This is a genomic window from Lentzea sp. NPDC004789 (assembly GCF_053601075.1).
Genome location: NZ_JBSGBE010000023.1, coordinates 1 through 57,671, shown reverse-complemented (window position 1 = coordinate 57,671; position 57,671 = coordinate 1). Strand labels below are relative to the sequence as shown.

Below are 57,671 nucleotides of genomic sequence, written 5' to 3'. Positions count from 1 at the left end.
TGTCGATGGTGGCGCAGGGCATCGGCCTGGCGATCCTGCCGCAGCTCACGGTGCTGAACCCTCCGCCTGGCGTGGAGGTGGTCGACCTCGGCCCCGACCGGCCGACCCGCAGGCTGGTTCACGTGACCACCGCCGCGGCACGGCACTCGCTGGCGGTGCGCGAACTGGTCCGCGAGCTGCTCGCCGTGACGAAAGCGGTCCACTGAGTCCGGTCGATCGCGATCGCCGTCCATTGTGGATGTGCGCGAGCGTGAAATGATGTCCCCATGGGGGTTGAGTTCGAGGTGCTCGGTGAGATCCGGGCACGCGTCGACGGCGTGGTGATCGACCTCGGGACGGCACGGCAACGCGCGGTCCTGGCGGCGCTGGTGATGGAACCCGGCCGGCCCGTGCCCCTCGACCGGCTGGTCGACCGCGTGTGGGGCGACCACGCGCCCGGCACGGTGCTCACGAGCGTGCGCAGCTACGTGTCGAAGCTCCGCGGCCTGCTGCCCGGTGTGGACATCGTCGGACGGGCGGGCGCGTACACCGTCGACCACGACCCGGCGGACCTCGACGCCCACCGGTTCACCACGCTGCTCGCGAGGGCCAGGCAGGCCGCGGACGACGCGACCGCCGCCGAGGCCTACCAGGCGGCGCTGGCGTTGTGGCGCGGAGAGCCGTTCGCCGGGCTGGACACCCCGTGGTTCACCGCGCGCAGGCACGCCCTCATCGAGGCGCGGCACGCCGCCCTGCTCGACCACCTCGACCTCCGGCTGCGCCGCGGCGCGCACGCGGAGGCCCTGCCGGAACTGGTCGAGCTCGCCGCGAAGCACCCGGACGACGAACGGGTCGCGGGCCAGCTGATGCTCGCGCTCTACCACAACGGCCGGCAGGCCGAGGCGCTGGAGCAGTTCGACCGCACCCGCCGCTTCCTCGCCGCGGAGCTGGGCGCCGATCCCGGACCGGAGCTCGCCCGCCTGCACGAACGCGTGCTGCGCGCGGACCTCCCGGCCGCGGTCTCGGTCGTGCCGCGGCAGCTGCCCGCCCGGCCGCAGGTGTTCGCCGGGCGGTCGCGGGAGCTCGGCGCGCTGGGCGGTGTGCTCGACGCCCGGTCGGCGGTGGTGATCTCCGCGATCGGCGGCGCCGGCGGTGTCGGCAAGACGTGGCTCGCCCTGCACTGGGCGCACCAGCGGCTCGGCGCGTTCCCCGACGGCCAGCTCTACGCGAACCTGCGCGGCTTCGACCCGCGCACCGAGCCGGTCGGGCCCGAGGTGGTGCTGCGGGCGTTCCTCGAAGCGCTCGGGGTCGAACCGGACGCGATCCCGGCGGACCTCGACGCGCAGGCCGCGTTGTTCCGCAGCGAGCTGGCCCGCCGCCGGATGCTGATCGTGCTGGACAACGCGCGGGACGCCGCGCAGGTCGTGCTGCTGCTGCCCGGTGCGGGCCCGAGCCGGGTCGTGGTGACGAGCCGCAACCGCCTGGCCGCGCTGGTGTCCGGGCACGGCGCCTACCCGTTGACGCTCGACGTGCTCGACCGCGACGACGCGCGCGCGGTGCTGATCGGGCATCTCGGCGAGGACCGGGTGCACGCCGAGCCGGATGCCGTCGACGCCGTGCTGGGCTACTGCGCGGGCCTGCCGCTGGCGCTGGGCGTGGTGGCCGCGCGGGCGCTCGTGCAGTCCGAGCTGTCGCTCACCGCGCTGGCCGCGCAGCTGCGGCAGGCGCGGCTGGACGCGGTCGACACCGGTGACACCGACGTGAACCTGCGCGCGGTCCTGTCGTGGTCGCTGCGGGCGCTGTCGGCGGATGCGCGCGACCTGTTCGCGTTGCTCGGGCTCGTGCCGGGCGCGGACATCGCGGTGCCGGCCGTGACGTCGTTGCTCGGCGCGCCCGCCCAGGACCTGCTCGACGAGCTGGAACAGGCCCACCTCGTCACGCAGCACGTGCCGGGCCGCTACCGGATGCACGACCTGGTCAAGCTGTACGCCGCCGAGCAGCCGTCGCCCGGTGCCGCCGCCCTGGACCGGCTCGTGGACCACTACCTGCACACGGCCTACCGGGCCGACCGCGTCCTGTACCCCGCGCGGACGGACGCGCAGCCGCCCGACGCGGTCGAGGGCACCGTGATCGGAGCGGTCGAGGACATGACGGCCGCCTCGACGTGGTTCGACGCCGAGGAGACGAACCTGCTGGCGCTGCGGGAGATCGTGGGCGAACGGGCCTGGAACCTGGCCTGGTGCATGACGACCTACCAGGTGCGCCGGAACAAGTACGCCGACCGGCTGGAGCTGTGGCTCGCCGCGCTGCCGCACGCCGGGAAGTGGACCGTGTGGGAGCTCACGGTCGCACACCGCTCGGTCGCGGACGCCTACGCGCACCTCGGCAGGCACGACGAGGCGATGCACCACCTGCGGCTGGCGCTGGCCGCGGCCGAGAAGTCCGGCAACCCCGTGACGCACGGCAACGTCCACTACGGAATCAGCGCGGCCTACCAGGAACGCGGGGACTACGAGTCCGCGGTCGAGCACTCGACCCAGGCGCTGCGCCTGTACCTGACGGGGACGAACCGGACGATGATCGCGCAGGGGCATGCGGCGGTGGCATGGCACAGCGCGCTGGCGGAGCGCTACGACGACGCCCGCGAACACGGTGAACGCGCGCGGGAGCTCTTCATCGAGCTCGACGCCGTGAACAGCCTGGCGTGCGCGCTGGACACCCTCGCGCTCGTGGCGAACAAGACCGGCGACCACGGCAAGGCGGTCGAACTGTGCCGCGAGGCGCTGGCGTTGTTCCGGCAGGACGGCGATCACGCGCACGTGGCCGACGTGACGCTGCACCTCGGTGAGGCGCTCATCGCCACCGGCGACGAGCGGGCGGGACGTGCCGCACTGGTGCAGGCGCGCGAACTGTACGTGGACCAAGGACGCACGGCGGAAGCGGAACGCGTCGCCAAGCTGCTCTGACCAGGCGCGGTTTTCGAACCGGTCAGTCGCCGAAGACCGAGTTGACCGACTTCGTGAGCTCGCCGACCGTCTCGACCAGCGGTGCGACGGGCTTCACCAGGGCGGTGAGCCGTTCGAGCATCCGCGCGATGCGACCGCGGTCGGGCTCGGGCGAGTCGAGTTCGTCCCGCAGCTCCCCGGCGGCCTCGCCGGCGGTGCCGGGGAGTTCGGCGCGGTGGCGTTCGAGCAACGTCATCAGCTCGGTCATCAGCGCCCCGGTCTCCGGTGCGGCGGTGAAGCTCAGGCCGCGGCTGACGGCACGGGCATGCGGCCCGACGGCCTGGTTGCCGACGTTGCTCACGCCGCCGGACTGGTGGATGCCGTAGTTCGGCGAGCTTTCCGGCACGGTCTTCCCCTCTCTCACGCCGGTTTTCCGGCGGCGGGCTCGGGTGCGGGCGCGGGGAACTGCACCGTCGCGGTGGCCTCGCTGCCGACGGCCTGGTTGCCGACGTTGCTCACGCCGCCGGTCTGGATGACGCCCTGGTTGAGGATCGTCATCTGGCGGTTGCGGAACTCGGTGGTGTCCACGCCGCGGTCGTCGAGGAAGTCCAGCAACGCGGCCAGCACGTGCCGTTCGATGACCTTGAGGTGCTTGGCGGCGTCCGTTTTCTGGAAGTAGTTGTGGTACTTGGTGTCCGTGGCCTGCTCGCGGACGCTGAACCGGGCACCGTAGCTGTGGCCGAGGTCCTGCCGGGCGATCGCCCGCTCGACCGTGCGGTGCCGTTCCGCGCGCCAGTGGAAGGTGAGGTCGCGCACGACCCGGACCGGAGCGCGCGGCACCGCGCTCGCCACGCCGCTCGCCGCCCTGGCCAGCAGCCGGCCGACCGCGCCGGCGGTGAGCACCGGGCTGATCCGGTCCACGTCGTGGTACTGCCGCCACAACGGTCCCAGCACGGTGCGGTCGCACTGCAGGTAGAGCAGCCGTCCGTCGGTGGAGAAGTGCAGGAACGTGCTGGCGACCACCTCGCCGCCCCACGACGGGACCTGTGCGCAGAGGTAGTGCCTGGCCGAGCTGTGCGGACGCGCGGCGAGCCGGGCCAGGTCCTCGCCGGACAACTGCTGCAGGGGTTCCAGCTCGCGCTCGGGCAGCAGCGCCGGGTGCATGGTGAGCGCGTTGCCGCTGACGAAGGCCCGTTCGGCGAGGAACAGCCCGGGCAGCTCGTCGGGCTGCACCCCGATACCGGCCAGCCGCTCGTGGACGTGCGCGACCAGCTCTCCGGTGTCGAGCGGCACCACGCTCTCGGTGTCACGCCGCAGGGAGGGCATGGCGAACGACCACGTCGACACGAGCGAGCCGTGGCCGATGAACGGCGTGAAACCGTCGTAGATCGTCACGTTGCCGCGTTCGGCCGCGTCGATCGCCACCAGCCGGTCGGACAACCACTCCTGCGAGGGCGGCAGCGGCGGTGCCGCCTCGGTGCTGAACGCGGCTCGGGTGAGCTCGCCCAGCAACGTCAGCCGGATCCGCCACTCGCTCCACACCTGCAGCGCGTACATCCCGAGGACGGTCAGCAGCGCGAGCCACGGCAGACCGAACAGCCACTCGGGAACGGGCGGCTCCGGAGCGGAACGGCCGCGCGCCGGCGTGGCGGCGGTGCCGAGCGCGGACACCGTGGTGACGAACACCAACAGCAAGATCGCCAGCGAGATCAGGGCGAACACGACGTCGCGCAGCCTGCGCGACTCTCCCGCGCGCTGGGCGAGGCTCGCGCCGACCGGCAGGACCACCACCAGGAACATGACCGTCCACAACGGAGAGAGGACCAGCGCCAGCACCGTCGCCGCGAGCAGGCACCAGTCCCGCAACTGCCGTTGCCGCACACCGGCCAGCGCGTGCAGCAGCACCGGCCGCAGCGAGAACCCGACCGACGGCGCCACGGCGTGCAGGTCCTCGGTCAGCAACGCCTTGATGATCCGCTCGGCGAAGCGCTCGTCGGTCCTGGCCGCGACGCACAGGTAGCGAGTCGTGTCGTCGGGGGAGAACGCGGTCGGCTGGCTCATCGATCTCCTTTCACCACAACGACTTCGGCACGTCGGCCTGGCGTTCGCCACGCGCGGGAGCTCGGCCTTGCGTCGCCACGACGGCGCCGAGGACCAGGCCGAACAGCACGCCGAACGAGGCCGACGCGGTGAGCTGGCCGAGGAAGAACTCCACCGGCCGGCTGGCATCGACGAACGGCAACTGCCCCCGCGTGTCCAGCAACGCCACCGCGACCGCTCCGGAAGTCAGCCCGGCGGCCACCGCGCTGAGCACCGTCATCCCCACGGTGACGACGAACAGGCCCGCCGTCGCGGTGGCCCAGCGCGACACCCTGGTCAGCCCCGCGACGGCGAAAGTCACGAACAGCACGGTCCGCAGGTTCGCGAACCAGAACAGGAACACCCCGGCGCGGTCGATGTCGACGTGCCAGCTCGGGTAGGAGAACATGAGGGCGCCGAGGCGAAAGGCCGACTCGCGGTCCGACAGCGCGAGGATGAGATCCCGGTTCAGCCACGGGTTGCCGACCAGCAGGACGAAGCCGAGCAGCACGGCCACGCCCGGTGTGAACAGGCGCGGTGCATGAGCTTCCCCCTGTCCCGGCACACCAGCAACCTAGATCTCCCAAGGGTTCCGCGGCGACGCCCGATCGGCGTAGGGGCCGCGTGTGGCGCAGTCGCGTGGCATCAGAACGCCGTCCATTGGACGATTGCGACACCTCGGACACGTCCCTAGTCTTCGGTGGTCAGATTTTTCGGGGGAACGGGGAGCTGACTCGCGCCACTGCGCCGCCCAGTGGTGTTCGCTTCTGCTGCACTGCTCCGTCTGCCGACCCTCGAACTCACCGGTTGCACCACAAGCTTGTCCTGGAAGGGGATAATTGTGGTAGGCAAACGCTTAGCGGCGTTGTTCGCAGCTGTCATCACCGTCGGCGCACTGACCAGTGGCATCGCCTCGGCCGCGAGCAATCCTGACGGCAACTCGGCATCGGTGGCCCGTTCGGCGAACGGAAGCGCCATGAGCTCGGCCGAGGCGGAAAGAGCCGTCCTGGACTACTGGACACCCGAGAGAATGAGAGCGTCGATCCCGGCCGACCTCCCCGCGGACACGGTCACGTCGACGCGCAAAGCCGTGCCGACCGGCCCCGCGGGCGAGATCAAGCCGGTAGCGCCGACCGTCCAGCGTCAGGACGACATCGGCATCCAGGCGACGAACGCGTCGCGTGCCATGGGCAAGGTCTTCTTCCACAAGCCCGGCGACACCCGGCTGTGGCACTGCTCGGGCGCCTCGATCGGCAGCCCCAAGCGACGCCTCGTCCTCACCGCCGGCCACTGCGTGCACGGCGGCAAGGGCGGCGGCTGGGCGACCGACTTCGTGTTCGTGCCCTACTACTTCAACGGCAGCCGCCCACACGGCAGCTTCGCCGCGACCTACCTCAGCTCCAAGAACGGCTGGATCAACGACAGCGACTTCGGCTACGACATGGGCATCGCGGTCACCGGCAACAACGAGTCCGGCCGCAAGCTCAACGACGAGGTCGGCGGCAACGGCACGCGCTGGAACTACCCGCGCGACGTGAACATCACGATGATGGGCTACCCGCTGGACCGCAACAACGGCGAGGTGCCCTGGCTGTGCTGGGGCAAGACCGAGCGCGTCAGCCTCTTCGACGGCCGCATCCAGATCAAGTGCGGCTTCCAGGGCGGCGCGAGCGGCGGCCCGTGGCTGCAGGACTACAACGACCGCTCCGACGGCTGGGGTGTCGGCTACGCCAACGGCGTGACCAGCACCGTCAACTCCGACAACTGGAACCGCAGCCCGTACTTCGACGACAACTTCAAGTCCCTGTACGACTTCGCGGAGTCGCACTCCTCCTGACAGATGTTGCTCGCTGATGGGGCAGGCCGCCGTACCGGCGGTCTGCCCACTAGCTCTCGGTGCCGTCTTGTTTCATCGCTTGCACTGCCTCCAGCTGCTGCTGGTTGAGGCTGAGGTCGCGTTGGTATCGGGTGTTGCTGGGGTCGTTGGCGGCGAGTCGTTCAATGATGGCTCGGCTTGCTTGGAAGTGGTGTTGAGCGGCGCTGGTGTCGCCCTCGGCCCTGGCCAGCATGCCCAGTGTGTTGTGGCTGATGCTGAGGTCGTGTTGGTATTGGGCATTGTCGAGGTCGTTGGCGGCGAGTCGTTCAATGATGGCTCGGCTTGCTTGGAAGTGGTGTTGAGCGGCGCTGGTGTCGCCCTCGGCCCTGGCCAGCATGCCCAGTTTGTTGTGGCTGACGCTGACGTCGCGTTGGTATTGGACGTTGCTGGGATCGTTGGCCGCGAGTTCTTCGGCGATGGCCATGCTTGTTCGGTAGTGGTGTTGAGCGGTGTTGGTGTCGCCCTTGACCGCTGCCAGCATCCCCAGTGTGTTGTGGCTGACGTTGAGGTCGCGTTGGTATTTGGCGTTGCTGGGATCGTTGGCGGCGAGTCGTTCGATGATCGCCATGCTTGTTCGATGGTGGTGTTGAGCGGTGTTGGTGTCGCCATTGGCCATGGCCAGTATGCCCAGTTTGTTGTGGCTGACGCTGAGGTCGCGTTGGTATTCCGCGTTGTTGGAGTTGTTCGTGGCGAGTTGGTCACGGATTGCGAGGCTCGTTCGGTAGTGATGTTCGGCGGTGTTGGTGTCGCCCTTGGCTACAGCTAGGTCGGCCAGCTTCGCATGGCAGACGCCGAGGTCGCGTTGGTATTGGGCGTTGCTGGGATTGTTGGCCGCGAGTCGTTCGGCGATGGCCATGCTTGCTTGGTGATGGTGTTCGGCGGTAGTGGTGTCGCCCTTGGCTACGGCTAGGTCGCCGAGCTTCTCGTGGGAGATGCTGAGGCCACGTAGGGCTTGTTCGTCGGCAGGCCGCTCGTCGGCATGTCGTTCGGCGATTGACAACAGGTTGTGACGCCTGCTGGTGGTGGCCGAGGTGAGGCCGATCATCTGTAGTGCGACGCATTCCCGGTCAGCCAGCGCTAGATAATTCCGGTGCTCCACCGGGATCAGTGGAACAGTCTCGGCCAACAGGGCGGACACGGCGACTTCTCCGCCGACCAGGTTGCACGCCTCGAACGCGACGCGCACAGCCGTGTCGTAGTTGTGGTAGCCCACGAGGTGATAGATGAGGTCGACGATGTCGTCGAACCTGCCGCGACCTGTTGTGATGCGGTGCAGGCGCATGGCGGCGCCACGCTCGTGCCGCAGGAGCACTTGGTCGTCGTTCTGGTGGCGGTTGAGCGAGGTCGCCACCCATGGATGCATGACAAACTCGCCGTCCACTGTGGAAAGCAGCGTGAGGTCCTGCAGTCGCTGGACATCGCGGCTGGTCGCGGAGGGATCGCTGCCCTGCAGGCCGTGGGCGAGGTCCTCCGCCGTGAAGGAGGCGCGGCTCAGCGACGCCTGCAGCGCGAGTTCGAACTGGCCCGGGGTCAGTTGCCCAAGAAGGATGTCGAGCAGGATGTCCCGGCTGCCGAGCAGCATCACGTCGTTCAGGCCGTCGGTCAGGTCGCGCCGTGAACCCAGGTCGATGCCCTCACGGCTGGCCAGGTGGCGAAGCTTGGTGGTGACGTGCCGGAGACTGGCGGCGGTGTCGTGGCGGAGCAGGACGTCGAGGAACTCGATGAGCCTCGGGTGTCCGCCGATGGTGCGGATCACCAACTGCTGATCCTTTTTGGACAGAGCGCGGATCTCCGGCAGCCGCAGGAACAAGCGGCGCAACTCCGCTGTGGACAGTGCGGGCAGTTCGAGCCGTAGCAGCCCGGGGACGGGGTAGCGGCAGGTGACCAGGATTCGTCCGGCGGCGGCCGCGTCGCACAGCGCGGTGAAGATCTCGGCGAAGCCCGGATCGGTGAACGCGCCATCGGGGGTGAGGTTCTGTTCGAAGTCGTCGAACAACAGCACCAGACGTACCTGCGTCAGCACTCGGAGCACCAGTGAGAGCTTGTCAGCGTCCGCGCGAGTCGGGTCCCGAAGCGCTGCCGCAATCTGCTCGGGAAGCGCCTCGGCGACGGAGGCGATCAGCGCGGCAGGGTTCCACGGCCCGATGTGTTCGGCGATCGGCCAGCCGCGCTCGCGGGCCCGGGCCAGGATGCGTCCGGCGACCGCGGTCTTGCCGATCCCACCGATTCCGGTCAGCACCACGCCGGCCCAGTCGCCGAACCGCTCCCGATCACGGGCGGTGCCGCGCAGCACCGCCATGGCGGTCCGGACCTGAGCACGCCGGCCGATCAACCGCCCGAGTGGAAGCTCCCGCACGCCGACCCCGGTGGGCACCACGGGCGGTCGCCGCAACGGTGCCTCCGCCAGAGAAGGATCGCGCAGCGGTAGGTCCGGCCCGCCGGCGAGCAGGGTCGGCACCGCGAACTCCGGTCGTGGCGCGGTGCCGCGTGCCTCCTGCAGGATTCGGTCGCTCGCGGTGCGCCGGGCTCTGGCCAGCGCGGTGGCGACCGTCGCCCGCGGGTCCTCGGCCAGCACCTGGTAGAAGTCGCGGGCCAGTTCGGTGGCGAACCGGTCGGTGACCGAGGCCTGCATGGCGATCACCCGGTCCGCCCCGTGCCGCACCAATGCCGCCGCCACGCCGGCCGTGCCCGTGGCGGCGCCACGGCAGCTGGAGAGCACCACCAACGGCAACGGCCGTTCGCCCGCCCGGAGCGCCTCGACCAGCTCTGCGGCGTCGGCGGGCACGGGGTTGCCGTCCTCGTCCTCCAGTTCGACCGATGAGGCCGAACCGTGCGCCGACAGGTGCAGCACGTGGTACTGGTCCGCGGCCAGTGCTCGCCCGATCTCCGGCAGTGAGGCGACCTCCAGGAACCGCACCTGCGCGCCGGCCGGTCCGAGGTCCAGGTCGCTGACCGCGTCCAGCAGCGCCTGCATCTCCGCCTCCACGTCGAGAGGTGGTGATGCCGTCGCGGTCTCGTCCGGTGCGGCGACGGCGGCGAGGATCTTCAACGGGCCCGGCAGCGGTGGGGCCGGTGTCCGGTCGACGCCCGCCATTCTGCGCGTGAGCCGCACGCCGGCCGCCATCGCCACCGGCCGGCCGGAGGGGAGCCGCATCAGCTCCACGGGCAACGTGGACAACGACTCGGTCAGGTGCACCACGACGTCGACCACGCTGCCCACCAGGCCGCGCTCGATCAACTCCTCCAGCCGCCGGCCGGTCGGCTCGTCCAGCAGCGCCTGCCACAACGACCGTCCCAGCGCGATCAGCCGCTCGGCACCGGTCGCGCTGTCCAGTTCCGACTGCCAGAACCCCAGCCGTGCGGGCAAAGCCGCGACCTGTTTGCCCAGCACGGATCCCGCCAGCACCGTCCGGGTCCGCACCCGCCCGTCGTCCTCGAGCCCGACGTGCAGCTCGACCTCGTGCCGCAACCCCGGCACACCCGCCACCACCGACGCGCGCTGTCCCAGCACCGGCACCTGGCCCAGCGGCGGCTCGATCTCGGCGGGCTGGTTCAGCAGCAACCGCAGCAACCCGTCCGCACCGGCGAGCGTGAAGTCCCGCACCTGGTACACCGTGGAGCTGTGCGGGGCCAGGAAGTCCGGCACTCCCTCGACCGACTGGCCGGGCAGCACCACCGGCACGAACCGGTCCAACGCCCGTTGGTCCGCGTAGAACGCGTCGCGGATCAGGCGGGCCTCCCACTGCACCCCGCGCCCCTCGTCCGGCCCGGCCTGCCCCTGCGCGCGCCTGCGGTAGGCCGCGGAGGCGACCACCAGCACGTGGTCGGCGTCGCGGACCTGGTCGGCCATCCACAACGCCCAGTCCGTGCGCCGGGCCGCCGCCGCGGTGTCGAGCTTCGCGTCGATCCCGCATTGCCGCAGGAAGATCCACAGGTCGCGCACCAGCTCCTCGTGCTCCTGCGATTCGTGCGCGTACGAGATGAACACCTGCGGCATATCAGGTGATCGCGGCCACCGGCCGGAACGTTCCACCCATCACCCTTCCGGTGGAATAACAGGCCTCGGTACAACGGCCTGATTGTCGGATTTGGTTCCGAATATGCTGTGATGTGGATCACATCGGGATATCTGACTCTAGAAGGAGTTCGAAGGCGCGGTGATGGTGGAAGAGGATTCATTTCTTGGCGCTGTGGGGGTGTCGATGGCAATCGAGTTCAATGCCGATGACCGTTCCTCTTACGAACATTTTCTGCGCTTTCAGGACCAGGAGTCCACCGGGAAGGCACCGATGCGGTTCTATTCGCTCAACGGCGACGTGCAGTGCGCCGGCCGGCTGGGAACCGTCGCGTCCATGAGGTTCTTCGACGTCCGGGTGTCCAGTTGTGAGACGGGGACGACGCCGGTGGGCCAGGGGTACGGCAAGGTCGACCTCGTGCTCGACGGCGAGATGGTCATCAGCCAGGACGGCCGGCGGGTCGTGGTGGGTGCGGGCGAGCTCGCGTTCCGGGACGGCACTCGGTCCTCGCGCGTCGTGGTGGCCGACGACGTGCGCATGGTGGGTCTCATCCTCCCGCTGGCGATGATCTCCGTGCCCCGTCGCGCGCTGACCGGGCTGACCGCGACCCGGATGGACGGCGCCGCGGGCAGCGGTGCGCTGCTCTCGTCGTTCCTGACCACCCTGGGGGCGAACCTCGAAAGCCTGCGCCCGCAGGAGGAGGCCGGGCTGTCGGCAGCCGCGGGAGATCTGCTCACCGCCGCGCTCGCGCACGCCGCGGAGGCTGGTGCGGCGGTGGCCGGGGACGCCGCGCGTTCGGCGCTGCTGAGGAGGATCAGGTACTTCGTGGAGACCGAGATCTCGGATCCGCGCCTCAGTCCGGCGAGCATCGCGGCCGCGCACCACATCTCGGTGCGTCAGCTGCACCGGTTGTTCGAGGACGAGGACACCACGGTCGGCGAGCTGGTGAGAACACTGCGGCTGGCCGGGTGCCGGCGTGATCTGGCCGATCCGGGGTTGGGTCATCTGTCCATCGGTGCGGTCGCCGCCCGGTGGGGAATTCTCGACTCCGCGAAGTTCAGCCGGATCTTCCGCGCCGCGCACGGCCTTTCACCGCGGCAGTACCGGGCGAGGAACGGCGGCTGCGGCGCGCATCGGCGAAATTGTGTGGGTTGATTTCCGGAACGGCCACTCCGTCGGCGCTGACGGGTGGCTCCCGTCCGTGCTCAGGCCAGGCCGCGCCACCTGAGCACGGCCTCGGTCTGCCGCCGGACGCGCAGCTTGGTGAAGATCCTGGTCAGGTTGTTGCGGACGGTCTTCTGCGACAGGACCAGCCGGCGGGAGATCTCCGCGACGTCCTCGCCCGCCGCCAGCAACGACATGATCGCCTCCTCGCGGCCGGTGAGGGGTTCCGTGGCCGACGGCGCGGGGCTGCGCTCCCCGCACCGCAGCAGAGCTCGCAGCACCTCGGGATGCAGGGCGTACTGGCCCTGGGCGGCCAGTCTGAGCAGGTCGGCCAGGACCGGCCGGCTCGCACCTTCGAGGCTGTAGCTCACCGGCCCTCCGCTGAACGCGCGGACGATGTCCGCCCGGTCGACCTCCGGTGCGATCACCACCACCGGCGGCACCCGTCGGCCGATCGACCGCGCGGTGGCCAGTGCGGCCGCGATCGAGCCCATGCCGGGGCCGTGCAGCAGCACCACCTCGTCCCGCGGCTCGATCTCGGAGACGTGGGAGATCGGATGGGCGGGCACGTCCGGCGGGACGCGGCGGGAGGTCAGGACGGCGATCCTGGGCATCGCCGGTGCGACCTGGGAATCGGGCTGGATTTCGATGGAGGTCATGGCTGTGCTTTCTGGCGGCGGCGGATGCTTCGAGTACATCACCTGATGCGTGACGTCCGCGTGATTCGTTGTGCGCCAACGGCAAACGACTCTCCATAGTGGATCAAAGTGTCCTTTGTGGAGGAAATCGAATCGAGTCGAAATCGAGCTGGTCTGATCGGGTGACGATTCCTGGTTCCGCTGCGGGCGTTCGGACGCGCGTGGTGATACTGGCCGGCTCACGCAGGGGGCGTGAGAACGGCGAACAGGGGTGAAGTCGTGCGTTTTCAACGAATTCTGGCCGGAATGGCCGTTGTCGGGTTCGCGCTCGGAGCAATGCAGGCACCGGCGAACGCCGAGGTCGCGGTGCCCGCACCGGCTCCGGTGGAGACGTCGGGGGACCAGTCCGCGGTCGTGGGACCCGAAGCGGTCTGCATCTTCTACACCAACGGCGACTACGTGCACGTGTCGTCGACCCCGCCGGCGTCGGCCTCCGGCCACGGCTGGTGGACGAACGGCAACTGCGACGCCACGCTGGCGGTCGTCACCGTGCAGCTGCAGCAGTACTACAGCGACGGCAAGTGGCGGAACATCGGTTCCGCCGGCAAGGCGACCGTGCGCTCCGGCGGCGGTGCGGGCAACCGGGCCACCGGGCGGGTGACGTGCTCCAACCGCGAGGTCACCGGGTGGCGTAGCGTGATCGACGTGGACCTCGTCGGCCTGGCCGACGACCCAGGCAAGCTCACGACGGCAACCCGGAACATCACCTGCAGGCGGTAGGTTCTTGGTACTCGATCGGACCATGACCGCGGCGTTGCGCGGCTCGCTGGCTCATCATCCGCGAGCCGGCTCCGCGGACGCGTTCAGCCTGTTCGTCTCCCGGTCCTCCGCGATGGGATGGCTTTCCTCGCACGGGCCGGGAGGCTGCTGGGGCATGAACGACGCGGGTTCCGACTCGACCGGCGCGTGGTTCCAGGTGTCGCTCACCGGTGAATCCGTGCCGGTGCAGGCCTTCCTCGCCTGCGCGGCCGACGTGGTGGCCCGGCTGGGGGAGTTCCGCCTGGAGTCGGTGGAGCTCACGGTGCCGGTGCCGCCGGGCACCGGCTCGATGATGAGCCTCCTGCAGGACGCCGGCTGGTTCGCCGACCGCGACCCGCGCCTGATCACCAGGGCGCGGGTCGCGGTCGACCCGTTCGTGCCCGCGGCCCTCGGGTGGATGCGGCAGTTCAGGCAGGACGTGGCCGCGTTCTCCTCGCTCGACGATGTCGAGCTCGCGGAGTTCTCGCCCGCCGCGCTGGGCTGGCTGGCGGCGTTCCTCGCCGAAGCGAGCGCCCGCCACGGCGTCACCACTCCGCTGACCATCACCGCCAGTCGCGCCTGATCGGTGTGCGCGAACGCCCTGAAATGCCGGGCCGCATTCAGTGTGAATGACGCTCGCCGGAGCTAAACACTTTCCATCTCTTTTAGCGTTCTGCAATTCGTCGAAGGCCGAGTCGAAACGGTTTCGACGTCTTGACCGCAAAGAGATCGTCCCTCACAGTTTGTTCGTTCAAAGGATGCGCGACAGGCCACTTAGTGCAGGTGGCCGGTGTAACGCTGCCCTGCCGCGCCCACACCTCGACGAAGAGGAGCACGTCCATGACCGGATCAGGCCATCACCCGCCCGTCACCGCGCCACGAGCCCGCAGAATGGCCGGAATCGGCGCCGCAGTCGCGGTGCTGCTCGGTGGACTGGTGGCGGCGTCCAGCGCGACGTCCGCGGCGGCGACGGTCGGACCCAACGCCTGCCAGCTGCCGTCGACCTACCGCTGGTCCTCGACCGGCCCGCTGGCCACCCCGAAGTCGGGATGGGTGTCGCTCAAGGACTTCACCCACGTCATGTACAACGGCAAGCACCTGGTCTACGCGACGACGCACGACACGCGGACGAGCTGGGGCTCGATGAACTTCGGGACCTTCACCAACTGGTCCGACATGGCCTCCGCGCCGCAGAACGGGATGAGCAGCGGCACCGTCGCACCCACCCTGTTCTACTTCGCACCGAAGAACATCTGGGTGCTCACCTACCAGTGGGGCGGGACGGCCTTCAGCTACCGGACCTCCAACGACCCCACCAACGCCAACGGCTGGTCGGCGCCCAAGGCGCTGTTCACCGGAAGCATCCCCAACTCCGGCACCGGTCCCATCGACCAGACGATCATCGGCGACAGCCAGAACATGTACCTGTTCTTCGCCGGTGACAACGGCAAGATCTACCGCGCGAGCATGCCGATCGGGAACTTCCCCGGCAGCTTCGGCTCGAACTACACGACGATCATGAGCGACACGCAGGCCAACCTGTTCGAGGCCGTCGAGGTCTACAAGGTCCAGGGTCAGAACCAGTACCTCATGATCGTCGAGGCGATGGGGGCCAGGGGCCGCTACTTCCGGTCGTTCACCGCCACGAGCCTGAACGGGTCGTGGACGCCGCAGGCCGCCACTGAGAACAACCCGTTCGCGGGCAAGGCGAACAGCGGCGCGACCTGGACCAACGACATCAGTCACGGCGACCTGATCCGCACCAACCCGGATCAGACCAAGACCATCGACCCCTGCAACCTCCAGCTCCTCTACCAAGGACGCAACCCCAACTCCGGCGGCGACTACGGCCTCCTGCCGTACCGGCCGGGAGTGCTGACGCTGCAACGCTGATCGCCTGATCGGCCTCGGCGCGGTGCCCCACCGCGCCGAGGCCGGCACGGGGCGATTGCCAAACCGTGTCGGCCTGGTTACAGTCCGAACTGGGAGCGCTCCCAGACCGAGCCCGCAGGAGAGCACATGCGCTGGAAGACGAGCGGTGCCTTGATCCTGGCCCTGTTGACGACCGCGGCCACGGCCACAGCGGGGATCATCGCGAACCCCGTCCACGCGGCCGACGCGCCCGCGTGCGCGGTGGACCTCCAGGTCGACCAGTGGAGCAACGGTTTCGTCGGCCGGGTGACGGTGACCAACAACGCCGCGCCCGTCGACGGCTGGACGCTGGTGTGGACCTTCCCTGGCGACCAGCGCGTCACCTCCAGCTGGAGCGCGGGCGTCACGCAGTCCGGCAAGGTCGTGACCGCGCGCAACCAGGACTTCAACCGCACCATCGGCACCGGCGCGTCCGTCCAGTTCGGATTCCAGGCGACCTTCCAGGGCGGCAACGACAAGCCCACCGACTTCACGCTCAACGGCGTGCGGTGCAACGACACCAACCCGCCGACGACGACTACGACCACCACCACGACCACCACGACCACCACGACGACCTCGAACCCGCCGACCGGCTGTCCGAGCGGAGCGTTCTGCGACGGCTTCGAGAACCAGGCCGGTTCGACGCCGGCCGGTGACTGGTCGCTGATGTTCCCGAACTGCCAGGGCACCGGCACCGCGAGCATCGACCGGTCGGTCGTGCACAGCGGCACCAGGTCGGTGCGCGTCGACGGCCGCGGCGGCTACTGCAACCACGTGTTCCTCTCAACCACCAAGGGAATCGGCACGTCCGGTCAGTACGTCCGGTTCTACGTGCGGCACACCACCGCGCTGCCGGAGGCGCACGTGACGTTCGTGGCCATGAAGGACACCGCGGACGGCGGCAAGGACCTGCGGATGGGCGGGCAGAACCGCGCCCTGCAGTGGAACCGCGAGTCCGACGACGCCACGCTGCCCGAGCAGAGCCCGGCCGGAGTCGCCCAGAGCGTCCCGCTCGCGGTGAACCAGTGGGCGTGCGTGGAGTTCGGGATCACCGGCTCCGAGCTGCGGACCTGGCTCAACGGCAACGAAGTGGCCGGTCTGCGGGCGGACGGCGTGCCCACGCCGGACGTGGACGCGCAATGGCTTCGCCGGGGCGGATGGCGGCCCGCCCCGGCGAACTTCCGGCTCGGCTGGGAGAGCTACGGTGGCGGCGACGACACGCTCTGGTTCGACGACGTCGTGCTGTCGTCGTCGCGGATCGGCTGCTCCTGAGTCGCCGTGCGGCCGGGCCGGCCACTGTGGACGGTCGGCCCGGCGCCGCGGCTCAGCCGCCGGTGATGGGAGCGCAGTGCGCGGGCCGCTCGCACGGCGGCACGGGAACCCCCGCGGTCGCCGCGCCGGGTGTGGCCGGCAGGACCGCGGCGGCGACCACGACCACACCGACGATCTCGCGGACGGCGGTCTTCTTCTTCATGGTTCCCCTTCTCTTCACCGGATTCCTCACTGGCCGTCGGCGACGACGTCCCAGTGCTCGATGATCTTTCCGTCGACCACCCGGAAGATGTCCGCGACGGCGTAGTCGGAGCTGAAGACCCACACCAGGTCACCGTCGGCGAGGGTGTGGCCGAACCGGGTGCGGCTGGCGACCCCGCTGCCGGGCGTGGTGACGCCCTGCTGCTGCAGGAACTGCCTGAGCGGCTCCGTGCCGTTCCCGGCCGCCGGGTTGTGCTGGTAGTAGCGCGGATCCCAGGCGGCGTCGAGCACGGCGGCGTCACCGTCGGAGAGCTTGCGGTAGGCCTCGACCGCGAACGTCCGGTTCTTCTCCTCCTGCTCCTCGGACGGCGTCGGCGCCCCGTCCGGGTATCGGTGGACGTCGCTGAACAGCGAGTTGCCGCTGGCGGTGGTGGCGGGCACGGTCTGCGTGATGCTCCAGTGCTCGGCCAGCTTGCCGTCGCCGACCCGGAAGAGGTCGATCCTGGCCTCGCCGCTCGCCTCGTTCGCCGGCGTCGCCGACGCGTGCCAGTGCACGGCCACCAGGTCGTGGTCGGCGGCGGTGCGCTTGACCGTCGCCACCGCGCCGGGGATCTTCGCCTTGAGGTCCTGGAACTGCTTGATCTGCCCGTCCGCACCGGCGGGCAGCGACTTGTCGTGCTGCACGTAGCCCGGTCCGACGAGCTCGTTCACCACGCCGGTCTTGTTCTGGTTGAACGCCTCCGCGTACAGGCGCAGGACGAGCGCCTTGTTCTGCGCCTCGGACGACGCGGCGGTGCCGGCAGCGCCGGTGCACGCGGTCGTGAGGCAGGCCAGGACGACCAGCCAGGGCAGGGTCTGCCGGGCGCATCCCACTCGGGTCTCCACTCGTCTCGGTCCGTCGTCGTCGTTCAGGCCAGGCCGAACCGCTCGGAGTGCACCTGCCGGGCCGGAACCTTCAGCGCGCGCAGGGCGTCGAGCACGGCCGAGGTCATTCCGGGCGGGCCGCAGACGTACACGTCGCGTTCGGTGATGTCCGGTACCAGGGCGAGGAGGTTGTCCGGCGCGAACGGCGACGGTCCCTCGCCGGTGTGGCCGGTGAGCAGGTGCAGCCGCCCGCCGCGGGCGGCGACCAGGCCTCGGACCTCCTCGCCCAGCACGGCGTCGTGCTCGCTGCGCACCCGGTGCAGCACAACGACGTCACCGGCCGGTTCCTCCTCCAGCAGGGCGCGGATCGGCGTGATCCCCACGCCTCCGGCGATCAGCAGCGCGCCCGGCTGCGTGCGGTGCAACGAGGTGAACGCGCCGTACGGTCCCTCAACGAACACGCGGGTGCCGACCTGGAGGTACCGCAGACCCGCGCTGGTGCTGCCGGCGGCCTTGGCGGTCAGGCGCAACGAGCGGCCGTCGGGTGCCGCGGAGAGCGAGAACGGGTTCGCGAGCCACCAGTGGTTGTGCCCGGGGAACCGCCAGATGCAGAACTGGCCCGCCCTGGCCGGCAGCTCGTCGAGGTGGCGGCCGGTGACACGCACCGACACCACGTCTTCCGACTCCCGCACGACCTCGGCCACCTGGAAGCGGTGGTAGTTGTTGCGCCACAGCGGCACCACGATCCGTCCCGCGACCAGCGAGCCGAACGCGAACACCCACAGCGCCCACCAGTAGACCTTCGCGAACGTGGAGGAGGTGAAGGTCGTGGTCTCCAGCAGCTGGTGGACGAACGCGAGCCCGAGCGCCAGGTAGAGCGCGAGGTGCACCCCGTGCCAGGTCTCGTACCTCAGTCGCCGCCGCACCGAGCGGGTGGAGACCACGCCGACCACGACGATGATCAACGCGGCGCACATCCCGAGCAGCGAGGCCGGCACTCCGGCCAGCGCGAGGAACGTCCGGCCCGCCGCCGCGTTGTCGAGCTTCGCGTAGCCCAGCACCACCAGCACCGCGTGCGCGAGCACCGTCCACAGCAGAGTGAAGCCGACCCACCTGTGCCAGACCGTCAACCGGTCCATGCCGATCCGCCGGTCGAGCCACGGCATCCTGGTCACCAGCAGCAGCTGGAACAACAGCACCACGGCGGCGTGCAGGCCGACGAACTTGGCGACCGTGAGCACGCCGTTCTTGCCGGTCCCGGCGGTGAGGAAGAGGATCTCCACGATCACCAGGTTGACGATGACGAACGTCCACAGCGCCCACCGCGCCGCGACGACCGGAGCTGTGGTGCGTTGCCGCACCGGAGAAACCCGCGCCTCCACCTTTTCCCCTTTGTCCACATGACATGCTCACGCGCCCGATTGCCGCGAGAACCACTCCGGCCCCCAGCGGCCGTCCCGGCCGCCGTGGCCGGTAGGTTGAGTGATTAACGTCTTAACCACAAGCTGGTACGGGCCTGTTGAGATGCACATGGAAAGCACGCACGCCTGGCGCCGCCCCACGCTCGGGGCCGTGGCCGCACTGGCCGGGGTGTCCACGGCCACGGTGTCGAACGCGCTCAACGGCACCGGCCGCCTGTCCGACGCGACCAGGCAGCGGGTGATCACCGCGGCGCGCGAGCTCGGGTACGCCCCCGCCAGCACGGCCAGGGCCGTCGCCTGCGGCAGCACGGGAGTGCTCGGCCTGACGATGACGACCTACGGCGACCTGCCCGTCCCGTACATCGAGATCCCGTACTTCGCGCAGCTGACCCTGGGCGCGATGGCGGCCGCCCACGACCGCGGCTACCTGCTCATGACGATGCCGAGTTCGTTGTCGCCGTGGATGTGGCTCAACGCGCCGCTGGACGGCGTCATCCACGCGGGTCCGCGCGCCGACGACCCGGTGTGCGCACTTCTGCGCGAGCGCGGCATCCCGATCGTGAGCGAGGGCCGCCCGCCACGCCCGCGCCCCGGCGACGCGTGGGTGGACGCCGACCACGACGCGGCAGTGCGCCTGCTGCTGGACCACCTGACCGAAGCCGGCGCCCGGCGCATAGGCCTCAGCCTGCCGCGGCACGACGACACCTATCCACACCAGATCGAACGCGCCTACACCTCGTGGTGCACCGAACGCGACCTGCCCGCGCTGGTGGAGGAGTACGCCGCCCTGCCCGACTACTTCACCGCCGAACGCGCCGCGGTCACCCGCCTGCTCACCCGCGACCCGCGCCCGGACGCCGTCATCGGCGTCTACTCCGATTCCGGCCACCTCATCCTCGCCGCGGCCCGCGACCACGGCCTGCTGGTGCCGCGGGACCTGCTGGTGGCGTGCATCAGCGAGGACCAGGACTACGCGACGACGACGCCGTCCGTCACCACGGTGAGCCTCCGTCCGGACCGGGTGGGGGACGAGGCGGTCGACCTGCTGATCGCTCTGATCAACGGGCGTACCGGTGTGGACCGGCGGCGCATCGTGCAGCCGGTGCTGATCGCCCGCCGGTCCACCGAGTCGACCCCGTCCTGACCTCGCAGGTCAGTGGTCCGCGATGTCCACCGTGACGTCGGCCAGTGGCGAGCCGGTGCACGTGAGGATGTCGCCGGACGCTTTTTGTCGTGCGGTCAGGCAGTTGGGTTCCTGCTGGGAGACCTCACCGCCGAGGAGCTTCACGACGCACTCCCCGCAACTGCCCACGGTGCAGGAGTACGGCATCGGCAGACCGGCCGCGAGCCCGGCGTCGAGCATGGTCTGGCCCGGTTCCACCACCACCTCTCCGACCGGCAGCCCGTTGTCCTGGACGACCATTCGCCGTGGCACGGTGGACGTGGCCGCGGCCCGTCCGGTGGTGTAGTGCTCGACGTGGACCCGGCTGTCCGGGATGCCGAGCTCTTCCAACGCCCGCAGCGCGGTGGCCATGAGAGGTTCCGGGCCGCAGAGGTAGAACCTCGCGGCGGGGGCCGCGCCGAGACCGGTGACCCACTGCCGGACGCCGGGCACGTCGAGCCTGCCGTCGCGAGAGGTCAGCACGTGCGTGACCGAGAACCGGCCGGGGTGCTGCCCGGCCAGCCGGTCGAGCTCGGTGGCGAAGATGGTCTCTTCCACGCTGTGGTTGCTGTAGAGCAAGGAGATCCGGGGCCCGGTGGGCTCGGCGAGCAGGGTGCGGATCATGCTCATCATCGGCGTCACGCCGCTGCCCGCCGCGACCAGCACGGCCTCGTTCGCGCGATCCAGGTGGAAGGAACCCGACGGGCCGCGCAGGAGCAGCCGGTCGCCGACCGCGAGGTGGCGGTGGACGTGGGTGGAGAACCGGCCGTCGCCGACCTGCTTGATCGTCAGCTCCAGCCGGGGTGAGCCCGGCGCCGACGAGGCCGAGTAGGGCCTGCGCTCCGAACGGCCGCCGATGTCGGCGACGAGCGTGAAGAACTGGCCGGGCCGGAAGTCGAACGGTTCGCCGTCCTCGAGCACCACGGTGACGGCACTGGGCGTCTCCCTGCGCATCTCGACGACGCGCACCTCCCGCAACGGGTTCGCCGCGGCCGTTCCGGCGGCGCGATGCCGCAGGAAGTCCGTGACCTCGTAACCCTCCTTGCGCAGGCCCAGGCGGTAGCTGAGGTCGATCAGCGCTCTGAGCCACCTGGCCGGCACCAGCCCCGCGATCTTGAACAGGACGGACGACCCGCGGCGGGAGTTCGCGGCCAGATGCGCGCTCGCGACCGCCATCAGATCGGGCACCTCGGCGGAAGCGACCGGGGTCCACAGTCTTGCCCGCGCCACCGCGTCGTTCGAGGTCAGCTCGGCGGACTCGACATCGATGAGCAGTGCGGCGTGCGGTGGTGTGCCGCGCAACGACAGCTGTTCCAGCACGGCGGCGTCCACGGTGATCGCTCCCCGCCCGCGCACGTGCAGCACGCCGGTGCGGCCCGGGACGAGCGCGGCGAACGAGAGCCGGTCGTCCTGCAGCAGGTTGTGGAGCGTGTCCGCGCGTTTGTTGCCCTTGCGGTCCGCGATCACGAGCGTGCGGCCGTCCACGATCCGCGCGACGGTCTCCCGGTCTCCGCGAGGACTGGTGTCACCACCGCCCTGATCGTCCCATGTGGACAGTGCGAGGAACGGTGCCGAGGTGAGGAAGTCCGCGACACCGGGCGCGGAGAGCGGGCCGTCGCCGATCTCCCGGGCCGGTCCGGCCGGTGAGGGCGGCTGCCAGAGACCCGACCGCAGCACCGCCTGGGCGCAGTGCACGTACGCCTCCGAGACGTCGAAGACCACCTCGCCGTCCCGGCCGGGGGAGGCGGAGCCGTTGACCCGCAACGTCTCCCTGACGCCTGGCAGGAGGAACAGCAGCGAGGCGGGCCCGACGGCGGCACCCGGTTCGTTCAGCGCGAAGGAGATCCTGGTCCGGGAGCGCACCTGGGCGAACCCCGGTGTGCCCCCGACGAAGGTCGTCCTGGACAGGCCGTGCGCGTCCCGGTAGCCGAAGGCCGCGATCGGGCAGTGGGCGAGCACGGTCACGCAGCCCTCGTCGAGCGCGTCGACCTGCTTCAGCATGATCATCGGTGCCGGGTGGCCGATGACCGCCTCGACCTCGCCGACCGTGCTCAGTCGATCGAGTGAGGCTATGTTTTCCCAGCTCATAGCACTATTATGAGCTTTTGCTCAGCTATTGGGTACTCGCTTTCGCCGCCGCCAGAGGAGGACCGCCGTGCCGTCGGCCAAACGTCCCGTCGAGCCACGTCGCAAGCCCAGGCAGGTCCGGGCGGAGCTCACCCGCGACCGCATCCTCACCGCGGCTGCTCACGTTTTCGCCGAGCACGGGTACGCCGCCGGCACGACCAACCGCATCGCCGAGCGGGCCCGCGTGTCGATCGGCTCGCTGTACCAGTACTTCCCGAACAAGGACGCGATCCTGGCGGAGCTGGTGATCCGGCACATCGACCGCGGCGCCTGGACCCAGGCCGACCGGCTCGACCTGTCGCCGGGCACCCTGGAGCAGGTGGTGCGGGCACTCGTCCGCGACGCGATCGACCACCACCGCGACGACCCCCAGCTGCTGCAGATCATGGTCCAGGAGGCGCGGTTCTCCGGCGAGGTGCTCGACACGATCGCCCGGCACGGCGAGCGGCGCATCGCCCAGATCCGGGACCTGCTCGCCCGCCACCCCGACGTCGGAGTGGCCGACCTGGACACCGCGGCCGAGCTCATCGTGTTCACCGTGGAGCTCAACACCCACCGGGTCATGGCCTCCTCACCGGCGGGCGCGGTCGACAGGTTCGAAACCGAGCTGGTGGGCATGGTGACCCGGTACCTGCGCGGCCCGGCATAACCCAGGCCGTCAATTGGGCACGCTCACGAATGATCAGTCGAATGCGTCGAAATGATCAAGGAATAGCGCTCCGAACAGCGTCTTGGCCGCGCTAGCGGAATGTGTTAGCGTTCACATGATCAGCGTGTGCCGATTTGTGTGCAGATCCGGTCGGTCGCCGCTGTGCTGTTCGTGCTCGCCGTCAACGATGATGGGGTCCGCATGTGCAGTCCGGCACGTTTTCGGGGCCGAGAAGGCAAAGTTCTCTTTTCCATTCCCTCGGCTGATTCGTGCCATCGCCGTGACGGCGGCTTTTCTCGTTTTCCTCTTCGCCCCGGCCCGTTCCGCCGCGCGGGCCGCGGTCCATCCACTCGTCCTCATCCGGAGGGAGCACAGCCATGCCCGCAACCCTGCTCGGGCGCGTGCGCACGGCGATCTTCGCGGCCGTTCTGGCCGCTGCCGGTGTCGTGGCGGCGGCACCGGCCCAGGCCGCCACGGCGATCACGATCAACGGTTCGTCCGGCGGCCGCACGTTCGACGGCGTCGGCGCGGTCAGCGGCGGTGGGGGCAACAGCCGCCTGCTGATCGACTACCCGGAGCCGCAACGCGGCCAGATCCTCGACTACCTGTTCAAGCCCGGCTACGGCGCCTCGCTGCAGATCCTCAAGGCGGAGATCGGCGGTGACACCAACTCCACGAGCGGGGCGGAGCCCAGTCACGCCCACTTCCGCGGCGACCTGAACTGCGACCGCGGCTACGAGTGGTGGATCATGGAACAGGCCAAGGCGCGCAACCCCGGCATCAAGCTGGTGGGGCTCGCCTGGGGTGCGCCGGGCTGGATCGGCAACGGGACGTTCTTCTCCAACGACCTGGTCAACTACTACCTGTCCTGGCTCGGGTGCGCCCGCCAGCACGGGCTGACGATCGACTACCTCACCCCGGTGCAGAACGAGAAGCAGTGGAACGCGGACTGGACCGTCACGATCCGCAACGCCCTCAACGCCAACGGGTACAGCTCGATCAAGATCATCTCCGGTGACTCGTGGCCGGGGGACTGGGGACCGGCGGGCCCGATCTCCAGCAACACTGCCTACCGCAACGCCGTCGACGTGCTCAGCGCGCACTACACGTGCGGCTACCTGAGCGCGCAGACCTCGTGCACCGTCCCGTCGAACGTCGCCAACTCCGGCAAGACGCTGTGGTCGAGCGAGAACGGCTCGCAGGACTACAACGACGGCGCCAAGCCGCTGGCCCGCGGCATCAACCGGGTCTACATCGACGGCAAGATGACCGCCTACCTGAACTGGGACCTGATCGCCGCCGTCACCCCGAACATCCCGTGGCCCACCGTCGGGCTGGTGCTGGCCAACCAGCCGTGGTCGGGCTACTACGCGGTCGGCAAGGACACGTGGGCGCTGGCGCACACGGCGCAGTTCACCGCCCCGGGCTGGAAGTACCTGGACGCGTCCACCGGCTACCTCGGCGGCAACCGCAACAACGGCAGCTACGTGACGATGAAGTCGCCCAACAACTCCGACTACAGCGTGATCATCGAGACCATGGACGCCGGCTCGCCGCAGACGCTGAACTTCAACGTCACCGGCGGGTTGTCCACCGGGCAGGTGCACGTGTGGGCGACCAACCTCAACTCCAACAACCCCAACGACTTCTTCGTCCACAGCGCCGACCCCACGCCGTCCAACGGCGCCTTCTCCGTGACCGTCCAGCCGGGTTACCTGTACACGATCACCACCACGACCGGGCAGGGCAAGGGCACCGCGACCAGCCCGCCCCAGGGCTCGCTGAACCTGCCCTACAGCGACAACTTCGACGGGTACGCGGCCGGCAAGGAGGCCAAGTACCTGATGGACATGGAGGGCGCCTTCGAGGCGTCCGCGTGCGGTGCCGGCCGCGCGGGCACGTGCGTGCGCCAGGCCTCGACGCAGCAGGCGATCCCGTGGAAGACGAGGACCGACCCGTACGCGTTGCTGGGCAACGTGGCCTGGAGCAACTACACGGTGTCGGCGGACGCGTTGCTGGAGAAGCCCGGTTACGCCTCGCTGATCGGCCGCGCGGGCGGGCAGGACACCGGCAACCAGGCCGCGCTGAACGCCTACCACTTCCGGGTCAGCGACACCGGCGCCTGGTCGATCCTGCGCACCAACACCAGCGCCCAGTTCACCACGTTGCGCAGCGGCACGACCACCGCGCTGGGCACCAACCGCTGGCACTCGTTGTCGCTCGGCTTCTCCGGCAGCACCATCACCGCGAGCGTCGACGGCGCGGTCGTCGCAACGCTGACCGACTCCACGCTGTCCGCGGGCCAGATCGGCCTCGGCACCGGTCAGGGCGAGACCGCGCAGTTCGACAACCTCGTCGTCTCCGGCTCGGGCGGCGGCACGACGTCGTTGCTGCGCAACGACAACGCGGGCCGGTGCCTGGACGTCCCGAACGTGTCCCAGACCAACGGCACGCAGGTGACGCTGTGGGACTGCAACGGCGGCTCCAACCAGCAGTGGACGGTCAACACCACCAAGCAGATCCAGGTGTACGCCAACAAGTGCCTCGACGCCGAGGGCTCCGGCACCACGCCGGGGACCAGGGTGGTCATCTGGGACTGCGGCGGTGGCGCCAACCAGCAGTGGAACGTCAACACCGACGGCACGATCACGGGTGTCCAATCAGGACTGTGCCTCGCCCCCAACGGCGGCGGTACCGCCAACAGCACCCCGGTGACCCTGCAGACCTGCAGCGGCGCGAGCAGTCAGAAGTGGACGCGGAGCTGACGCCGAGCCCGCGCACGAGCCCCGGGACGCGAACCTCTTCGCGTCCCGGGGCTCAGCGCTCGTCCGCGCTGTTGTGGTCACCCGGCCGGACCGCTGGGTCGAGAACCAGCTCGCACATGTGCCGCGACACGTCGTCGTGCTGATCGTCTGAGGGCGGTTCTGAGCGATTTGTGCACCTTGTTGGCCGTTTGCTGATGGACGACGACACCGATTGTCAGCAGAGTGGCCAAGCCTGCCAGGACGGCCACGCGGAACACCGTGGAATTCCATCCGCAGAAGACCGCCAGGACACCCGATGCGGATGCGCCGACGGCGACTGCCGACGCCCCCATCCTGTCGCGGCGAAGCCGTGACTTGTACGCCGCGGCGATGGGGCGAACGTCTGCGGAGTACCGCTTCGAGGGATCGATGTGACGGTTCGCCCGATGGATGGCGAAGACCGCCAGCGAACACGTGGCAGCCACGCTGAACAGCCATTTTCCCAAGGGGGCCGAGGAGCGTTCCGCGCAGCTCTGCTGATCCACGACGAGCAGGCCGAACGTGACGAACTCGGACACGCCGACGAGGAGAGGGAACAGGAAGTCCCAGACCGTCGGCTCACCGTGGGGAAGCAGCAGCCCGCCCACCAGCAACCCGAGGTAGACGTTCGCCGTCACCAACAGGGTCACCGCCACCATTCCCCAGCGCAGCGGCGCGTCCGGTATGCCGGTGCAGGAGAAGATGCTTGCGACTGCGAGTCCTGCGACTGCGACCGCCACGCTGATCAACGCGGCGTGCAGGTTCATGTAGTGGTCGAGCAGATATCGGTCCTGCCGATTTCGAACCGCCGTCAGATTGAGCTTGTTCATGTTCGACACCTCGCTCGACGGGCGCCGCGCCGATGTGCGCCGACGTGGACCTGTGTTGCCGGTATCGGTGCTCGTGGTTGGTCGTTACGGCGGCAAAGCCTTCCGCGATGCAACAGAGCGAGTTTTCACCTGATCGAGCGGCAGTTCGTCGTTGACGGGCGTCGGACGGCCCCTCAGGCCGCGGAAAGGTCAGCTCAGCTGCATCGACCTCGGGTACAGCCAGCTGCCGGGCGTGTCCTCGGAGGGGTTGGTGTAGTAGTCGTACACCGCGTCCATGTACTCCTGAAGGCTGATCGAGCCGTCCCCGTCGGTGTCCACGCGGGCGAACGCGATGCCGCACTCGGCCTCGGAGAGGCCGCGCGCCCGCAGCAGGACCCCGAACTCGGCCTCCTCGACCCGGCCGTCACCGTTGGTGTCCGCGAGCGCCAGCAGCGACTCGGAGACCTCGAGGAACATGTCGTCGAACTCGTCGACGTCCACGAACACCGCCGCCATCGCCGCGCGGTACTCGTCCAGGGTGATCTGGCCGTCGCGGTCGACGTCGCAGTGCTCGACCAGCGTGTCCCAGAACCGGTCGCACGTCTCGACCAGCTCCTGTCCCCGCGCGGACGACGTGGGCTCGACGAACCCCCGCAGCAGGCGGTGGGCCAGCGCGTAGAGGTCCGCGAGCTCGATGACGCCGTTGCCGTTGACGTCGTAGTGCGCGAAGGTCGTGTCGATCCTGTGCAGCAGCACCTCGTTCATGGCCACGAACTCTGGCGGTACGCGGCGCCGGACGCAAACGCTGGCCGGCTACCGCAGGGCGTTCCGCAGCGCGTCGGTGATGCCGCGCCCGTCGCCGGGGTCGAGCGCGGCGTAGATCAGCGCCTGGACCGACGTGACGAACAGGTCGCGGTTGGCCGTGGTGTTGTCGCCGGTGGCCGCGATGTGCTGCGCGAAGCCGTCCGTCTGCGCGGACACCAGCCTGCTGAGCCCGTCCGGCGTGACACCCGGCCGGAACCGCAGGCCGAGCAGCCGCAGGCCCTGTTCGTACACCGGCGCCCACCGCCGGGCGTACGCGTCGAGCATCTGGCGGTACGCGCTCGTGGCGACGGCCTGCCACTTCTTGTCGATGGTCAGGGAGAGCTGGAAGAGCCAGTACCGCGCCAGCCGGATGCGCATCCGCAGGTCGTGCGTGGCGATCTTCGCGATGAGGTCGGTGAGCTCAAGGCGGCCGTCGCACACCTTCGGCAGTTCGGCGAGCGCCCGGCGCGGACCGTAGTCGAGGAACAGGCTCCAGCGCGGCGCGGTGCACGTGTACTTGATGAGGCACATGAAGAAGTTGGCCATGCCGCCGTTGCCCGGCCACCGGTCCTTGAACGCCCCTTCTCCCACGCGCACGACCTCCTGCAGCTCGCCGGCGATCTGAGCGGCCCTCCGCACGACGATCTCCCGCGTGAGCCGCGCGCCGGCCAGCTCGTCGCGGCTGCGCGGGCTGCGGCCGGACAGCTGGTCGTCGATCTCCCTCAGCCCGCCTTCGAGGAACACCATCGTGGTGACGTAAGCGGACCGCCGCGGATTGCGCGGATCGGCGAGGCTCGACCGGGAAATGTGCTTCCGGAACACGGCCGGCCAGTCGACTTCGTCGTTGAAGTGCACGCCACCCCCTGGAGATCACCTCATTGCAGCACAGGGGCATGGGGCGGGCAACGTCCTGAACAGGAGGATGACGGCCCAGGACACCGGACGCCACCGTTGAGTCACCGGGATTCGGCGGAAGGGGAAGTCCGATGCACGTCGTGGTGGAGACGTCGTTGTTCTCAGCTCGTGCGGTTGAAGTGCTGGTGGTCCTCGTGACCGCGATCGTGTGCGGCCTGCTGCGCGAAAACCGCCCTCCGCGGTGATCGTCGTGGGATGGTGGAGTGGTGGACGCGACGGAAACGCTGGGGGCGGTGGCACATCCGGGCGGCCTGCTGGTGCGTCGGCCGGAACTGACCGTGGGCGTCGTGCGGGCGGTGTCCAGGCTCTCGGCCCTGGAGATCGAACTGCTGGCCCGCCGTCCGCTGGATCGCCGCAGCGCGACCGAACGGCAGCGGGACATCCGCGACGGGGTCTCGGTCCAGCCCGCGCCCCGCCGGTTGCTGCCGGTCCACGACGAGGGCATCGACCTGCGCGTCGGCCGGCTCGACCACGCCGGCCGCGCGCACTGGGAGTTCGCCACGTCCTTCTCGTCGAGCAGCGGCGACCACTTCCTCGGCACGAACGGACCCAGCTACCGGGCTCTGGTGCGGTTCCCACCGTCGTTCGACCAGATCCCGCTCGTGCTCGCGTGGCCGGAGATCGGTTTCCCGGAAACGGTCGTCACCTTGCCGCTGCCCGGCCGGACCACCGTCGAGCGGGCCACCATCTCGATCTGGCAGGCACCGCTGGACGGTCGTCCCGTGCCGGAAGGGCTCACCCACCTCGCCGACCGCCGCCACGCCGCACCGGCCGTTGAAACAGGCACGAACGCCGCGGCACCCCGAGTGCTGCACCGCCGCGATCACCAGGTCGCCGTCGTGCTCACCCGGCTGACCGCCGTCGGCTCGATGCTGTCCGCGGAACTGCTCAGCATCGCCAAGGGCGACTCCGCGGCCGCGATCACCGCTCGTGCGTTCCACTCCCGGCGACCGGCCCCTGGCGACGACCCGGCCCGGATCCGGGCAGGAGGCCGTGGCGCTTCTCTGGCGGTCATCCGCGGGCAAGAGGCCTACTGGCTCCGATCAGGTGACGGCTCCTCGTCCGGAGGCGACGAGATCTTCACCAGCCTCCGGGAGTTCACGCTGAACCGCCCGCACGACGACCTGCTCGACCTGCTGGTGGCCTGGCCGCTCGCCGGACTCCACGACGTGCGAGTCCGCATCCCCCTCGGCCCGGCCTGAACCGGGCCACGGCTCACCACTGGTGGGCGACGTCCACCACGATGCGGTCAGGCAGCGTGAACACCCGGAACGGCAGGCGGGCGCGGACACCCAGCCCGAGGTCCGTGGTGCCCTCCCAGGACCCGGCCCAGGCGACCTGCCGGAACGTCCGGTAGCCGGTCACGTCCACGACCTCGGCCGGGTTCGCCGACTCGTACGTCGGGTCGAAGTTCTCGTCGTAGGACGGCGAGTACGCCACCACGAGCAGCTTCGCCCCGCCCCGCAACGGAATCGGCTGACCCGACCCGACGTGGGTCACCTCGTCGGTGTAGCTCACGTAGTAGCCGTTGCCGGCCAGGTGCGTGTCGATCACCAGCCGGTCGAAGCACTCGTGCTGCCCGGAGCGAACGCCGGTCACGGTGCCCCCGGAACCGTCGGCCGCGGTCTTCTGCCCCGATCCCCAGTCCACCGGCGCACACGCGGCGGCACCCGCACTCGCCGGCACCACCGTCATGGCCGCCAGCACGACAGCGACCCCCAACACGAATCCGCGCATGATCTTCCCCTCTCCCCGCGGGCTCCCCACCCGTTGAAGACGAGACGTGCGTCCGGTCGCGCGGTTGTCCGCTCGCCCGAGGAAGTCACCCAGGCGGCTCACATGTTCATTTGGCGGAAACCAACGCGGTGCCCGCGCGGACGTAGTGTCTCGTCATCCTCGACGAAATCGATCCCTTCATCGGAACGGCTGCCACCTCACTGCCCGCGGCGCAGGGACTGGCGGCCACTTGGTGGTGGCCGAAAGCGCAGGTCGGCAACACCCACCCCGGCGCTACGTCGCCGCTCGGCATGGTGTCCGCCTGCGCCTACTCCGGTGCCTACCCGACCGGGTACGGCCTCTACCGCAAGAACACCGAGGGCCAGCCGGAGGAGATGTTCGACCGGCTGCAGGCGTCCGGGTTCACGCACTTCCAGCAGTCCGGCACCGGTGCGATCCGCAAGTACTACAACTACGTGCGGGTGACCCCGATGGTGCAGCAGCTCGACGTCCTCGGCCAGGCCTGGCCGCTGTACGACGAGACCGCCGAAGCCGGGTACTACGCGGCGACCCTCGACACCGGCATCCGATGCGAGGTCACGGTCGGCGCCAAGGTGGCCGTGCACCGGTACACCTTCCCCGAGCATCGCAGCGCACGGCTCGTCGTCGACCTGTCGTGCGGCGGGCTGGCCATCGACCTCGGCCGCACCGTGCCGCTGCGGGCGCACGTGGAAAGCCTCGGCAACGGCCGCGCCCAGGGCACGGTGGTCGTCGAGGGCGTGCCGCTGTCGGTGCACGTCAAGGTCGACAGTCCGGGCTGGCGCCAGATGCTCTGGCACGACCGCCGGCTGATCGAGGGCGGCACGCGGCTCGACTTCGACCGCATCAGGCAGACCACGTTGCGCCCGTTCGGGTTGCTCTACATGGGACCCACCACCGCCGGGCAGACCGTCGAGATCCAGATCGGGTTCTCCCTGCGCGGCTGCGAACAGGCCCGGGAGAACCTGTCGCGCGAATGCGGTGAGGGTGCGCAGGCGTTCGACGTCGTCCGGGAGCAGACCAGGGCCCGGTGGCGCGACCACGTGGGCCGGGTGGAGGTCGAGGGCGGATCACCCGCCAGACGGCAGGTGTTCGCGACGGCCCTGTACCACTCCCTGATCAAGCCGTGCTTCGCCGACGACGAGAGCCCGTTCTGGCCGTCCTCCGGGCCGTTCGTGTTCGACATCTGCACGATGTGGGACATCTACAAGACCCAGCTGCCGTTGCTCATCGCACTCTGCCCGGACCGGGCGGTCGACCTGCTGGAGTCGCTGATCCGGGTCTGCGAGGAGGAGGGCAACTTCCCCATCGGGTATCGGATGGCTCGCGGCGCGGACAGGTTCTTCCGGCAGGCCAGCGCGTTGGTCCACACCGCACTGGCCGACGTGCACGCCCTCGGCCTCGGCGACCTGGACTGGGCCTGGGCGCTGGTGCACATGTACGACGACCTGCGCCGGATGTACGGCGAGGACTTCTACGAGCACGGCGTCGCGCACCCGATCTCGCACACGCTCGACCTCGCCTACGCCTGCCACTGCACCTCCGGCGTCGCGCGGGCCCTGAACGACCACCAGCTCGCCGACGACCTCGACGCGCGAAGCCGCCTGTGGGCCAACGCGTTCGACCCGGACACCGGCCTGCTCGTCGACTCGTCGTTCTACGAGGGCGGCAAGTGGAACTACTCGTTCCGGCTGCTGCACGACATGGCCGCGAGAATCGCGATGGTCGGCGGGAACGAGGCTTTCGTCAGCACGCTCGACGCGTTCTTCGGCTACGGCGCCCGGCGTGTGACGCAGCCGGGCAAGCGGCCCGGCTCGGCGGAGATGGCGGCCGGCTACCTGCTCAACCGGTTCGAGGGGCTGAACAACGAGCCGGACATGGAAGCGCCGTGGTCCTACCACTACGCGGCTCGGCCGGACCGCACGGCCGAGATCGTGCACGCGGCACTGACGTGGCAGTTCGGCACCGGTCGCGGCGGCCTGCCGGGCAACGACGACTCGGGCGGGCTGAGCTCCTGGTACGTGTGGGCCTCGCTCGGGCTGTTCCCGGTCGCCGGGCAGAACCTGTTCCTCGTCAACGCGCCCGCCTTCAGCCACGCCACGCTGCACCTCGGGGACCGCGACTTCGTCATCGAGACCCGTGGCCACCGCGAGACGTCCATCAGCTCCGATGGGCTGGAGGAGGACCCGCCGCCGCAGTACGTGCAGTCCGCCCGGCTGGACGGCAAGCCGCTGGACGCGGCGCACCTGCGCGCGTCCGACGTTCACGCCGGCGGCCGGCTGCTGCTCGAACTCGGCCCGAACCCCTCGGAGTGGGGCCGCAAGATCCTGCCGCCATCAGTGTCCGACCCGCTCGGAAAGGGGGCTCGCACATGACCAGGCCAAGCCGCCGTCTCGTCATCGTGGTCAGGGCCGACCCAGTCATCTGCGGTCACTCCGGAGAAGCCCGCAACCTCGCCGAGGTCGCGCTCACCCGCGGCTTCGACGACGTCCGGCTGCTGACCTGGCCGATACCCGTGCTGCAGGCGGCAGGCCTGCCGCTCAAGCCGCTGGACCGGATCATGCCCTACAGCGAGGGCATCACCGTGGAGCGGCCCGAGCCGGTCGGCGACTACCGGGTGCCCGACGGCCGGTACCTGGCCGGGCTGACCGGACGCCTGGTCGAGCTGCTCGCCGAGCCGGTCCCGACCACGTGCGTGTCGATGTACCTCGCTCCTCACGACGCCGTGGTGCGCGACGCCGTCGATGCGGCACGCGCGGCCGGCTACGCACCTGACGTCCACACCATCGCGAAGGCGGTCGGCTCGGACGTCACCAACGTGATCCGCTCGTGCCTGCGCGACGGGCGGTTCGGGGCGGCCGTGGTCCTGTTCACCCGGTTCCTCGCCAACGACCAGGTGACGGCCGTGTCGGAGTACACGAGGCAGGAGATCATCGCCTGCGCGGAGGCCGTCGACGCGCATTGCGGCACCCGGTTCGCCCGCCAGTGCGTGCGCCGGATCTCGGTCAGCTACCCGCCGATCGACACCTCGGCCTACCTCGACCTCGATCCGGCGCTCGTGGACGCCGCCCTGAAGCGGCGCGGCCTGGAACGCGACGGATACGTGCTGTTCCTGTCCAGGGTGACGCGCGCCAAAGGCATCTACGACCTGGTGGACGCGTTCGCGCAGTGCCGCGCGCGATCCCGGCTGAAGCTCGTGGTCGCCGGCAACGGCCCCGAACTGGAGCACGTGCAGGCGATCACCCGGCACGACGACCGGATCGTCTTCCTCACCGACGTGGAGGACGAGGAGAAGCCGCTGCTGATGAACGGCTGCGCCGCGTACGCGCTGCCGACCAAACCCGAACCGGACTTCGTCGAGACCTTCGGCATCGCTCTGACCGAGAAGATGCTCGCCGGCGGCGGGCCGGTGATCACGACCACCACCGGAGGCGTCGGCGAAGCGGTGGGCAGGACGGCCGTCGTCGTCGAGGCCGGGAACACCGCCCACATCGCCGCCGCGATCGACCGGGTGGTGCTCGACATGTCGGCCGAGGAACGGCGGCTCATGGAGGACCGGGCACGCGAGCACGCCCTGTCCTTCGACCGCGTCCGGGTGTTCGACGACCTCTTCGCCACGTCCGGCCCGGCTGTCGTCCTGACGGGCTGAGCGCGGGCGCCGGCACGCCGAGGACGATCTGTCGACGAACTGTCGACGGGCCCTGCGACGGTGAGCGCCTGGACGACGCCTGCTTGCGTCGTTCCCCTCCAGGAACGGGAGTGCGCGTGAATCGGAGCAGACGAAGGGTGTTGCTGGTGACCGCGGCGATCGCGGCGCTGTCGATCGGGACCGCGGTCGCCGTCCAGGCGGCCGGGTCGCGGGCCGGCTCCGGGGCGGGCGGGTGTTTCGACCCCGTCGCCTTCGGTGCCGTGCCGGACGACGGCACGGACGACCGGGTGCCCATCCAGGCCGCCATCGACGCGGCGAGCGGCGCGGGCGGCGGCACGGTGTGCCTGGGCAGCGGGCGCTGGCGGGTGACGCGTGCGCCCGTGGGGTCCTACAACCGGGCCGCGGCGCTGTCCACGCACGGTGCGCGCGTGACGTTCAGCGGCACCGGGCCGGGCACGGTGCTCGAACTGACGGGAGACCAGCAGGCCGGCGCGGTCTCGGTGGTGTCGATCGACCCCGGGGCGAGCGACGTCGTCGTGGAACGACTCAAGATCGACACCACGGCGACCACCAACACCGACGAGCAGACCCACGCGATCGCGATCGGCTCCGGCGTGTGCACGACGGCGAACGGGACCTGCTCGATGCCGGTCACGGACGTCACGGTGCGCGACGTCGTCTTCGCCCATCCGCCGACGCCCGGTGCGCGCAAGGGCGACTGCATCCGGATCCTCGGCAACACCCCGGCCACGGCGGTCAAGCGCGTGACGATCACGGGCGGGTCGTTCGTCAACTGCGCCCGCTCGGGAATCGGCGTGCAGCGCAACGTGTTCTCCTTGGCGGTGCTGGGAAACCACTTCGGCGAGCTCATCGGCGACACCGCCTTCGACGGCGACGCCACGGGCGGCGACTGGGACGACGGCCTGCGGCTGGAGGGCAACTCCTTCGCCGACTCGACGGTGACCTCCAGCGTCGCGCTGTCGACCTACCGGCACGCCACGATCACCGGGAACACCTTCAGCGGCAAGGGACTCGCCCTCTACCGGACCGAGGACGTCGTCGTCACCGGCAACACGTTCGACGTGACGGCGGGGACCGGCGGCGGGGTCGTCGACTCGCAGAACGTCGCCACCCGCGACAAGATCACCGGCAACATCATCCGGCGGCACGGCGTGCCCGGACCGGGCATCCGGATCACCCCGCACAGCGGCGGGATTCCCGCTCAGGTGACGGTGAGCGGCAACACGATCGTCGCGGACGGCGACGCGGACGCGATCTACGGCGACTCGGTGCACGAGATCGCCGTGCGCGACAACGACATCACGTTCACCGAAGCCGCTCCCCAGGGCTCCGGGATCACGCTGCAGGGCATCACCGGGCCGATCGAGAACGCCATGATCACGGGCAACACGGTGACCGGCCCGGGCCCGTACTTCGCGGCGGTCCGGCTCGACTCGCGGCCGGAGCCGTTCCGCGGCGTCACGGTGGCCCTCAACGCGTCGGTCGGTGCCACTCACTCGCTGCAGTGCTCACAACGGGCGCCGGGCGGTTTCCCGCCGTCGATCGTCTCCACCGGCAACCGCTGGAACGTCGCGCCGACCTGCCCGGTCGCCACACTTCAGCCAGGCCAGTGAGAAGACGGCGCTGAACGGGCTTCGCCGAGTCGCCGCCGGGCGCCTCGGCGTCGCCTGAATCACACCGAGTCACCGCCTCCCGACCTCTTCGGGTGAGACGCAGGTCGCACGCCATCAAGAACGCGTAAAGGAAGCCACCGGGCGTGTCAAATTGCCATCAGACACCCCTGACGTGCCTGTTCGCGCCATGCACGCTGACCCGCAGCAAAGCCACATCGTTGTCGGGAAGGGAGCGCGTCATGGCCGATCTGGCCTACGCGTTGCTGTTGATCGGGAGTTTCCTCGTGCTTGGTCTCACCGTGCGTGGACTGGAGAAGTTGTGAGCGGCACCGGTCTCGTCGCGAACGTCGTCGGCGGCGTCATCGCGCTGTCGCTGATCGTCTACCTGTTCGTCGCCCTCGTCCGGCCGGAGAAGTTCTGATGTCACCCACTGTGGCCGGCCTGGTGCAGGTCGGCATCCTCGTCGTGGCTCTGGCAGCGGCGTACCGTCCGCTGGGCGACTACATGGCGCGGGTGTTCCGCGCCGAGAAGCACAGCAGGCTGGAGCTGGCGATCTACCGCGTCGGGCGGATCGACCCCGACAGCGAGCAGAAGTGGAGCACCTACGCGTTCGGCGTGCTGGGCTTCTCGTTCGTCAGCGTCGTGCTGCTGTATGTGCTGCAACGGGTTCAGGCGGTCCTGCCGTTCGGCTTCGGTCGCGGCAACGTCGAGCCGGGCATGGCGTTCAACACGGCGATCAGCTTCGTCACCAACACGAACTGGCAGTCGTACGTGCCGGAGACGGTCATGGGCCACACGGTCCAGATGGCCGGCCTGACGGTCCAGAACTTCGTGTCGGCGGCGGTCGGTCTCGCCGTGGCGGTGGCGCTCGTGCGGGGCTTCGTCCGGCACCGGACGGACCGGCTCGGCAACTTCTGGGTCGACCTCGTGCGCGGCACGATCCGGATCCTGCTGCCGCTGTCGTTCGTGTTCGCGCTCGTGCTGATCGCGCTGGGCGTGACGATGAGCCTCAAGTCCGGTGTGAGCGTTGACGGTCAGGTCGTCGCGAACGCGCCCGTGGCGAGCCAGGAGGCCATCAAGGAGCTCGGCACGAACGGTGGCGGTGTCCTCAACGCGAACTCCGCGCACCCGTTCGAGAACCCGAACGAGTGGTCGAACCTGCTGGAGATCTTCCTGCTGCTGGTGATCCCGGTGGCGCTCACCCGCACGTTCGGCGTGCTGGTGGGGGAGAGGAAGCAGGGGTACGTCCTGCTGGGCGTGATGGGCGTGATCTGGTCCGCGATGCTCGCGGTCATCTGGGTCGCGGAGGAGAACGGGCTGCGGCCGTTGGAGGGCAAGGAACTCCGGTTCGGCATCCCGGCGAGCGCGCTGTTCGCGAACTCCACCACGAGCACGTCGACCGGTGCGGTCAACTCGTTGCACGACAGCTTCACGGGGCTCGGTGGCGGTGGCACGTTGCTGAACATGCTGTTCGGCGAGATGACGCCGGGCGGTGTCGGCACCGGCCTGTACAGCATTCTGGTGATGGCGATCATCGCGATGTTCCTGGCGGGCCTGATGGTCGGCCGCACGCCGGAGTACCTGGGCAAGAAGCTGGGGCGCAAGGAGGTCACGGCCGCGGCGGTGTCCATCCTCGCGATGCCGACCGTGATGCTGATCGGTGCGGGCATCGCGGCGATCCTGCCGAGCACTCAAGGGGCGCTCAACAATCCCGGCGAGCACGGCCTGTCGGAGATCCTGTACGCCTACGCGTCGGCGTCGAACAACAACGGGTCGGCTTTCGCAGGTATCACGGTGACCAGCGACTGGTTCCAGGCGTCGCTGGCGGTGTGCATGTTGTTCGGCCGGTTCGTCCCGATCATCGCGGTGCTCGCGCTGGCCGGATCCCTGGCGGCGCAGAAGAAGGTGCCGGTGACGGCGGGCACGCTGCCCACGACCGGTCCGCTCTTCGCGAGCCTGCTGACCGGCGCGATCGTCCTGGTCGCCGCCCTGACCTTCGTTCCCGCTCTCGCCCTCGGTCCCATCGCGGAGGCACTGCTGTGACCACCACCCTCGAAAGGCCCGCCGCGCCGAAGTCCACGGCGGTCAGCACGGCGCACCTGGTCGACGCGCTGCCGGAGGCGTTGCGCAAGCTCCACCCGCGCCACCAGCTGCGCAACCCCGTCATGTTCGTCGTGTGGGCGGGTTCGGCGCTGGTCACGGTCTTCGCGGTCAGCGACCCGAGCGTGTTCACCGTCGCGGTGGCGCTGTGGCTGTGGTTCACCGTGCTGTTCGCGAACCTCGCCGAGGCCGTCGCGGAGGGCCGTGGCAAGGCGCAGGCGGACTCGTTGCGCAGGACCAAGAAGGACGCGGTCGCCCGGCTCGTCAACGGCGACGTCGTGGCGGGCGTCGACCTCAAGATCGGCGACCTGGTCGTGGTCGAGGCCGGTGAGGTCATCCCAGGTGACGGTGACGTCGTCGAGGGCATCGCGACCGTGGACGAGTCGGCGATCACGGGTGAGTCCGCGCCGGTGATCCGCGAGTCCGGTGGCGACCGGTGCGCGGTCACCGGCGGCACGACCGTGCTGTCGGACCGGATCGTCGTCCGCATCACCACCAAACCCGGTGAGTCCTTCGTGGACCGGATGATCGCGCTGGTGGAGGGCGCGGAACGGCAGAAGACGCCGAACGAGGTGGCGCTCACGATCCTGCTGTCCACGCTCACGATCATCTTCCTGCTGGCCGTGGTGGCGTTGCAGCCGTTCGCGATCTACTCCGGCGGCGAGCAGTCGGTGGTGGTGCTCACCGCACTGCTGGTGTGCCTCATTCCCACGACGATCGGTGCGCTGCTCAGCGCGATCGGCATCGCGGGCATGGACCGGCTGGTGCAGCGCAACGTGCTGGCCATGTCGGGCAAGGCCGTCGAGGCCGCGGGCGACATCGACACGTTGCTGCTGGACAAGACCGGCACGATCACCTGGGGCAACCGCCGTGCCACCGAGTTCATCCCGGTCGACGGCGCCTCGCACGAGGCGCTGGTCGCGGCGGCCCGGCTGGCGAGCCTCGCCGACGGCACGCCGGAAGGGCGAAGCATCCTCGACCTGGCCGGCGGCGAACCGCCGACCGAGCACGAGAAGACCGGCGAGTTCGTCCCCTTCACCGCGCAGACCCGGATGAGCGGCATCGACCTGGGCGACCGGATCATCCGCAAGGGCGCCGCGTCCGCGTTCGAGCTGTCCAGCACGGCCTGCGAGGTCGTGGACGAGATCAGCGCGCAGGGCGGCACCCCGCTGGTCGTCGCGGAGAACGGCGAGGTCCTCGGCGTCATCCGGCTGTCCGACGTCGTGAAGCCCGGCATGAAGGAGCGGTTCGCCGAGCTGCGTGCGATGGGCATCCGCACGGTCATGGTCACCGGTGACAACCCGTTGACCGCCAAGGCGATCGCGGCCGAGGCCGGGGTGGACGACTTCCTGGCGGAGGCCAAGCCCGAGGACAAGATGGCCCTGATCCGCAAGGAGCAGGAGGGCGGGCGGCTGGTCGCGATGACCGGTGACGGCACGAACGACGCGCCCGCGCTGGCGCAGTCGGACGTGGGCGTCGCGATGAACACCGGCACGTCGGCCGCGAAGGAGGCCGGCAACATGGTCGACCTCGACTCGGACCCGACCAAGCTCATCGAGATCGTGGAGATCGGCAAGCAGCTGCTGATCACCCGCGGTGCGTTGACGACGTTCTCGGTGGCCAACGACCTGGCGAAGTACTTCGCGATCCTGCCCGCCATGTTCGCGGCGATCTACCCGGCGCTGAACAAGCTCAACATCATGCACCTGGCCACGCCGCGGTCCGCGATCCTGTCGGCGGTGATCTTCAACGCGGTGATCATCGTGGCGTTGATCCCGCTGGCGCTCAAGGGCGTGCGGTACCGGCCGTCCAGCGCGTCGGCGTTGCTGCGGCGCAACCTGCTGATCTACGGCCTGGGCGGCGTCGTGACGCCGTTCGCCGGGATCTGGCTGATCGACCTGCTCGTGCGACTCATCCCCGGGATCGGCTGAACCAATGGACAACTTCTTCAAGCAGGCGTGGGCAGGCCTTCGCATCCTGCTGGCTCTCACGGTCGTGTGCGGGGTGCTGTACCCGCTGGCGGTGTGGGGCGTCTCCCGCCTCCCCGGCCTGCACGCCAACGCCGAGGCAACCGACACCACGCTCGTCGCGGTCGTCCGCGAGGGGGACAGGTACTTCGTGCCGCGGCCGTCCGCCGCGACGCTGCCCGCGTCCGGTGGCTCCAACAAGGGCGAGCGCAACGAGGACTACACCAAGAAGATCGACGAGCTGCGCACGGCCATCGCCCAGCGTGAAGGCGTTGCCGAGGACCAGGTGCCGCAGGACGCCGTCACCGCGTCGGCGTCCGGACTCGACCCGGACATCAGCCCGGAGTACGCGGAGATCCAGGTGCCGCGGGTGGCGCGGGCCAGTGGCCTGTCCGAGGCGAAGGTCCGCGAGCTCGTCAGGGCGAACACCGGTGGCACCTTCACCACGACTGTGAACGTGACGGCGCTGAACCGTGCCATCGACGCAGCCAGGTGAGAAGCGCCGCGGCGAGCTGAGGATCTACCTCGGTGCCGCTCCCGGTGTCGGCAAGACCTTCGCCATGCTCGGCGAGGCTCACCGGCGCCGGGAGCGCGGTACCGACGTGGTCGTGGGCCTCGTCGAGACGCACGGTCGGCAGAAGACGCAGAGCCTGCTCGACGGCCTGGAGATCCTGCCCCGCAAGCAGATCCACCACCGCGGCGTCGACTTCACCGAGATGGACGTCGACGGCCTGCTGGCCCGCGCGCCCGAGGTGGCGGTGGTCGACGAGCTCGCGCACACCAACGTGCCGGGCTCGCGCAACGAGAAGCGCTGGCAGGACGTCGAGGAACTGCTCGACGCCGGCATCGACGTGCTGTCCACCGTGAACGTCCAGCACCTGGAGTCGCTCAACGACGTCGTCGAACGGATCACCGGTGTCACGCAACGGGAAACCGTGCCGGACGAGATCGTCCGCCGCGCCGAACAGGTCGAGCTCGTCGACGTCACCCCGGAGGCGTTGAGACGGAGGTTGGCGCACGGCAACGTCTACGCGGCTCACAAGATCGATGCCGCGCTGGGCAACTACTTCCGCGTCGGCAACCTGACCGCGCTGCGCGAACTGGCGCTGCTGTGGGTGGCCGACCAGGTCGACGTCGCCCTGCAGCGCTACCGCCAGGACCGGCAGATCACCGACACCTGGGAGACCCGCGAACGCGTCGTCGCCGCGATCACCGGCGGACCGGAGAGCGAGACCCTCATCCGCCGCGCCCGCCGCATCGCCCTGCGCGCGGGCGCGGAGCTTCTGGTGGTCCACGTGATGCGCGGCGACGGGCTCACCGGCGCGTCACCCGAGGCCGTGGCGAAGTGCCGCAAGGTCGCCGAGGACCTCAACGCCACGTTCCACTCGGTGGTCGGCGACGACGTGCCGACCGCGCTGCTGGAGTTCGCCCGCGGCGTCAACGCCACCCAGCTCGTCCTCGGCACCTCGCGCCGGTCACGGCTCGCCCGCGCGCTCGACGAGGGCATCGGCGCGGCCGTGATCCACGACTCGGGCCCGATCGACGTGCACATGGTCACGCACGACGCGGCGCGCCGGGGCCTGCGCTGGAAGATCGGCCGCAACGCGCTCAGCGCCGGTCGGCAGCTCGCGGGCTGGCTCGCATCCGTGCTGCTGCCCGGGCTGACGACCGTGCTCGGCCTGTTCTGGCGCGACGACGTCGACTACTCCACCGACCTGGTGGGATTCCTGCTCGCCACCTGCGTCGTCGCGCTGGTCGGCGGCCTGGGACCGGCACTCGTCAGCGCGTTCCTCGGCGCGGGGCTGCTCAACTTCTTCTTCACCGAGCCCTACTACAGCCTGGCGGTGAACACACCGGAGAACGTGATCACGTTGATCGCCATGGTGATCGTGGCGACCATCGTCGCGCTGGTGGTGGACCGCGCGGCGCGGCTGGCCGAGCAGGGCGCCCGCGCCCGCACCGAGGCCGCCCTGCTCGCCTCCTACTCCCGCACGGTGCTCACCAGCCCGTATCCGTTGTCACGGCTGCTGGAGAAGATCCGGGAGAACTTCGGTCTCGACTCGGTGGCGTTGCTGGAACGCCGCAACGGCGGCTGGGAACGCGTGGCGTGCGTGGGCCCGCGGCCGTGCGACGAGCCGGACGACGCCGACGCCGACATCGCGGTCACCTCCGACATCCACCTGGCGTTGCGCGGGCGAACGCTGCCCGCGAGCGACCAGCGAGTGCTGGAAGCCGCCGCGGGCCAGGCGTTGATGGCACTGCGGCAGCAGCGCATGGCCGCGGAGACCCTCGACGCGCAACGCAAGGTCGAGACCACCGAACTGCGCACCGCGTTGCTGTCCGCCGTGGGCCACGACCTGCGCACCCCGCTGACGTCCATCAAGGCGGCGATCGGCAGCCTCCGCGACCGCGAACTACGACTGTCCGAAGAGGACACGGCAGAGCTCATGGCCACCGTGGAGGAGTCGGCGGACCGGCTCAACGGCCTCGTCGACAACCTGCTCGACTCCTCCCGTCTCGCCACGGGATCGGTGTCGCCGCAGCTGCGTCCGGTGAGCTACTACGAGATCGTGGCCAGGTCGCTCACCGGCATCGACGAACGGCACACGATGACCGTCGACGTCGACGAGAGCCTGCCGCAGGTCGTCGCCGACGCCGGCCTGCTGGAACGCGCGGTGGCCAACGTCATCGACAACGCGCTGCGCCACGGCAGGCTCAGCCCGCGCCGCCTGATCGACGTGGACGGCGACGGGCGGATCGACGACGACGAACCGGAGATCGCGGTCCGGGCCAGCGCACACGGTGACCACGTCGAGCTGCGCGTGGTCGACCACGGCCCCGGTCTGCCGAAGAAGTCCGCGGCCCGCGTCTTCACGCCGTTCCAGCGGCTGGGCGACCGGGACGCCACCCCCGGAGTCGGGCTGGGCCTCAGCGTGGCCAAGGGCTTCACCGAGGCCATGGGCGGTGAGATCCACGCCGAGGACACGCCGGGCGGCGGCCTCACGGTCGTCATCTCCCTACCCGCTCACAAGCACGCCGAGGAGCATCTGGCATGACCACTGTGCTGGTGGTGGACGACGAGCCCCAGATCGTCCGCGCGCTGCGCATCAACCTCTCCGCGCGCGGCTACGACGTGTTCACCGCGTACGACGGCAAGACCGCCCTGCGCGTCGCCGTGGACGAGAAGCCGGACGTCGTGGTGCTCGACCTCGGCCTCCCCGACATCGACGGCGTGGACGTCATCGTCGGCCTGCGCGGCTGGACGACGATGCCGATCATCGTGCTGTCCGCGAGAACCGAGTCCGCGCTCAAGGTCGAGGCGCTCGACGCGGGAGCGGACGACTACGTCACCAAACCGTTCGGAATGGACGAACTGCTCGCCCGCCTGCGCGCCGCGGTGCGCAGGGCCACCACGCAGACCGTCGAGGACCCGATCGTGACCACGGCGACGTTCACCGTCGACCTGTCGGTGAAGAAGGTGCACCGCGACGGTGCCGAGGTGCACCTGACCCCGACGGAGTGGGGGCTGCTGGAGATCCTGGCCCGCAACCCCGGTCGCCTGGTGTCGCAGAAGCAGCTGCTGCGCGACGTCTGGGGACCGTCGCACGTCGGGGAGTCGCAGTACCTGCGGGTGTACCTGGCGCAGCTGAGGCGCAAGCTGGAGACCGATCCGTCGCGGCCTCGGCACCTGATCACCGAAGCGGGCATGGGCTACCGGCTGGAGCTGTAAGGATCGCGTCAGGGTTCTCCGGTTGGGCGTTGGGAGTTCGCCAAGGACCCTCCTCGTCCGGGTCGTCTCGCGGTGAACTGATGGCATGCAACGGATGTCGGGAGGGTTCGGCTTCCCCTTGGGCGTGGTGCTCGGGATCGCGGCCACCGTGCTGGTCGTGGCCACCGGGGCGACCGGTCAACCGGTGCTGTCCGTGATCGCGATGGTCGCCGTGGTCAACCTGATCGCGCTGATCTCCACCTGGCGGGCCGCGCTCGGGACCGCGGTGGTGTGCTGGTTCCTGCACGACGGCTTCGTGCTCGGCCGGCACGGCGACCTCGCACTGGTCGGCCAGGCGGGCCATGATGCTCTGGTCATCGGCCTCGACGCGCTGGCGGTCCTGCTGCTCGTCTCGACCTTCCGCGCCGTGGTGGCTCCCGTGCCGCACCTGCGCGAGGACGACCCGTCCGCCCCGCGTCTGCCCGTTCAGCGGCAGCCGGTCTTTACGCAATCCCAACGCCCCACGACCCGATCTTGACGGGTTCTTTGCAGGCGTGACCTGGCTCGACCGTTCATGCTGGCGGCGTGCCGTCCTCCACCTCGTGGGTCAAGCGGTTGGTGCTCGGACGACCGTTCCGCAGTGACCGGCTGGGCGAGACCCTGCTGCCCAAACGACTCGCGCTGCCGATCTTCGCCAGTGACCCGCTGTCGTCAGTCGCCTACGCCACGCAGGAGATCCTGCTGATCCTCACCCTCGGCGGGCTGGCGTTCCTGCACCTCGCGCCGTGGGTGGGGCTCGCCGTGGCGGTGCTGCTCACCGTGGTGGTCATCTCGTACCGGCAGGTCGTGCGCGCCTATCCCAGTGGCGGCGGCTCGTACGAGGTGGCGTCGCGCAACCTCGGCCGCTCGGCAGGGCTCGTGGTCGCGGCAGCCCTGATGGTCGACTACATCATGACCGTGGCGGTGTCCGTCGCCGCAGGCGTGGACAACATCATCTCCGCGGTACCGGAGCTCAACCCGTACCGGGTGGCGATCAACCTCGGCTTCATCGCCTTTCTGACCGCCATGAACCTGCGCGGTGTGCGCGAGTCCGGCCGGACGTTCGCCGTGCCCACCTACGCGTTCGTCGTCGGTGTGCTGCTGATGATCGCGGTTGGGCTGGTCCGCACCGTCCTCGGCCATCCACCGGTCGCGGAGAGCGCCGGCTACGGCATCCGCCCCGAACAGGTCGGCCTGAGCACGCTGGCGGTCGCGTTCCTGGTGCTGCGCGCGTTCTCGTCCGGCTGCACCGCGCTGACCGGCGCGGAGGCGATCTCCAACGGCGTGCCCGCGTTCCGCAAACCCAAGTCGCACAACGCCGCCGTGACCATGTTGCTGATGGGCGGCATCTCGGTCGTCATGTTCGTCGGCGTCACCGCGCTGGCGCTCATCGCCAACGTGCGGTTCACCGAACACACCTGCGACCTGATCGGGTTCGTCGGCAACTGCGAGACCGATCCACAACGGACGGTGATCGCCCAGCTCGCCGCGGCGGTGTTCGGCGGCGACCAGACGTTCTTCTTCTACTACATCCAGGCCGCCACCGCGCTGATCCTCATCCTCGCGGCGAACACCGCCTACAACGGCTTCCCGCTGCTGGGCTCGATCCTCGCGCAGGACCGCTACCTGCCGCGGCAGCTGCACACCCGCGGCGACCGGCTGGCGTTCTCCAACGGCATCGTCGTGCTCGCGGCGATCGCGGGAAGCCTGATCTACGCGTTCGACGGCTCGGCCACCCGGCTCATCCAGCTCTACATCGTCGGCGTGTTCACCTCCTTCACCCTCTGCCAGGCGGGCATGGTCCGGCACTGGAACCGAGAACTGGTGCACGCCACGACCGGTGCCGAACGCCGCCGGATCCACCGCGCACGGTGGATCAACGCGCTCGGTGCCTGCTTCACCGGAGTGGTGCTGGTGGTCGTGCTCGTCACCAAGTTCACGCACGGCGCGTACCTGGTCGTGATCGCGATCCCGCTGCTGTACCTGATGATGCGAGCGATCCACCGCCACTACGACCGGGTGCGCGAGGAGCTGCGAGCCGGCACCGACGCCGAGACCCTGCCCAGCCGGGTGCACGCGCTCGTGCTCGTGTCGACGTTGCACAAGCCGACCCTGCGGGCCATCTCGTTCGCCCGCGCGACCCGGCCCGACACGGTGGCGGCGATCACCGTCAACGTCGACGACTCCGAGACCCGTGCCCTGCAACGGGAATGGGAGAGGCGGGGCGTGAAGATGCCGCTGAAGGTGATCGAGTCGCCCTACCGCGAGGTGACCCGGCCGGTGCTCGACTACGTGAAGAACCTCCAGCGCAGCAGCCCGCGCGACGTCGTGTGCATCTACATCCCCGAGTACGTCGTCGGCCGCTGGTGGGAGAACCTGCTGCACAACCAGAGCGCGTTGCGGCTCAAGGGCCGCCTTTTGTTCGAACCCGGCGTGATGGTCACGAGCGTGCCGTGGCAGCTCGCGTCCACCACCCGGCGCGATCCCGACCGCGTGGTGCACAGCCCAGGCGAAGTGCGCCGGGGAATCGGTGCCGCCACGTGGATCCCGGCCGAGAAGGAATCGGTGCACTAGCGTGCCTCAGCAGTCGAACAGGTTCCGGAACTGGCTGCTCGCGGATCTGCCCCGCCGGCAGGGCAGGTTCCCCGGACCGCACGTGCACAAGGTCGACCACGAGGGCAAGTCGTGGTGGAAGGTCATGTGCCTGACCGGCGTGGACTACTTCTCCACCCTCGGCTACCAACCCGGCATCGCCGCGCTCGCCGCCGGCCTGGTGTCGCCGCTGGCCACCCTCGTGCTGGTGCTGCTGACCCTGCTCGGCGCGCTGCCGGTGTACCGGCGGGTGGCGGGGGAGAGCCCGCACGGGCAGGGCTCGATCGCCATGCTGGAACGGCTGTTCTCCCAGTGGAAGGGCAAGCTCGCCGTCCTGGTGCTGCTCGGGTTCGTCGCCACCGACTTCATCATCACCATCACGCTCTCCGCCGCGGACGCGACGGCGCACGTGCTGGAGAACCCGTTCGCCCGTGACTTCCTGGACGGCCAACAGGTTCTCGTCACGCTCCTGCTGGTCGCGTTGCTCGGTGCGGTGTTCCTCAAGGGCTTCACCGAGGCGATCGGCCTCGCGGTCGGGCTCGTCGTGGTCTACCTGGGGCTCAACGTCGTGGTCGTCGGGGTTGCGCTGGGGCACGTCCTCGCCGCGCCACACCTGGTCGTCGACTGGTCGAACCTGCTGCTCGCCGAACGCGGCAACTGGTGGACGGCCGTGGCCATCGCGCTGATCGTCTTCCCCAAGCTGGCGCTCGGCCTGTCCGGCTTCGAGACCGGCGTCTCCGTGATGCCGCTGGTGAAGGGCGCTCCCGACGACGACCCCGACCGGCCCGCGGCCCGCATCCGCAACACCCGCAAGCTGCTCACCGCCGCGGCGCTGATCATGAGCGTGTTCCTGATCGCCTCAAGCTTCGCCACCACGTTGCTGATCCCGCAGGAGAAGTTCCAGCCCGGCGGCGAGGCCAGCGGCCGTGCGCTCGCCTACCTCGCGCACTCCTACCTCGGCGACTGGTTCGGCACCGTCTACGACCTGAGCACCATCGCGATCCTGTGGTTCGCCGGCGCGTCGGCCATGGCGGGCCTGCTCAACATCGTGCCGCGCTACCTGCCCCGCTACGGCATGGCACCGGACTGGACCCGCGCCACCCGGCCGCTGGTGCTGGTCTTCACCGTGATCGCGTTCGCCATCACCATCATCTTCAACGCAGGCGTCGACGCCCAGGGCGGCGCCTACGCCACCGGTGTGCTGGTGCTGATCACCTCCGCGTCGCTCGCGGTCACCCTGTCGGCGAGGGGCCGGGGCGAACGACGCGCGTTCGTCCTGTTCGGACTGATCACGCTCGTGTTCGTGTACACGACGTTCGCGAACATCATCGAGCGGCCGGACGGTGTGAAGATCGCGTCGTTCTTCATCCTCGCGATCGTCGTGACCTCGTTGATCTCGCACGCCACCCGCGCGACCGAGCTGCGGGTCACCGGTGTGGAGATGGACGACGAGGCGAAGCGGTTCCTCGACGAGTACCCCGGCGCCGAGATCCGCATCATCGCGAACGAACCCGACGACCGCGACGAGGCCGAGTACCGCGACAAGGAGCTCGAGGAACGCACCGACCACCACATCCCGGCCGGCGACCCCGTGCTGTTCCTCGAGGTGACCGTGCCGGACTCCTCGGAGTTCGAGGACGTCCTGCGGGTCACCGGCGAGGAGCGGTTCGGCTACCGCATCCTGCGGGTGGAAGCGCCGGCGATCCCGAACGCCATCGCCGGAGTGCTGCTGCACATCAAGGACATCACCGGCAAACTGCCGCACGTCTACTTCGCCTGGATGGAGACCAACCCGATCGTCCAGCTGCTCGGCTACACGCTGACCGGTGAGGGCGACGTGCCGCCGCTGACCCGCGAGGTGCTGCGCCAGGCCGAGCCGGAACCGGGCAACCGGCCGGTCGTGCACGTGGGCTGACCGTTGGCCGGCAGCGGTCAGGATTTGTGGTGCAGGTCCACGGTCAGGAAAGGGAGTATTCCTGACACCCAGTACGCGAGAGCACCCGATATGACGACGGGGATGGCGAACTGCAGCATCGCGGCGTCCATCTCGGCGGCGGTGGCGTGCCCGATGTGCGCGTCGGGAGGTGCGCTGAACCTCGCGCCCACCTCGGCGAGGCCGGGAACTGAGCCCACCACGACGCAGTAGAAGACGAGATGCAGCAGTCGGCCGACGAAGTCCCGCACGGGCCCGTGGACCGGCTCCGCCCGCAGTGTGAGGCCGAACGCCGCCACACCCATTCCGCACAACATGACCCAAGCGTTCGGCGAGGGGCGTCCCCAGTCGGCCAGGTTCACCAGACCTCGGTCTTCGTGGAGGTTGTGCCACGCGGTGATCACGAACATCGCGGCTCCCGCGAGCACGGTGACACTGCCTGCGACGCGCACGATGCGGTAGACGGTGTCAGCGGCCACGGTGGCTCCTCATCACGACGATGTTCCACTCACAGACGGCATCGGACCTGGGAGCGTTGAAATCGCCGTCGCACGCCACCTGATCGGCGCAGCGCGCGACGTCTGGTTGCCGGCGGTCGTTGCCGCTGCCGGTGACGACGTGCTTGCCATGCGGTACGGCCCGCCCGGTGCGCGGTGATCGACGCCGGGACCCGGCCTGCGGGTGGCGACCGTGCCGGTCCGCTCTTGACGGGCTCACAACCGCACTACATACTCGCTTAACCTCAAGTTAATCGATTAAACAGACCGGAGCCGGACGGAGGGTCGCCGCGATGGTTCGTGTCCGGATGGCCGATGTGGCAGCGCGTGCCGGTGTCTCCACGGCGACGGTGTCGATGGTCCTCAACGGGGTGAACTCGACGCGCATCTCGCCGCAGACCCAAGCGCGTGTGCGCGAGGCGGCCGAGGCGGTCGGCTACAAGCCGAACTCGGTGGCTCGCAGCCTGCGGACGCAGCGGACCCGCATGGTCGGCCTGATCTCGGACACCATCGCGACCACGCCGTTCGCCGGCCGCATGCTGGCCGGCGCCAACGACGTGGCACGCGAGCAGGGTCATCTGGTGGTCCTCGTCGACACCGAGCAGGACGTCGTGGCCGAGCGGCAGGCACTGCACGCGCTGAACGGGCAGCGGGTCGACGCCATCATCTACGCGTCCATGTGGCACCGCGTGGTCGAACTGCCGGAGGGTCTGCCCGAGGACGCCGTGCTGCTCGACTGCGTCCCGGCCGCGGGTGGCCGGGCCGCGGTCGTGCCGGACGAGCGTGCCGGGGGAATGGTGGCGGTACGGGAGCTGGTGGCCGCCGGACATCGCCGGATCGCCTTCCTGGACGCGGAGGAGCGGTTCGGCCTCGTCGCCTCTCGGCTGCGGTTCGAGGGGTACCTCGAGGTGCTCGCGGAGGTCGGGATCGAGCCGGACCCCGCCTTGCACGTGCGCGCCGAACCGGTGGCAGGCGGCGGACGGGAGGCCGCGCACAGGCTGTTGAGCCTGCCGGCCGGACAACGGCCCACCGCGATGTTCTGCTTCAACGACCGCATGGCGATGGGGGCCTACTCGGCGGCACTCCGTTGTGGCGTCTCGGTTCCCCGTGACCTGTCCGTCATCGGGTACGACGACCAGCAACTGGTCGCGGCCGAGCTCGACCCTCCGCTGACGACCGTCGCGCTGCCGCACTACGAGATGGGCCGCTGGGCGATGGAGGTGGCTCTCGGGCTGCGCCAGGCAGACGTGGAAGTCCCGCATCTCATGCCGTGCCCGATCGTCCGGCGGGCCTCGGTGAGCCCGCCGCCGGTTCCGTTTGGCGACTGACCGGCGGCGGATCTCACTTCGTTGCACTGCAATCCACCTGGCAGTTGGCGCTGCCATGAGCACGGAGGCGACGGCCGGTCGCGCTCCGGGAAAGAGACCGCACGGTGAAGCGCAAGTCCCTCTCGATGTTAGCAGTGGCGGCCCTGTCCGCGGCGCTCGTGCTCAGCGGCTGCGGCCGCGCGAGCGAGTCCTCGTCCGGTGGCTCGGGCGAGATCACGATGTGGACGCACTCGGCGGGCAACCCCGGTGAGCTGGCGGTGTACCAGCAGATCATCTCCGACTTCAACGCGTCGCAGAGCAAGTACAAGATCGTCCAGCAGAACTTCCCGCAGGGGGCCTACAACGACGCGGTCACCGCGGCCGCGACGGCGCGCAAACTGCCCTGCCTGCTGGACATGGACGGCCCGGTGATGCCGAACTGGGCCTGGGCCGGCTACCTGCAGCCGCTGGGGCTGCCGGACGATCTGCTCAACTCGTTGCTGCCCACGACCGTCGGCCGCTACAAGGACACCGTCTACTCGGCGGGCTACTGGGACGCCGCGCTGTCGATCTTCGCGCGCAAGTCGGTGCTGGACAGGAACAACGTCAGGATCCCGACCGTCGACCGGCCGTGGACGCTCGACGAGTTCGACGCGGCCGTCACCAGGTTGAAGGCGGGCGGTTATCGCACACCGCTCGACCTCGGGGCCGCGGACAAGGGCGAATGGTGGTCTTACGCGTACTCACCGATGCTGCAGAGCGCCGGTGGTGACCTGATCGACCGCGGCACGATGAAGACCGCCGCCGGTGTGTTGAACGGTGCGGACGCGGTGAAGTTCTTCACGTGGTTCCAGCAGGCGTTCCGCAACGGCTGGGCGGACAACGCCGGGCCTGTCGGCAACCAGCGGTTCATCGACGACAAGGTGGCTCTGAGCTACACCGGTGTGTGGAACGCGAAGGACGCACTCGCCGCTGTCGGCGACGACCTGCTGATTCTGCCGCCGGTGGACTTCGGCAAGGGCCCGAAGATCGGTGGCGGCTCCTGGCAGTGGGGCATCTCGGCCGGCTGCAAGAACGTCGAGGGAGCCCGCGCCTACCTCGAGTTCAGCTTCCAGGACAGGTATCTGACCGCCTTCGCCGACAGCCAGGTGGTCATCCCCAGCACGACGGCCGCGGCGAAGTCGTCGAAGTACTTCGGCGACAACGGCACCCTGCGCCAGTTCGCCGTGCTGTCGCAGAAGTTCGCGCTGGCCCGGCCCGCCACGCCCGGCTACCCGGTGATCTCCTCGACCTTCGAGAAGGCGGCGAAGGACATCATGAGCGGCGCCGAGGTGAAGTCCACTCTGGACACCGCCGCGAAGGCGATCGACGCCGACATCTCGTCGCAGCACGGCTACGGCTTCTAGTTCGTCGCTTCCCGCCGGGCGGCAGCGCCCGGCGGGCTGAGAGGGAAGGCACCTCCCATGATGGCGATCTCCTCGCCGGACTCCCGCGCCGCGAGCGCGGTCCCCAGGTCCGTGGCCCGACGCGGGACTCGCGCCGATCTGCGCTCCGAACGCCGCGCCGGCTGGGCGATGGTCGCTCCCGCGGTGCTGTTGCTGCTGGCGTTCCTGATCGTGCCGGTGATCCTCGGCTTCGCCCTGTCGTTCACCAACGCGCGGCTGATCTCCCCGGAACCGACCACCTTCACCGGCCTCGACAACTTCGTCCGCGCGTTCACGGCCGATCCGGCGTTCTTCCGGTCGTTGCTGAACACGTTCGCGTTCGCGGCCGTCGTCGTGCCGGTGCAGGCCGGCTTCGGCCTGGTCCTCGCGATCGGCGTGAACCAGAAGATCCGCGGGGCGGTGGCGTTCCGGGTCATCTTCTTCATCCCGGTCGTGACCTCGATCGTCGTGGTCTCGATCCTGTGGAAGTTCCTGTACCAGCCGGACGGGTTGGTCAACTCCTTCATCGACACGATCACCTTCGGCGCCTGGCACGGCACGGCGTGGCTGAACAACCCGAGCACCGCGCTCGCCGCGATCATCGTGCTGTCCATCTGGCAGGCGGTCGGTTTCCACATGTTGATCTGGCTGTCCGGGCTGCAGACCATCCCGGGAGAGCTGTACGAGGCCGCGCGGATCGACGGTGCCGGTGCCTGGCGGCAGTTCCGCGACGTGACGTGGCCGTGCCTGCGCCCGACCAGGGTGTTCGTGCTGATCACCATCACGATCGCCGCGCTCGGGTTGTTCGTGCAGATCGACGTGATGACCCAGGGCGGTCCGGTGGACTCCACCTCGACGCTGGTGTACCACGCGATTCGCATGGGCTACCGGCAGCAGCAGATCGGCTACGGCTCAGCGCTGTCGCTGGTCTTCTTCGTGCTGGTGCTCATCGTCGCGCTCGTGCAGCGCGTCCTGACCCGAGACGGGGACTGAGCCGTGGCCGAGCACGCGTTGCGCCGCCGCCGGCGGCTGTGGATCTACCTGGCGATGACCGGACTCGCCGTCTTCTTCCTGTTCCCGCTGGTGTTCATGTTCGTCTCCAGCCTGAAGCCCGACGGGCAGATCCTGTCCGACGTCGGTGGCTGGCGGGCGTTCCTGCCCGTCGGCGACATCAGCTTCCGCAACTACGCCGGGGTGTTCGACCGGGTACCGGTCGGCCGGTTCCTGCTGAACTCGGTGTTCGTCACGGTGGTCGTCGTGGGCGCGGGACTCGTGGTCAACTCCATGGCGGGGTTCGCGCTGTCGCGGTTGCGCTGGACCGGTCGCGGTGTGGTGTTGAGCGTCATCATCGCCACGCTGATCGTGCCGTTCGAGACGATCGCGGTGCCGATGGTCTACTGGGTTTCGCAGCTGCCGACGCTGGTGTTCCACAACGGGGTGGTCCAGTACGACTTCGGGTGGCTGGACTCCTACGAGGTGCAGATCATCCCGTTCATCGCCAACGGCTTCTCGGTCTTCCTGTTCGCCCAGTACTTCTCGACCATCCCGACGGCGATCGACGAGGCCGCCCGGATCGACGGCGCGGGCTGGTTCACCATCTACCGCAAGATCGCCGTGCCGTTGTCGGGACCCGCGTTCGCCACCGTCGCGATCCTGACCTTCCTGCCCGCCTGGAACCAGTACCTGTGGCCGAGCATGGTCGTGCAGGACGAGAACCTGCGGCCGGTCATGGTCGGCCTGCAGTACTTCTTCCAGGACAACACCGCCTGGGGCGAGATCATGGCCTACACCTCGATGATCACGCTGCCCGTGCTGGTCGTGTTCCTCGCCTTCCAGCGCGCCTTCGTCAGCAGCGTCGCCGCGAGCGGTGTGAAGGGCTGACTTCGCTTCCCCCACAAGACCTTTCGAAAGGCCTCTGCATGTTCGCGCTGCCCGATTCCTGGGTCTGGGACTTCTGGTTCGCCGACGACGGCGAGAGCTACCACCTCTTCTTCCTCCACGCTTCAAGGGCCTTGCACGATCCGGACGCCCGCCACTACCGCGCCTCGATCGGTCACGCGGTCTCGGCCGACCTGGTGAGCTGGACCCGGATCGAGGACGCGCTGGTCCGCGCGGACGCCCCGGCGTTCGACGACCTCGCGACCTGGACCGGTTCGGTGGTGCGAGATCCGGACGGCACCTGGCTGCTGTTCTACACCGGTGCCACCGCCGCCCCGGACGGCCGGAACGTGCAGCGGATCGGCTGTGCCAGATCGCCGGATCTCATCACCTGGCAAAGGGTTTCCAGCAACCCGGTCCTCGTCGCCGACCCCCGCTGGTACGAGACGCTGGACGCGGGCGTGTGGCACGACGAGGCGTTCCGCGACCCGTGGGTGTTCGCCGACCCGGACGGCCACGGCTGGCACATGCTCATCACCGCTCGCTCCGCCACCGGCGAACCGTTCGAGCGCGGCGTGGTCGGCCACGCGGTCTCCGACGACCTGCGGCGCTGGGAACCGCGCCCACCGCTGACCGCCGCCGGAGCGCGGGGGTTCGGCCAGCTGGAGGTCACCCAGGTCGAGGTCGTGGACGGCAAGCCGGTCCTGCTGTTCTCCTGCCTGGCCGAACACGCCTCGCCCGACCGCCGGGCGACCGGCACGACCGGCGGAATCTGGGCCGCCCCCGCCTGCGGCCTGCTCGGCCCGTTCGACATCGCGGCCGCCGAGCCGGTCACCGACGACCGCTTCTACAGCGGACGCCTGATCCGCCGCCGCTCCGATGACCGCTGGGTGCTGCTCGCGTTCCACAACCGCGGCGAGCACGGCTTCGTCGGCGCCATCAGCGATCCCATGCCCGTGGCGTGGGACGGCAAACGTCTCAGCGTTGTAGATCCCTGACGGTTCCTGGAGGACGGATGAGCTCAACGACGAGCACACTTCGCCTGCTGCGGACGGCACTGGCCGCCGCACTCGTGCTGGCCTCAGGGGCGGTGGGCCACCCGAGCACCGCCGCCCCGGCCGCCACTTATCGCGCGCAGTACCACTTCACCGTGCCCGACCATTGGAAGAACGACCCCCAACGGCCGGTCTACCTCAACGGGAAGTTCCACTACTACTATCTCTACAACGCCGACTATCCAACGGAAGTCGGCACGGCGTGGCGACTGGCCACGACCACTGACGGGGTCGCCTTCGCGGACCAGGGCATCGCCGCGCCGAAGAAGACGAACGCGAACCACGACCTCTGGTCCGGTTCCGCGGTCGTCGACACCGCGAACACGGCCGGATTCGGCGCCGGCGCGGTGATCCAGCTCGTCACGCAGATGGACCACCCGACGAACGGCTCCGGGCCGCAGGCGCAGTTCCTGTGGTATTCGATCGACGGCGGCCGGACCTTCCGGCCGCACGGCGACACCCCGGTGATCCCCAACGGCGGCCGGGCGGACTTCCGCGACCCGAAGGTGATCTGGGACTCGGACCGCGCACGGTGGGTCGCGGCGATCACCGAAGGAGACCGGATCGGGTTCTTCACCTCGCCCGACCTGAAGACGTGGACGCGGCAGTCCGAGTTCGCGTCCACCTACGGCACGCTCGAATGCCCGGACCTGTTCCAGCTGCGCGCCGACGACGGCACCACGCACTGGGTGCTCGGCGTGAGCGCCAACGGCAGGGCGTCCGGGAAGCCGGAAACCTATGCCTACTGGACGGGTTCCTTCAACGGCACCGCGTTCACGGCCGACTCCGCCGTGCCGCAGTGGCTGGATCACGGCTTCGACTGGTACGCCGGAGTGACCTGGGAGGACCCCGCCGCGCCGCTGGACCGGCGGTTCGGGATGGCCTGGATGAACAACTGGGCGTACGCGGACACCACACCGTCCAGGGCCTCGGACGGCTTCAACGGAACCGACTCGATCGTCCGGGAGATCACGCTGAAGCACTACGCCGACGGGTACTCGCTGGCGTCCCGGCCGACCTCCGCCCTGACCGCCCACGCCTCCTCCGTGACCGACCTCGGCACCATCCAGGTCGACGGCGGTCTGGTGCCGTTGGCGTACCGGGGCACGGCGTACCAGCTGGAGACCGATGTCAGCTGGGCCCAGCTCGACAACATCGGACTGCAGCTGCGGGTGTCGGCGGACGGGACCCGGCATGCGGATGCCGGGATCTACCACGACTACAGCTACCTGAACCGGCGCGAGACCGGGCAGCCCGATCCGGGTGGACCGCGAGGGGAGAGCCACGCCCCGTGGGATCCCGCGAAAACCACCGCGCACCTGAGGATCCTGGTCGACCGGACCACGATCGAGGTGTTCGTGGACGACGGCCGCTACGTGCACTCCAGCCAGGTGTTCGCCGACCCCGCGGACACCGGCATCAACCTCTACACCACCGGCGGCAGCGCCACCTTCGCCAACACGACGATCACCGAGTTCCACGACCTCTCCCAGCGTCCGGCCAGGCTGCTCTCGGGCTTCGAAGGCTCTACCTACGATCCCGGCTGGACCACCACCGGCAGCTTCGCCGGCACCGGACCCCTGCCCTGGTACCTGCCGGGCATGGTCGGAAACGCGGCGCTGGACACGTTCGCCGGCGGCGGTGACCCCGCGACCGGCACGATCACCTCGCCGCCGTTCACCGTGGACCGCGACCACGTGCACTTCCTGATCGCCGGCGGCGACCACCCGCACGGCTCGGCGGGGGAGACCTCGATCAACCTGGTCGTGCACGGCCAGGTGGTGCGAACGGCCACCGGAGACGACACCGGCGTGCTCAAGCCGGTCGACTGGGACGTCAGCGACCTGCGGGGACAGAACGCCGAAGTTCAGGTGATCGACCAGGCCACCGGCGCGTGGGGACATCTCATGATCGATCAGCTGCTCCTGAGCGACTGAGCGGATCGGCCGGAGGCGAACGGCATGTCCGTTCGCCTCCGGCCCCGTCGCATGCGTTTGCGCGACACGTCCGGGTATTACCTCGGCAGTGGAAACATGCCCGCGACCGGTGGTGATGACGTCAACGACGCCAGCGCACGGCTGTCGGCAAGATGCGATCCTCGAAGCCGGGTCCGGAGTCAATGCCACGTAGCTTAAGTTGATCTTGTTGTGGGTGTCGGCGTGAGGTAGTGCCGGATGGTGGCGGGTCCGGAGTGGCGTGTGCTGGCGGGTTCGTCGTGCCGTTTGACGCGATAGCTGTTGTGGCGCATGCGTTTGACGGCGCGGGGGACAGGTGCGGTGCTGGCGGGGCGGGATGCGCATGCCCGCGATCGCGGCCAGGATGCGGGGTAGCTGGTCAGTCCAGTCCTGAGGGGGGAATAGTTGCTGTGCCGGTGGCGGTCCAGCGGATCAGGCGCAGGGTCTGGGTGTAGGAGATCCGGTCGGGATCGAGGTCGGCGGCGGTGGCGGCGCGGGTGATCAGGGTGGTGATGGCGTGGTGGGTGATCAGCCAGGCCCAGATCTCCTGGTAGGCCAGTTCCGGTAGCCGGGAGCGCAGGATCCGGCCGGGGTCGCGGAGGTGGGTTTTGGCCTGGTCGTTGCCGGTTTCGTGTTCCCATCGCTGGTGGTAGGAGTCGGCGAGTTCATCGGCTCGGGCGTGGGCGGGGTCGAGGATGGTGGTGAGCAGGGTGATCACCTCGCCGGTGCCGTTGCCGTCCCGGTCGGGCACGTCGTACTCGATCACACGGGCCCATTGGCCGTCGGAGGGATGGATCTCGTGCCCGGCCTGGGCCGCGGCGACCACGCGTTCCCGGCGTTCGCGTTTGTGGGTTCTCGGGTTGGACAGCATGGTCAGGTAGGTGCCGTCGGCCAGGACCCGCACCACCGGCAGTATCAGGTTGGTCGGTGCCCGCCACACCAGCGCCGCTCCCGTGGCGGCGGCGGATTCCCAGTCGGGGTAGGAGTAGAAGTTGCGGTCCGCGGTCAGCGGCTCGTCGGCTTGTAGCCGGGGATAGAGCTTGCCCGCCAACGCTTTCTCCGACAGGGCATAGGTGCCGATCTCGGCGGCGAGAACGGCGTGGGTGTCGCATTAGGTCAGCGTCACCACCCGTGCTTTCGGGAACGCCGACCGGCCCTCACCGGTGCCGGCGTAGCCGAACTCGGCGGCGTTGGCCTCGGTGTCGGGCAGGTCGACCTCGACCCTGTCGACGGCTACCAGCCGCCAGTCCCGCAGCCACGCCCCGCGTGCCCGGCCGGTCGCCAGCATGCCCGCCATCGGCCCGGATTCCCCGCCTACCGGACCGGCGACCCGCTCGAACATCTCGCGGAACACCGCCGGGCCCAGTCGTTTACGGGCCTGGGTGATCGCACTGGAGGTCGGCGGCGTCCACGAGGCGTCCCAGCAGCCCCACCGGTCCAGCGAGCCCGTGACCTTGGCCGCGACCTCGGCGTAGTCATCGTCGCTGAACAGGCACAACGCCATCGTCAGATACGCCACCACATGCGGTGGCAGCTTCCCGTCCGAGCGACGCGCCCCCGCCCCGCACACCGCGATCGCCTCGTCCACCACATCCCGCGGCACCGCCGTCACCAGCACACCCAGCGACACCTGATCCGGTAACGCCACAGCCGTAGCCACGACCACTGGGGTTGCCCCGTTTTGACGGACAAGGTCGATGAGGTGTTGTCACGCTACCTGATCGACTGGTTGGTATCGGGTGGCTTCGTAGGTGGCGGGGC

The 57,671-nt window shown here is 69.5% G+C and carries 46 protein-coding genes and 1 pseudogene (1 of these 47 running past the window's edge); 31 read left to right on the top strand and 16 right to left on the bottom strand.

The window, feature by feature from the left end:
* Window positions 1-206: the end of a LysR family transcriptional regulator gene (locus tag ACWEIJ_RS38060; RefSeq protein ID WP_449842123.1), read on the top strand. Its footprint begins 667 nt before the window's first position; the window shows 206 of its 873 coding nt (coding positions 668-873); its start codon lies beyond the left edge, outside the window; the stop codon is at window positions 204-206.
* A gap of 60 nt (window positions 207-266) precedes the next feature.
* Window positions 267-2,945: a BTAD domain-containing putative transcriptional regulator gene (locus tag ACWEIJ_RS38055; protein ID WP_449842122.1), complete on the top strand. Its 2,679-nt coding sequence runs from the start codon at window positions 267-269 to the stop codon at window positions 2,943-2,945.
* 22 nt (window positions 2,946-2,967) lie between these two features.
* Here ACWEIJ_RS38055 and ACWEIJ_RS38050 read toward each other — a convergent pair whose 3' ends face one another.
* From ACWEIJ_RS38050 to ACWEIJ_RS38040, 3 genes are read right to left on the bottom strand one after another with little or no spacing between them, the layout of a single operon-like run.
* Entirely contained in the window at window positions 2,968-3,348 is a 381-nt protein-coding gene (locus tag ACWEIJ_RS38050) for a hypothetical protein (protein ID WP_449842121.1), read from the bottom strand.
* Window positions 3,345-4,985 carry a hypothetical protein gene (locus ACWEIJ_RS38045; protein WP_449842120.1) on the bottom strand — a complete coding sequence of 547 codons (1,641 nt, stop codon included), beginning with the start codon at window positions 4,983-4,985 and terminating at the stop codon, window positions 3,345-3,347. Before ACWEIJ_RS38045 ends, ACWEIJ_RS38050 begins: the two co-directional genes overlap by 4 nt.
* A gap of 10 nt (window positions 4,986-4,995) precedes the next feature.
* The gene (locus ACWEIJ_RS38040; protein ID WP_449842119.1) at window positions 4,996-5,568 is read right to left on the bottom strand and encodes a hypothetical protein; all 573 of its coding nucleotides are present in this window, start codon (window positions 5,566-5,568) and stop codon (window positions 4,996-4,998) included.
* Between the two features lie 300 nt (window positions 5,569-5,868).
* Between ACWEIJ_RS38040 and ACWEIJ_RS38035 the strand changes: the two genes are divergently transcribed.
* On the top strand, window positions 5,869-6,840 hold the full coding sequence (locus tag ACWEIJ_RS38035) for a trypsin-like serine peptidase (protein WP_449842118.1): 972 nt from the start codon (window positions 5,869-5,871) through the stop codon (window positions 6,838-6,840).
* A gap of 49 nt (window positions 6,841-6,889) precedes the next feature.
* Here ACWEIJ_RS38035 and ACWEIJ_RS38030 read toward each other — a convergent pair whose 3' ends face one another.
* A complete protein-coding gene (locus ACWEIJ_RS38030; RefSeq protein WP_449842117.1) occupies window positions 6,890-10,876 on the bottom strand; it encodes a CHAT domain-containing protein in 3,987 nt (1,328 codons plus the stop codon).
* A gap of 292 nt (window positions 10,877-11,168) precedes the next feature.
* Here ACWEIJ_RS38030 and ACWEIJ_RS38025 point away from each other — a divergent pair, with 292 nt between their 5' ends.
* Window positions 11,169-12,050, top strand: a complete 882-nt coding sequence (locus ACWEIJ_RS38025; protein ID WP_449842116.1) for a helix-turn-helix domain-containing protein — start codon at window positions 11,169-11,171, stop codon at window positions 12,048-12,050.
* A gap of 50 nt (window positions 12,051-12,100) precedes the next feature.
* On the opposite strand, the gene ACWEIJ_RS38020 is transcribed toward ACWEIJ_RS38025, so the two are convergent.
* The gene (locus ACWEIJ_RS38020; RefSeq protein ID WP_449842115.1) at window positions 12,101-12,718 is read right to left on the bottom strand and encodes a LuxR C-terminal-related transcriptional regulator; all 618 of its coding nucleotides are present in this window, start codon (window positions 12,716-12,718) and stop codon (window positions 12,101-12,103) included.
* Window positions 12,719-12,976: 258 nt separating this feature from the next.
* Here ACWEIJ_RS38020 and ACWEIJ_RS38015 point away from each other — a divergent pair, with 258 nt between their 5' ends.
* The 4 genes and pseudogenes from ACWEIJ_RS38015 to ACWEIJ_RS38000 all read left to right on the top strand — a co-directional run bounded on the left by ACWEIJ_RS38015 (window position 12,977) and on the right by ACWEIJ_RS38000 (window position 16,681).
* The gene (locus ACWEIJ_RS38015) at window positions 12,977-13,477 is read left to right on the top strand and encodes a hypothetical protein (RefSeq protein WP_449842114.1); all 501 of its coding nucleotides are present in this window, start codon (window positions 12,977-12,979) and stop codon (window positions 13,475-13,477) included.
* Between the two features lie 22 nt (window positions 13,478-13,499).
* Window positions 13,500-14,078 carry a hypothetical protein gene (locus ACWEIJ_RS38010; protein ID WP_449842113.1) on the top strand — a complete coding sequence of 193 codons (579 nt, stop codon included), beginning with the start codon at window positions 13,500-13,502 and terminating at the stop codon, window positions 14,076-14,078.
* Window positions 14,079-14,479: 401 nt separating this feature from the next.
* Window positions 14,480-15,388 (top strand): annotated as a pseudogene (locus ACWEIJ_RS38005) (non-reducing end alpha-L-arabinofuranosidase family hydrolase); the annotation flags it as partial.
* Between the two features lie 126 nt (window positions 15,389-15,514).
* Window positions 15,515-16,681: a cellulose-binding domain-containing protein gene (locus tag ACWEIJ_RS38000; RefSeq protein ID WP_449842112.1), complete on the top strand. Its 1,167-nt coding sequence runs from the start codon at window positions 15,515-15,517 to the stop codon at window positions 16,679-16,681.
* Window positions 16,682-16,733: 52 nt separating this feature from the next.
* Here the strand turns inward: ACWEIJ_RS38000 and ACWEIJ_RS37995 are convergent, their stop codons facing one another.
* From ACWEIJ_RS37995 to ACWEIJ_RS37985, 3 genes are read right to left on the bottom strand one after another with little or no spacing between them, the layout of a single operon-like run.
* A complete protein-coding gene (locus ACWEIJ_RS37995; RefSeq protein WP_449842111.1) occupies window positions 16,734-16,883 on the bottom strand; it encodes a hypothetical protein in 150 nt (49 codons plus the stop codon).
* Between the two features lie 26 nt (window positions 16,884-16,909).
* Complete coding sequence (locus tag ACWEIJ_RS37990) at window positions 16,910-17,767, bottom strand: nuclear transport factor 2 family protein (protein WP_449842110.1); 858 nt, start codon at window positions 17,765-17,767, stop codon at window positions 16,910-16,912.
* 23 nt (window positions 17,768-17,790) lie between these two features.
* Complete coding sequence (locus ACWEIJ_RS37985) at window positions 17,791-19,146, bottom strand: ferredoxin reductase family protein (protein WP_449842109.1); 1,356 nt, start codon at window positions 19,144-19,146, stop codon at window positions 17,791-17,793.
* A 130-nt stretch (window positions 19,147-19,276) separates the two neighbouring features.
* Here ACWEIJ_RS37985 and ACWEIJ_RS37980 point away from each other — a divergent pair, with 130 nt between their 5' ends.
* A complete protein-coding gene (locus ACWEIJ_RS37980) occupies window positions 19,277-20,311 on the top strand; it encodes a LacI family DNA-binding transcriptional regulator (RefSeq protein WP_449842108.1) in 1,035 nt (344 codons plus the stop codon).
* Between the two features lie 9 nt (window positions 20,312-20,320).
* On the opposite strand, the gene ACWEIJ_RS37975 is transcribed toward ACWEIJ_RS37980, so the two are convergent.
* Window positions 20,321-22,417 (bottom strand): 2Fe-2S iron-sulfur cluster-binding protein, encoded by a 2,097-nt coding sequence (locus ACWEIJ_RS37975; RefSeq protein WP_449842107.1) that lies wholly within the window; start codon window positions 22,415-22,417, stop codon window positions 20,321-20,323.
* Window positions 22,418-22,484: 67 nt separating this feature from the next.
* Between ACWEIJ_RS37975 and ACWEIJ_RS37970 the strand changes: the two genes are divergently transcribed.
* Together ACWEIJ_RS37970 and ACWEIJ_RS37965 are read left to right on the top strand one after the other, a co-directional pair.
* Entirely contained in the window at window positions 22,485-23,105 is a 621-nt protein-coding gene (locus ACWEIJ_RS37970; RefSeq protein ID WP_449842106.1) for a TetR/AcrR family transcriptional regulator, read from the top strand.
* Window positions 23,106-23,482: 377 nt separating this feature from the next.
* A complete protein-coding gene (locus ACWEIJ_RS37965; RefSeq protein ID WP_449842105.1) occupies window positions 23,483-25,870 on the top strand; it encodes a ricin-type beta-trefoil lectin domain protein in 2,388 nt (795 codons plus the stop codon).
* Window positions 25,871-25,947: 77 nt separating this feature from the next.
* Here the strand turns inward: ACWEIJ_RS37965 and ACWEIJ_RS37960 are convergent, their stop codons facing one another.
* Entirely contained in the window at window positions 25,948-26,718 is a 771-nt protein-coding gene (locus ACWEIJ_RS37960; protein WP_449842104.1) for a hypothetical protein, read from the bottom strand.
* Here ACWEIJ_RS37960 and ACWEIJ_RS37955 point away from each other — a divergent pair.
* Window positions 26,717-26,851, top strand: a complete 135-nt coding sequence (locus ACWEIJ_RS37955) for a hypothetical protein (protein WP_449842103.1) — start codon at window positions 26,717-26,719, stop codon at window positions 26,849-26,851. The two genes, ACWEIJ_RS37960 and ACWEIJ_RS37955, sit on opposite strands and share 2 nt — an antisense overlap.
* Before the next feature lie 56 nt (window positions 26,852-26,907).
* Here the strand turns inward: ACWEIJ_RS37955 and ACWEIJ_RS37950 are convergent, their stop codons facing one another.
* Window positions 26,908-27,462 (bottom strand): EF-hand domain-containing protein, encoded by a 555-nt coding sequence (locus ACWEIJ_RS37950; RefSeq protein ID WP_449842102.1) that lies wholly within the window; start codon window positions 27,460-27,462, stop codon window positions 26,908-26,910.
* 48 nt (window positions 27,463-27,510) lie between these two features.
* Window positions 27,511-28,356 (bottom strand): hypothetical protein, encoded by an 846-nt coding sequence (locus ACWEIJ_RS37945; RefSeq protein ID WP_449842101.1) that lies wholly within the window; start codon window positions 28,354-28,356, stop codon window positions 27,511-27,513.
* A 266-nt stretch (window positions 28,357-28,622) separates the two neighbouring features.
* Between ACWEIJ_RS37945 and ACWEIJ_RS37940 the strand changes: the two genes are divergently transcribed.
* The gene (locus tag ACWEIJ_RS37940) at window positions 28,623-29,618 is read left to right on the top strand and encodes a hypothetical protein (protein ID WP_449842100.1); all 996 of its coding nucleotides are present in this window, start codon (window positions 28,623-28,625) and stop codon (window positions 29,616-29,618) included.
* A 13-nt stretch (window positions 29,619-29,631) separates the two neighbouring features.
* Here ACWEIJ_RS37940 and ACWEIJ_RS37935 read toward each other — a convergent pair whose 3' ends face one another.
* The gene (locus tag ACWEIJ_RS37935) at window positions 29,632-30,153 is read right to left on the bottom strand and encodes an AMIN-like domain-containing (lipo)protein (protein WP_449842099.1); all 522 of its coding nucleotides are present in this window, start codon (window positions 30,151-30,153) and stop codon (window positions 29,632-29,634) included.
* 155 nt (window positions 30,154-30,308) lie between these two features.
* Between ACWEIJ_RS37935 and ACWEIJ_RS37930 the strand changes: the two genes are divergently transcribed.
* From ACWEIJ_RS37930 to ACWEIJ_RS37875, 12 genes are all read left to right on the top strand, one after another.
* Complete coding sequence (locus tag ACWEIJ_RS37930; protein ID WP_449842197.1) at window positions 30,309-32,546, top strand: glycoside hydrolase domain-containing protein; 2,238 nt, start codon at window positions 30,309-30,311, stop codon at window positions 32,544-32,546.
* Window positions 32,543-33,820 carry a glycosyltransferase gene (locus ACWEIJ_RS37925; protein WP_449842098.1) on the top strand — a complete coding sequence of 426 codons (1,278 nt, stop codon included), beginning with the start codon at window positions 32,543-32,545 and terminating at the stop codon, window positions 33,818-33,820. Before ACWEIJ_RS37930 ends, ACWEIJ_RS37925 begins: the two co-directional genes overlap by 4 nt.
* Window positions 33,821-33,966: 146 nt before the next feature.
* Window positions 33,967-35,454, top strand: a complete 1,488-nt coding sequence (locus ACWEIJ_RS37920; RefSeq protein WP_449842097.1) for a right-handed parallel beta-helix repeat-containing protein — start codon at window positions 33,967-33,969, stop codon at window positions 35,452-35,454.
* 319 nt (window positions 35,455-35,773) lie between these two features.
* Window positions 35,774-35,875 (top strand): K(+)-transporting ATPase subunit F, encoded by a 102-nt coding sequence (gene kdpF / locus ACWEIJ_RS37915; RefSeq protein WP_449842096.1) that lies wholly within the window; start codon window positions 35,774-35,776, stop codon window positions 35,873-35,875.
* Window positions 35,875-37,497, top strand: coding sequence for a potassium-transporting ATPase subunit KdpA (kdpA, locus tag ACWEIJ_RS37910; RefSeq protein WP_449842095.1), 1,623 nt, complete (start codon window positions 35,875-35,877; stop codon window positions 37,495-37,497). Before kdpF ends, kdpA begins: the two co-directional genes overlap by 1 nt.
* Window positions 37,494-39,485, top strand: coding sequence for a potassium-transporting ATPase subunit KdpB (kdpB, locus tag ACWEIJ_RS37905; RefSeq protein ID WP_449842094.1), 1,992 nt, complete (start codon window positions 37,494-37,496; stop codon window positions 39,483-39,485). The genes kdpA and kdpB overlap by 4 nt, the downstream gene beginning before the upstream one ends.
* A gap of 4 nt (window positions 39,486-39,489) precedes the next feature.
* Complete coding sequence (locus tag ACWEIJ_RS37900) at window positions 39,490-40,017, top strand: potassium-transporting ATPase subunit C (RefSeq protein ID WP_449842093.1); 528 nt, start codon at window positions 39,490-39,492, stop codon at window positions 40,015-40,017.
* Window positions 39,995-42,577: a DUF4118 domain-containing protein gene (locus ACWEIJ_RS37895; protein ID WP_449842092.1), complete on the top strand. Its 2,583-nt coding sequence runs from the start codon at window positions 39,995-39,997 to the stop codon at window positions 42,575-42,577. The genes ACWEIJ_RS37900 and ACWEIJ_RS37895 overlap by 23 nt, the downstream gene beginning before the upstream one ends.
* Window positions 42,574-43,251: a response regulator gene (locus ACWEIJ_RS37890; RefSeq protein ID WP_449842091.1), complete on the top strand. Its 678-nt coding sequence runs from the start codon at window positions 42,574-42,576 to the stop codon at window positions 43,249-43,251. The genes ACWEIJ_RS37895 and ACWEIJ_RS37890 overlap by 4 nt, the downstream gene beginning before the upstream one ends.
* 94 nt (window positions 43,252-43,345) lie before the next feature.
* The gene (locus ACWEIJ_RS37885; protein WP_449842090.1) at window positions 43,346-43,768 is read left to right on the top strand and encodes a hypothetical protein; all 423 of its coding nucleotides are present in this window, start codon (window positions 43,346-43,348) and stop codon (window positions 43,766-43,768) included.
* A 47-nt stretch (window positions 43,769-43,815) separates the two neighbouring features.
* Window positions 43,816-45,843: an APC family permease gene (locus ACWEIJ_RS37880; RefSeq protein WP_449842089.1), complete on the top strand. Its 2,028-nt coding sequence runs from the start codon at window positions 43,816-43,818 to the stop codon at window positions 45,841-45,843.
* A gap of 1 nt (window position 45,844) precedes the next feature.
* Entirely contained in the window at window positions 45,845-47,776 is a 1,932-nt protein-coding gene (locus ACWEIJ_RS37875; RefSeq protein ID WP_449842088.1) for an amino acid transporter, read from the top strand.
* A 17-nt stretch (window positions 47,777-47,793) separates the two neighbouring features.
* On the opposite strand, the gene ACWEIJ_RS37870 is transcribed toward ACWEIJ_RS37875, so the two are convergent.
* Window positions 47,794-48,273, bottom strand: a complete 480-nt coding sequence (locus tag ACWEIJ_RS37870) for a hypothetical protein (RefSeq protein WP_449842087.1) — start codon at window positions 48,271-48,273, stop codon at window positions 47,794-47,796.
* Between the two features lie 326 nt (window positions 48,274-48,599).
* On the opposite strand from ACWEIJ_RS37870, the gene ACWEIJ_RS37865 reads away from it, so the two are divergent.
* From ACWEIJ_RS37865 to ACWEIJ_RS37840, 6 genes are all read left to right on the top strand, one after another.
* Window positions 48,600-49,619 (top strand): LacI family DNA-binding transcriptional regulator, encoded by a 1,020-nt coding sequence (locus ACWEIJ_RS37865; RefSeq protein WP_449842086.1) that lies wholly within the window; start codon window positions 48,600-48,602, stop codon window positions 49,617-49,619.
* A 104-nt stretch (window positions 49,620-49,723) separates the two neighbouring features.
* Window positions 49,724-51,004 (top strand): sugar ABC transporter substrate-binding protein, encoded by a 1,281-nt coding sequence (locus ACWEIJ_RS37860; protein ID WP_449842085.1) that lies wholly within the window; start codon window positions 49,724-49,726, stop codon window positions 51,002-51,004.
* Window positions 51,005-51,061: 57 nt separating this feature from the next.
* A complete protein-coding gene (locus tag ACWEIJ_RS37855; RefSeq protein WP_449842084.1) occupies window positions 51,062-52,015 on the top strand; it encodes a carbohydrate ABC transporter permease in 954 nt (317 codons plus the stop codon).
* A 3-nt stretch (window positions 52,016-52,018) separates the two neighbouring features.
* Entirely contained in the window at window positions 52,019-52,903 is an 885-nt protein-coding gene (locus ACWEIJ_RS37850) for a carbohydrate ABC transporter permease (RefSeq protein WP_449842083.1), read from the top strand.
* A 38-nt stretch (window positions 52,904-52,941) separates the two neighbouring features.
* Window positions 52,942-53,898: a glycosyl hydrolase family 32 gene (locus ACWEIJ_RS37845; protein WP_449842082.1), complete on the top strand. Its 957-nt coding sequence runs from the start codon at window positions 52,942-52,944 to the stop codon at window positions 53,896-53,898.
* A 17-nt stretch (window positions 53,899-53,915) separates the two neighbouring features.
* Window positions 53,916-55,892: a glycoside hydrolase family 32 protein gene (locus ACWEIJ_RS37840; RefSeq protein ID WP_449842081.1), complete on the top strand. Its 1,977-nt coding sequence runs from the start codon at window positions 53,916-53,918 to the stop codon at window positions 55,890-55,892.
* Between the two features lie 397 nt (window positions 55,893-56,289).
* Here the strand turns inward: ACWEIJ_RS37840 and ACWEIJ_RS37835 are convergent, their stop codons facing one another.
* Window positions 56,290-56,961, bottom strand: coding sequence for a hypothetical protein (locus ACWEIJ_RS37835; RefSeq protein ID WP_449842080.1), 672 nt, complete (start codon window positions 56,959-56,961; stop codon window positions 56,290-56,292).
* 60 nt (window positions 56,962-57,021) lie between these two features.
* On the bottom strand, window positions 57,022-57,570 hold the full coding sequence (locus ACWEIJ_RS37830; RefSeq protein ID WP_449842079.1) for a transposase domain-containing protein: 549 nt from the start codon (window positions 57,568-57,570) through the stop codon (window positions 57,022-57,024).
* Window positions 57,571-57,671 lie beyond the last annotated feature (101 nt).

Bases quoted from the DNA above. Each gene is read 5' to 3' on its own strand.
- ACWEIJ_RS38055 (WP_449842122.1), top strand. From the start codon at position 267: ATGGGGGTTGAGTTCGAGGTGCTCGGTGAGATCCGGGCACGCGTCGAC.
- ACWEIJ_RS38045 (WP_449842120.1), bottom strand. From the start codon at position 4,985: ATGAGCCAGCCGACCGCGTTCTCCCCCGACGACACGACTCGCTACCTG.
- ACWEIJ_RS38030 (WP_449842117.1), bottom strand. From the start codon at position 10,876: ATGCCGCAGGTGTTCATCTCGTACGCGCACGAATCGCAGGAGCACGAG.
- ACWEIJ_RS38025 (WP_449842116.1), top strand. From the start codon at position 11,169: ATGCGGTTCTATTCGCTCAACGGCGACGTGCAGTGCGCCGGCCGGCTG.
- ACWEIJ_RS38020 (WP_449842115.1), bottom strand. From the start codon at position 12,718: ATGACCTCCATCGAAATCCAGCCCGATTCCCAGGTCGCACCGGCGATG.
- ACWEIJ_RS38010 (WP_449842113.1), top strand. From the start codon at position 13,500: ATGACCGCGGCGTTGCGCGGCTCGCTGGCTCATCATCCGCGAGCCGGC.
- ACWEIJ_RS38000 (WP_449842112.1), top strand. From the start codon at position 15,515: ATGCGCTGGAAGACGAGCGGTGCCTTGATCCTGGCCCTGTTGACGACC.
- ACWEIJ_RS37995 (WP_449842111.1), bottom strand. From the start codon at position 16,883: ATGAAGAAGAAGACCGCCGTCCGCGAGATCGTCGGTGTGGTCGTGGTC.
- ACWEIJ_RS37980 (WP_449842108.1), top strand. From the start codon at position 19,277: ATGGAAAGCACGCACGCCTGGCGCCGCCCCACGCTCGGGGCCGTGGCC.
- ACWEIJ_RS37975 (WP_449842107.1), bottom strand. From the start codon at position 22,417: ATGAGCTGGGAAAACATAGCCTCACTCGATCGACTGAGCACGGTCGGC.
- ACWEIJ_RS37965 (WP_449842105.1), top strand. From the start codon at position 23,483: ATGCCCGCAACCCTGCTCGGGCGCGTGCGCACGGCGATCTTCGCGGCC.
- ACWEIJ_RS37955 (WP_449842103.1), top strand. From the start codon at position 26,717: ATGTTCGACACCTCGCTCGACGGGCGCCGCGCCGATGTGCGCCGACGT.
- ACWEIJ_RS37960 (WP_449842104.1), bottom strand. From the start codon at position 26,718: ATGAACAAGCTCAATCTGACGGCGGTTCGAAATCGGCAGGACCGATAT.
- ACWEIJ_RS37950 (WP_449842102.1), bottom strand. From the start codon at position 27,462: ATGAACGAGGTGCTGCTGCACAGGATCGACACGACCTTCGCGCACTAC.
- ACWEIJ_RS37935 (WP_449842099.1), bottom strand. From the start codon at position 30,153: ATGCGCGGATTCGTGTTGGGGGTCGCTGTCGTGCTGGCGGCCATGACG.
- ACWEIJ_RS37925 (WP_449842098.1), top strand. From the start codon at position 32,543: ATGACCAGGCCAAGCCGCCGTCTCGTCATCGTGGTCAGGGCCGACCCA.
- kdpA (WP_449842095.1), top strand. From the start codon at position 35,875: ATGTCACCCACTGTGGCCGGCCTGGTGCAGGTCGGCATCCTCGTCGTG.
- ACWEIJ_RS37900 (WP_449842093.1), top strand. From the start codon at position 39,490: ATGGACAACTTCTTCAAGCAGGCGTGGGCAGGCCTTCGCATCCTGCTG.
- ACWEIJ_RS37890 (WP_449842091.1), top strand. From the start codon at position 42,574: ATGACCACTGTGCTGGTGGTGGACGACGAGCCCCAGATCGTCCGCGCG.
- ACWEIJ_RS37885 (WP_449842090.1), top strand. From the start codon at position 43,346: ATGTCGGGAGGGTTCGGCTTCCCCTTGGGCGTGGTGCTCGGGATCGCG.
- ACWEIJ_RS37865 (WP_449842086.1), top strand. From the start codon at position 48,600: ATGGCCGATGTGGCAGCGCGTGCCGGTGTCTCCACGGCGACGGTGTCG.
- ACWEIJ_RS37855 (WP_449842084.1), top strand. From the start codon at position 51,062: ATGATGGCGATCTCCTCGCCGGACTCCCGCGCCGCGAGCGCGGTCCCC.
- ACWEIJ_RS37845 (WP_449842082.1), top strand. From the start codon at position 52,942: ATGTTCGCGCTGCCCGATTCCTGGGTCTGGGACTTCTGGTTCGCCGAC.
- ACWEIJ_RS37840 (WP_449842081.1), top strand. From the start codon at position 53,916: ATGAGCTCAACGACGAGCACACTTCGCCTGCTGCGGACGGCACTGGCC.